The 57671-nt window shown below is 44.6% G+C and carries 53 protein-coding genes and 9 tRNA genes (1 of these 62 running past the window's edge); 5 read left to right on the top strand and 57 right to left on the bottom strand.

Going from position 1 to position 57671, the window contains the following annotated elements:
- The 24 genes from BLR65_RS19110 to gpr form a co-directional block, all read right to left on the bottom strand.
- A protein-coding gene (locus BLR65_RS19110) for an HD family phosphohydrolase (protein ID WP_093795770.1) crosses the window boundary here: on the bottom strand, positions 1-884 show its start. Its footprint begins 1306 nt before the window's first position; 884 of the gene's 2190 nt are visible here — the first part of the coding sequence; the start codon lies at positions 882-884; its stop codon lies off the left edge, out of view.
- A 56-nt stretch (positions 885-940) separates the two neighbouring features.
- Positions 941-1879: a PhoH family protein gene (locus BLR65_RS19105; protein ID WP_093795769.1), complete on the bottom strand. Its 939-nt coding sequence runs from the start codon at positions 1877-1879 to the stop codon at positions 941-943.
- Between the two features lie 39 nt (positions 1880-1918).
- Positions 1919-3133, bottom strand: a complete 1215-nt coding sequence (gene yqfD / locus BLR65_RS19100) for a sporulation protein YqfD (RefSeq protein WP_093795768.1) — start codon at positions 3131-3133, stop codon at positions 1919-1921.
- Positions 3123-3398, bottom strand: a complete 276-nt coding sequence (yqfC, locus tag BLR65_RS19095; RefSeq protein ID WP_093795767.1) for a sporulation protein YqfC — start codon at positions 3396-3398, stop codon at positions 3123-3125. Before yqfC ends, yqfD begins: the two co-directional genes overlap by 11 nt.
- 70 nt (positions 3399-3468) lie before the next feature.
- Positions 3469-5058, bottom strand: coding sequence for an ATP-binding protein (locus BLR65_RS19090; RefSeq protein ID WP_093795786.1), 1590 nt, complete (start codon positions 5056-5058; stop codon positions 3469-3471).
- Between the two features lie 327 nt (positions 5059-5385).
- Positions 5386-5772, bottom strand: coding sequence for a hypothetical protein (locus BLR65_RS19085; protein WP_093795766.1), 387 nt, complete (start codon positions 5770-5772; stop codon positions 5386-5388).
- A gap of 12 nt (positions 5773-5784) precedes the next feature.
- Positions 5785-6789, bottom strand: a complete 1005-nt coding sequence (gene floA / locus BLR65_RS19080; protein ID WP_093795765.1) for a flotillin-like protein FloA — start codon at positions 6787-6789, stop codon at positions 5785-5787.
- A 22-nt stretch (positions 6790-6811) separates the two neighbouring features.
- Positions 6812-8119 (bottom strand): NfeD family protein, encoded by a 1308-nt coding sequence (locus BLR65_RS19075; protein ID WP_093795764.1) that lies wholly within the window; start codon positions 8117-8119, stop codon positions 6812-6814.
- Positions 8120-8626: 507 nt separating this feature from the next.
- On the bottom strand, positions 8627-9079 hold the full coding sequence (locus BLR65_RS19070) for a GatB/YqeY domain-containing protein (protein ID WP_093795763.1): 453 nt from the start codon (positions 9077-9079) through the stop codon (positions 8627-8629).
- An 18-nt stretch (positions 9080-9097) separates the two neighbouring features.
- On the bottom strand, positions 9098-9274 hold the full coding sequence (rpsU, locus tag BLR65_RS19065) for a 30S ribosomal protein S21 (RefSeq protein WP_021167731.1): 177 nt from the start codon (positions 9272-9274) through the stop codon (positions 9098-9100).
- Positions 9275-9370: 96 nt separating this feature from the next.
- Positions 9371-9718, bottom strand: coding sequence for a histidine triad nucleotide-binding protein (locus BLR65_RS19060; protein WP_093795762.1), 348 nt, complete (start codon positions 9716-9718; stop codon positions 9371-9373).
- A gap of 89 nt (positions 9719-9807) precedes the next feature.
- Positions 9808-11139 carry a tRNA (N(6)-L-threonylcarbamoyladenosine(37)-C(2))-methylthiotransferase MtaB gene (gene mtaB / locus BLR65_RS19055; protein WP_093795785.1) on the bottom strand — a complete coding sequence of 444 codons (1332 nt, stop codon included), beginning with the start codon at positions 11137-11139 and terminating at the stop codon, positions 9808-9810.
- 6 nt (positions 11140-11145) lie between these two features.
- Positions 11146-11886: a 16S rRNA (uracil(1498)-N(3))-methyltransferase gene (locus BLR65_RS19050; protein ID WP_093795761.1), complete on the bottom strand. Its 741-nt coding sequence runs from the start codon at positions 11884-11886 to the stop codon at positions 11146-11148.
- A 13-nt stretch (positions 11887-11899) separates the two neighbouring features.
- Entirely contained in the window at positions 11900-12838 is a 939-nt protein-coding gene (gene prmA, locus BLR65_RS19045) for a 50S ribosomal protein L11 methyltransferase (RefSeq protein ID WP_093795760.1), read from the bottom strand.
- A gap of 39 nt (positions 12839-12877) precedes the next feature.
- Entirely contained in the window at positions 12878-14026 is a 1149-nt protein-coding gene (gene dnaJ, locus BLR65_RS19040; protein ID WP_093795759.1) for a molecular chaperone DnaJ, read from the bottom strand.
- Positions 14027-14046: 20 nt separating this feature from the next.
- Positions 14047-15891, bottom strand: a complete 1845-nt coding sequence (gene dnaK / locus BLR65_RS19035; protein ID WP_093795758.1) for a molecular chaperone DnaK — start codon at positions 15889-15891, stop codon at positions 14047-14049.
- Between the two features lie 36 nt (positions 15892-15927).
- The gene (grpE, locus tag BLR65_RS19030; RefSeq protein ID WP_093795757.1) at positions 15928-16545 is read right to left on the bottom strand and encodes a nucleotide exchange factor GrpE; all 618 of its coding nucleotides are present in this window, start codon (positions 16543-16545) and stop codon (positions 15928-15930) included.
- Between the two features lie 18 nt (positions 16546-16563).
- On the bottom strand, positions 16564-18147 hold the full coding sequence (locus tag BLR65_RS19025; protein ID WP_093795756.1) for a TCP-1/cpn60 chaperonin family protein: 1584 nt from the start codon (positions 18145-18147) through the stop codon (positions 16564-16566).
- Positions 18148-18161: 14 nt separating this feature from the next.
- Positions 18162-19193, bottom strand: coding sequence for a heat-inducible transcriptional repressor HrcA (gene hrcA, locus BLR65_RS19020; protein ID WP_093795755.1), 1032 nt, complete (start codon positions 19191-19193; stop codon positions 18162-18164).
- Between the two features lie 101 nt (positions 19194-19294).
- Positions 19295-20434 carry a radical SAM family heme chaperone HemW gene (gene hemW, locus BLR65_RS19015; RefSeq protein ID WP_093795754.1) on the bottom strand — a complete coding sequence of 380 codons (1140 nt, stop codon included), beginning with the start codon at positions 20432-20434 and terminating at the stop codon, positions 19295-19297.
- Between the two features lie 12 nt (positions 20435-20446).
- A complete protein-coding gene (lepA, locus tag BLR65_RS19010) occupies positions 20447-22243 on the bottom strand; it encodes a translation elongation factor 4 (protein WP_093795753.1) in 1797 nt (598 codons plus the stop codon).
- A gap of 73 nt (positions 22244-22316) precedes the next feature.
- Complete coding sequence (locus BLR65_RS19005) at positions 22317-22817, bottom strand: hypothetical protein (protein WP_093795752.1); 501 nt, start codon at positions 22815-22817, stop codon at positions 22317-22319.
- A gap of 19 nt (positions 22818-22836) precedes the next feature.
- A complete protein-coding gene (gene spoIIP / locus BLR65_RS19000) occupies positions 22837-23835 on the bottom strand; it encodes a stage II sporulation protein P (protein ID WP_093795784.1) in 999 nt (332 codons plus the stop codon).
- Positions 23836-24047: 212 nt separating this feature from the next.
- Positions 24048-25019: a GPR endopeptidase gene (gpr, locus tag BLR65_RS18995; protein ID WP_093795751.1), complete on the bottom strand. Its 972-nt coding sequence runs from the start codon at positions 25017-25019 to the stop codon at positions 24048-24050.
- Positions 25020-25173: 154 nt separating this feature from the next.
- Between gpr and rpsT the strand changes: the two genes are divergently transcribed.
- The gene (rpsT, locus tag BLR65_RS18990) at positions 25174-25443 is read left to right on the top strand and encodes a 30S ribosomal protein S20 (protein WP_093795750.1); all 270 of its coding nucleotides are present in this window, start codon (positions 25174-25176) and stop codon (positions 25441-25443) included.
- A 48-nt stretch (positions 25444-25491) separates the two neighbouring features.
- Here the strand turns inward: rpsT and holA are convergent, their stop codons facing one another.
- The 3 genes from holA to BLR65_RS18975 are packed head-to-tail and all read right to left on the bottom strand — an operon-like array spanning position 25492 to position 29545.
- Positions 25492-26532 carry a DNA polymerase III subunit delta gene (gene holA, locus BLR65_RS18985; protein WP_093795749.1) on the bottom strand — a complete coding sequence of 347 codons (1041 nt, stop codon included), beginning with the start codon at positions 26530-26532 and terminating at the stop codon, positions 25492-25494.
- 17 nt (positions 26533-26549) lie between these two features.
- The gene (locus tag BLR65_RS18980; protein WP_093795748.1) at positions 26550-28934 is read right to left on the bottom strand and encodes a DNA internalization-related competence protein ComEC/Rec2; all 2385 of its coding nucleotides are present in this window, start codon (positions 28932-28934) and stop codon (positions 26550-26552) included.
- Positions 28935-28936: 2 nt separating this feature from the next.
- A complete protein-coding gene (locus tag BLR65_RS18975; RefSeq protein WP_093795747.1) occupies positions 28937-29545 on the bottom strand; it encodes a ComEA family DNA-binding protein in 609 nt (202 codons plus the stop codon).
- 237 nt (positions 29546-29782) lie between these two features.
- On the opposite strand from BLR65_RS18975, the gene BLR65_RS18970 reads away from it, so the two are divergent.
- Positions 29783-30208 carry a HutP family protein gene (locus BLR65_RS18970; protein WP_093795746.1) on the top strand — a complete coding sequence of 142 codons (426 nt, stop codon included), beginning with the start codon at positions 29783-29785 and terminating at the stop codon, positions 30206-30208.
- Positions 30209-30316: 108 nt separating this feature from the next.
- On the opposite strand, the gene BLR65_RS18965 is transcribed toward BLR65_RS18970, so the two are convergent.
- From BLR65_RS18965 to BLR65_RS18890, 17 genes are all read right to left on the bottom strand, one after another.
- Positions 30317-31549, bottom strand: a complete 1233-nt coding sequence (locus BLR65_RS18965; protein WP_093795745.1) for a phenylacetate--CoA ligase family protein — start codon at positions 31547-31549, stop codon at positions 30317-30319.
- Positions 31550-31563: 14 nt separating this feature from the next.
- Positions 31564-32157, bottom strand: coding sequence for an indolepyruvate oxidoreductase subunit beta (locus tag BLR65_RS18960; RefSeq protein ID WP_093795744.1), 594 nt, complete (start codon positions 32155-32157; stop codon positions 31564-31566).
- On the bottom strand, positions 32157-33950 hold the full coding sequence (iorA, locus tag BLR65_RS18955; protein ID WP_093795743.1) for an indolepyruvate ferredoxin oxidoreductase subunit alpha: 1794 nt from the start codon (positions 33948-33950) through the stop codon (positions 32157-32159). Before iorA ends, BLR65_RS18960 begins: the two co-directional genes overlap by 1 nt.
- Before the next feature lie 507 nt (positions 33951-34457).
- Positions 34458-34667, bottom strand: a complete 210-nt coding sequence (locus BLR65_RS18950) for a CopZ family metallochaperone (RefSeq protein WP_093795742.1) — start codon at positions 34665-34667, stop codon at positions 34458-34460.
- Positions 34668-34762: 95 nt separating this feature from the next.
- Positions 34763-37180 carry a heavy metal translocating P-type ATPase gene (locus BLR65_RS18945; RefSeq protein ID WP_093795741.1) on the bottom strand — a complete coding sequence of 806 codons (2418 nt, stop codon included), beginning with the start codon at positions 37178-37180 and terminating at the stop codon, positions 34763-34765.
- Between the two features lie 33 nt (positions 37181-37213).
- Positions 37214-37483, bottom strand: a complete 270-nt coding sequence (locus tag BLR65_RS18940) for a metal-sensitive transcriptional regulator (protein WP_093795740.1) — start codon at positions 37481-37483, stop codon at positions 37214-37216.
- A gap of 306 nt (positions 37484-37789) precedes the next feature.
- The gene (locus BLR65_RS18935; protein WP_093795739.1) at positions 37790-38248 is read right to left on the bottom strand and encodes a hypothetical protein; all 459 of its coding nucleotides are present in this window, start codon (positions 38246-38248) and stop codon (positions 37790-37792) included.
- 256 nt (positions 38249-38504) lie between these two features.
- Entirely contained in the window at positions 38505-39554 is a 1050-nt protein-coding gene (locus BLR65_RS18930; RefSeq protein WP_093795738.1) for a LysM peptidoglycan-binding domain-containing protein, read from the bottom strand.
- Between the two features lie 133 nt (positions 39555-39687).
- The gene (locus BLR65_RS18925; RefSeq protein WP_093795737.1) at positions 39688-40236 is read right to left on the bottom strand and encodes a DUF362 domain-containing protein; all 549 of its coding nucleotides are present in this window, start codon (positions 40234-40236) and stop codon (positions 39688-39690) included.
- A 247-nt stretch (positions 40237-40483) separates the two neighbouring features.
- Positions 40484-40633, bottom strand: coding sequence for a hypothetical protein (locus BLR65_RS29910; protein WP_169716745.1), 150 nt, complete (start codon positions 40631-40633; stop codon positions 40484-40486).
- Positions 40634-41008: 375 nt separating this feature from the next.
- Positions 41009-41097, bottom strand: a tRNA-Leu gene (locus BLR65_RS18920).
- Positions 41098-41141: 44 nt separating this feature from the next.
- Positions 41142-41216, bottom strand: a tRNA-Cys gene (locus BLR65_RS18915).
- A gap of 7 nt (positions 41217-41223) precedes the next feature.
- Positions 41224-41298: transfer RNA gene (locus BLR65_RS18910), tRNA-Gly, on the bottom strand.
- An 80-nt stretch (positions 41299-41378) separates the two neighbouring features.
- A tRNA-Phe gene (locus BLR65_RS18905) sits at positions 41379-41454 on the bottom strand.
- Between the two features lie 209 nt (positions 41455-41663).
- Positions 41664-41740: transfer RNA gene (locus BLR65_RS18900), tRNA-Asp, on the bottom strand.
- Between the two features lie 213 nt (positions 41741-41953).
- Positions 41954-42316: a response regulator gene (locus BLR65_RS18895; RefSeq protein WP_093795736.1), complete on the bottom strand. Its 363-nt coding sequence runs from the start codon at positions 42314-42316 to the stop codon at positions 41954-41956.
- A gap of 37 nt (positions 42317-42353) precedes the next feature.
- On the bottom strand, positions 42354-43019 hold the full coding sequence (locus tag BLR65_RS18890) for a hypothetical protein (RefSeq protein ID WP_093795735.1): 666 nt from the start codon (positions 43017-43019) through the stop codon (positions 42354-42356).
- A gap of 149 nt (positions 43020-43168) precedes the next feature.
- On the opposite strand from BLR65_RS18890, the gene BLR65_RS18885 reads away from it, so the two are divergent.
- Genes BLR65_RS18885 through BLR65_RS18875 form a run of 3 tightly spaced genes read left to right on the top strand, consistent with a single transcriptional unit; the run spans position 43169 to position 45846 of the window.
- On the top strand, positions 43169-44245 hold the full coding sequence (locus BLR65_RS18885) for an ABC transporter substrate-binding protein (protein WP_093795734.1): 1077 nt from the start codon (positions 43169-43171) through the stop codon (positions 44243-44245).
- A 29-nt stretch (positions 44246-44274) separates the two neighbouring features.
- The gene (locus BLR65_RS18880; RefSeq protein ID WP_245692924.1) at positions 44275-45021 is read left to right on the top strand and encodes an ABC transporter permease; all 747 of its coding nucleotides are present in this window, start codon (positions 44275-44277) and stop codon (positions 45019-45021) included.
- A gap of 24 nt (positions 45022-45045) precedes the next feature.
- Entirely contained in the window at positions 45046-45846 is an 801-nt protein-coding gene (locus BLR65_RS18875; protein ID WP_093795732.1) for an ABC transporter ATP-binding protein, read from the top strand.
- 40 nt (positions 45847-45886) lie between these two features.
- Here BLR65_RS18875 and BLR65_RS18870 read toward each other — a convergent pair.
- From BLR65_RS18870 to BLR65_RS18810, 13 genes are all read right to left on the bottom strand, one after another.
- Positions 45887-45962 (bottom strand) — tRNA-Trp (locus tag BLR65_RS18870).
- A gap of 982 nt (positions 45963-46944) precedes the next feature.
- A tRNA-Trp gene (locus BLR65_RS18865) sits at positions 46945-47020 on the bottom strand.
- Between the two features lie 3 nt (positions 47021-47023).
- Positions 47024-47098 (bottom strand) — tRNA-Gly (locus BLR65_RS18860).
- 74 nt (positions 47099-47172) lie between these two features.
- A tRNA-Asp gene (locus BLR65_RS18855) sits at positions 47173-47249 on the bottom strand.
- 277 nt (positions 47250-47526) lie between these two features.
- Positions 47527-48099: an orotate phosphoribosyltransferase gene (pyrE, locus tag BLR65_RS18850; RefSeq protein WP_093795731.1), complete on the bottom strand. Its 573-nt coding sequence runs from the start codon at positions 48097-48099 to the stop codon at positions 47527-47529.
- On the bottom strand, positions 48099-48818 hold the full coding sequence (pyrF, locus tag BLR65_RS18845) for an orotidine-5'-phosphate decarboxylase (protein WP_093795730.1): 720 nt from the start codon (positions 48816-48818) through the stop codon (positions 48099-48101). Before pyrF ends, pyrE begins: the two co-directional genes overlap by 1 nt.
- A 28-nt stretch (positions 48819-48846) precedes the next feature.
- On the bottom strand, positions 48847-49773 hold the full coding sequence (locus BLR65_RS18840) for a dihydroorotate dehydrogenase (protein WP_093795729.1): 927 nt from the start codon (positions 49771-49773) through the stop codon (positions 48847-48849).
- Positions 49767-50552 carry a dihydroorotate dehydrogenase electron transfer subunit gene (locus BLR65_RS18835; protein WP_342741400.1) on the bottom strand — a complete coding sequence of 262 codons (786 nt, stop codon included), beginning with the start codon at positions 50550-50552 and terminating at the stop codon, positions 49767-49769. The genes BLR65_RS18840 and BLR65_RS18835 overlap by 7 nt, the downstream gene beginning before the upstream one ends.
- Complete coding sequence (gene carB, locus BLR65_RS18830) at positions 50527-53748, bottom strand: carbamoyl-phosphate synthase large subunit (RefSeq protein ID WP_093795727.1); 3222 nt, start codon at positions 53746-53748, stop codon at positions 50527-50529. The genes BLR65_RS18835 and carB overlap by 26 nt, the downstream gene beginning before the upstream one ends.
- 2 nt (positions 53749-53750) lie before the next feature.
- Positions 53751-54815, bottom strand: coding sequence for a glutamine-hydrolyzing carbamoyl-phosphate synthase small subunit (carA, locus tag BLR65_RS18825; RefSeq protein ID WP_093795726.1), 1065 nt, complete (start codon positions 54813-54815; stop codon positions 53751-53753).
- Complete coding sequence (locus tag BLR65_RS18820; RefSeq protein ID WP_093795725.1) at positions 54812-56101, bottom strand: dihydroorotase; 1290 nt, start codon at positions 56099-56101, stop codon at positions 54812-54814. The genes carA and BLR65_RS18820 overlap by 4 nt, the downstream gene beginning before the upstream one ends.
- A complete protein-coding gene (locus tag BLR65_RS18815; RefSeq protein WP_093795724.1) occupies positions 56085-57041 on the bottom strand; it encodes an aspartate carbamoyltransferase catalytic subunit in 957 nt (318 codons plus the stop codon). The genes BLR65_RS18820 and BLR65_RS18815 overlap by 17 nt, the downstream gene beginning before the upstream one ends.
- Before the next feature lie 322 nt (positions 57042-57363).
- On the bottom strand, positions 57364-57582 hold the full coding sequence (locus tag BLR65_RS18810; protein WP_093795723.1) for an N-acetylmuramoyl-L-alanine amidase family protein: 219 nt from the start codon (positions 57580-57582) through the stop codon (positions 57364-57366).
- Between the last annotated feature and the right edge of the window lie 89 nt (positions 57583-57671).

Genomic DNA, 57671 nt, shown 5'->3' with positions numbered 1-57671 from the left:
TTATATAAATAAGCTAAGGAAATGCCCATAACTAAAAGTACAAAAATAGTCAAACCCAGGATTCGTACTTCACTGATATTACCGGCATATAAGCCCAATTCTTCCATAACCTGAATCTGTTCATTGGTTACAATATCACCACGTCTTACCAAAATTTGCCCTTTTTTGACGGTTTCCCGCACAGATTCCATATTAGCAAGCGCCGCTTGCTTGCGTTTATCTGTTTCGCGGACATTCAAAATAAAATTGGGTCTAATCAGGGTTTGCGCAATGCCGGCCACAACAGCTTCTGCTTCTTTCCCCAGCCCCAGTTCTTCAGCTTCCAGGACAACCTGTTTTCTGGCAATATCAAGGTCATCGTCCCGTATACCGCGTTGCAAATACTTACGCAATATTGATTTCGTATAATCCTCCGCTTTTACTAACCCGGCCTCATCCAAGTTTGCCAAACCATTTACCACTGAAATGGATAAAATAACCGGCAGTTCATGGGTGAGCTTTTCTTTTTTTTGCTCAATTGTTAACGTTTTGTCTATTTGGACTGCTTGGGCTACATGAAAGATATTTTTAACATCTTCCTCAGCTTTCGTCATAACGGCAATATCCATGTCATAAACATTAGCTACGCTGGCCATTACTTCCAGCTCAAGCTTTTTGGTTTTAGCGCTATCGACATAGGAAACCGTTCTTGGTGCAATCACATCACGATCACTAACCTGACCGACTTCTAGCGAAATTTTTTCCGGAATAAAATCAGCTGATAGACAAAGCATGTACAGAGCAAAGAAAATAAAAAACACTACCATGCGACGAATTAGAGAATGGGCATATAGATTCGCCGGTTGTGCGAATAGATCCCGCAGTTTGCTATTAACCGATATCATCTTGTTTCACTCCATACGATAGTTAGCATGAAATAAATACATGCTAACTATTATCATTAGTTTTGGTCATACTGTGCGTAAGCCTTGATGATTCGGCTGACTATTTCATGTCGTACTACATCGCTTTCGCTTAAATTTAATAACGCAATACCAGGAACGCCCGCCAAAACGGCTTGCGCATGTTTAAGTCCGGATTTAACGCCTGACGGCAAATCAATTTGGGTTATATCGCCGGTTATAACCATTTTGGAACCAAACCCCATTCTTGTTAGAAACATTTTCATTTGTTCACCTGTTGTATTTTGTGCTTCATCCAAAATGATAAAGGAATCTTCCAGTGTCCGTCCCCGCATATAAGCTAAAGGTGCCACTTCAATAATATTTTTGGCCATATATTTTTGTACCGTATCAGTTCCCATAATGTCGTACATGGCATCATATAGCGGCCGTAAATAGGGATCAACCTTTTCTTGTAGGTCACCCGGTAAAAAACCCAGTTTCTCACCGGCTTCCACTGCCGGTCGAGTCAAAATAATTCTTTCTACCTGCTTACTCTTTAAGGAAAATACTGCCATTGCAACCGCAAGATAAGTTTTCCCTGTTCCCGCGGGTCCTATTCCGAAAGTGATAGGATTGCGGCGAATAGCTTCCAAGTATTGACTTTGCCCCAAGGTCCTTGGTTTAATATGACGGCCTCTGGCTGTAACCAACACTGTATCAGCAAACATTTGATGAAGAAAATCTGCCTGTCCCTCGAGAATCATACGAATACTATACCGTACATCATGGCTTGTTATGGGGTTGCCTTCCCGGTATAAATAAATAAGCTCACTTAAGAGACGTGCCAGTTGTTCGACCTCACCGTCCTGACCATCCAAAATCAATTCTGTTCCTCTTGCTGTTATTCTACTGGAAAAATGCTGGCTCATTACACTTAAATATTCATCATTTCTCCCCAAAACCGCGATTGCTTCCTTTGTGTCTACAAATGTCATCCTTTTCTCCAAATAAACAATGCCCCCTACTACAATAATTCACTGTGAAATATTTATAGTCTGCCCAATATCTTCAATTGTTTCCACATTCACTTTTACTCTCACGATGTTGTCTTCCGGAGTTTTTATTACTTCGTAATTGCGGGACAAAATTTGCGCTGCTTCCGGAATAATATCCTGCACTGCCTGAACAGCCTTGGCGTGGGCTTCGTCGCGCGCCTGTTCAAATGGTTTTTCAATAAGATTTGAATTTATTTCATGATATATTTTAATAGTTGATTCGACAGGGAATTCGCTATTCCTCCATAGCGGCAATTGTTTACCGATAATCTCGGTTTCATACTCTTGAAACGGAGGTTCTGGCACATCGTTAAAAGCGATCTCCGTATCACCGATTTTCATCTTCATACACATTTGCATATTACCAGTCCGGGTCATTGTAGTTTGAGTAAGCTCAGTTTCGGCATAGCTTTCATACCACACTCTGGCTTTTATAATGCCTTTAGCCCTGACAAGCTCCCTGGGGGCATTTATGATCGGCGGCTGACTATCTGTTGCGGCAGGCGCCGGCTCCGGAGCCAAGCCCTTAATCAATACATCTCCTTTTTTTACCGTATCGCCATTTTTTACCGCCGCCTGTCCCGCTAAGGCGATAATTTCGGTAATCACTCCATCTTTGGCGGCCACAATGTGTGCCGGTGCTTTATTTTCTTGTTTGGGCATAGTTTTTTCAACAATTTCTATAACCGCCCTTGTTCCAGTAAAATCAATTCCTACCCAGGCCACCTCCGGAACATTTAACATAATCTCCCGTTCAATTGCTTTAAGGTTAATCCTCTCTTTACCAGCACCCGGCTTTAAGCCATACTGCTCAGCGACATCTCTAATTGTTTGTTCTGGCACATTTTTTGAGCCCTTAACCTCAACAAACCAAACATAAGACGTTAGTGTATACAGCAAGGCCAAAAACAAAACACAGCCAAACATCAACACTTTTCTTTTTTTAATACGTTTGGCCATAAACGGTAAGCCCCGGTGAGCTAATACTTTTACTTTCGTACGGCTGGCCAATACTAAAGGCCTAATTTGAAAAAAATCATGCAAACCGATCCAAGCAACTAAATCCTTATCGGTTTTTGTTATTCCCCATAATAAAATTTGCTCGGTAATACACAAGTTAATAAAGCGTTCAGGCATCGTCCCGCTGATCCGAATTTTTACGGCCCCTCGCAAGTAGTTCCTGTTAAATATCATACTTAACCTCCTGCACGACGCCTTCAACCAGGATTTGTTCGGACTGCAAGTTTCCTAATGTCAGTGCTTCACCATAGATCATTAATTCACCCTGGCTAAGTTTAATACGAACAAGCGAAGGGGTATATTCAATAATTCCTTTGTGATTTTCAACCAACAATTGCTTATTGCCAAGCATTGTAATGCGCGGCAAATCCATTACAATATCTTGCGGAATATCTAATAAGCCTGCCAATGACTGCAAATTTCCTTTACGGCGCAGCATGAAAAATCCCCCCTCATATACAAATGTATGCCTCTTCCTAGGCTAATTAGTACATAAGAAGGGAATTCCCTTACGATATATTTATATTCGCAAATGCACCTGACTGTTGCATTTGCATTAAACTACCCTGCAAGGCGGGACTATTTCCATACGTTCTGGCTAGATATTCATCAAATTTGTGCACTTTGACCGGTGCCGCAAAGCGCATATAGTTTGTGGCTACAATCATTTCACCACAGTCAAGGTTTTTGATTTCATTGCGCTGCTGCAAAATATCCTTACGGCACATTGCCTCAAGTTTGCCTCTATCTGCCTTAGATGCCAATCCTAAAATAAAGAGAGTGTTTAGTTGGGATAATACTTTATCGGCCAGTAAGCGAGGCTGCTGGTCAACAACACATAGGCCGATATTAAATTTTCTGGCTTCACTGACTAGCCTGGCAAAAACATTTTGCGTGCTTTGCTCTTTCTTTCCCAGAAAACGGTGAGCTTCTTCGAGTACAATCAAAACAGGCTTGACTTTAGAACGTTCAAGTTCAGATTTGTTAGCGTAATGCATCAACAGTTTTTTTGACAATAAGGTAGACAGCGCTTGCTCGCCTATGGGAGAAATATTTTTTAATTCAATCAATACTACTTTTCCCTGTTCCAACTCTGTAAGCATTTGCTCAACAGCCGTCAAATCCTTTACGTTTCCTGTCTCTTCTTTTATATTTAACTCTTGTTCAAGATTCCAGCAAATGCTTTTTATTTTGCTAATTGTACGCGATTGAAATTTTTGGCCGGTACAGCCGGCAATCTCCTCAATAATATCGGCAGTATCATATTTTAAAATATAATCCATCCATTGGTCCTGCCAAACAGATGACAATTTATAAATTGCATCAAGCTGCGGTTCAGTAAACGTTGCACAAGCGGTAATATCTTCCGGTTCGACTTCATTATAGTTTAATGCGAGTCTATTCACATTTTTCCTTGAAATTTCCGGATTTGTATTATAAACCACTAACCGCTCATTAACTTTGGGATGGAGTGACAGATCGCGGTAATACTCGTTATGCACGTCAAAAATGAGCAGCCCGTAATTTTTGCTGTCAATAATCGAACTGGAAAGTACTTTTACCAAATTACTCTTTCCCGACCCAGTTGTGCCAAAAATTCCAATGTGCTCGGTAATGGCCTTTGATCCAAATATGCCGACAGGTAGTTTAAGAACTTCACGGCCACTTTTTAAATAACCAATCTCTAAATCCCCTTTCATCTCTTCGAGTAAGGCTGTATCATCGCTCGCCAATCCACGGACTTCACAAAAGAAATCAGGACAAGTTTTAGGATTGAATAACTGTCCTTCGGCATTAACATAACAAAGTTGTTCGGCAATTCCAATTTTCACAGTGTGATTGCCGCCTAAATAGAAGTCAAGTTCTTCCTGATTGGCAACTTGTCCGTTTTCATCCAGTTTGCTCATTAAATAGCTTACACCATTCATGCCAGACCACCGTGATTTAATTTTGAAATCATAAGCCCGGATATAAAACTTGTCATGATTTTTTCCTTCAACAACTAAAATATCACCAAAATCAACATCCTGATTAGGAGCAACGACAAATTCCATATAAGTGCCTTTTGCGTAAGTAAGGCGGCCTTTATAATCCGACATATGTTTTGCCCCCTTGATTGATAATTTACTTGCAAAATTAGTTTGTGCCAAAACAAAAAAATAAAACAGGGGATTTTTGCCCGGCAAAAGCAAAACAAAATTCCATATCGGCATAATTACTGCCGTTCGATGCTCGACTTTCAGTTATCCGTATATTTGTGATATAATGAAGAAAATATTTGCCAGATTATAAAAAAAGTGACAGGCGACTTAAAATTTTATCCTATTCTGTTTTTCTGGTTCCGCTAATCTCCAGACGGCTTTTCTAGACAAGTCAAGGCCTCAACCTTTGTTCGCTACGAAGGTTGAGGCCTTGTTTCATGTTGCCTATTTACGGTGCCGCCAAATTGGACGATACGCGCGAGGCGGTTGAATGATTTCCGAAAAAATCAAACCATTTTGCACCATTTGCCAAGAAAGTTTGCCTTGCCACGGGGAAACTGGTTCTGTCGTTTGCGGTATAGCTACCGGAGCCGGCATCACAACAGCTTGTTTTTGAGCAATATTCCAGTTGTTGGAAGCATCTGCAGAAAAATCCATAATAGGTTCTGCGACCGGCTTCGGTTCATTTTTAGTCGACTGCATTCCCACCGGTTGCGGTATTTTGTCAGGAATATCCGGATATTCATATTTTTTTGGTTCTTTTCGCCGTTTTAATAATTCAGGAACAAGATACAAAAGCAACATTAAAAGCAGTGGAATTAGTGAATCCATAGTCTCACCTGCCTACTTCTTGGGTTCATCTGTTTTCACCGGGACGGAATCTACCGGACCGGCCTTGGCAATGGTTTCACGCATTTGCGTATCGGCCAGCACATTATTCATATTATAATAGTCCATCACGCCAATTCGTCCTTCCTTAAGCGCAACGGCAAGTGCTTTCGGCACATCAGCCTGCGCCTCTACTACTTTCGCCTGCATTTCCTGTGTATAAGCACGCATTTCCTGTTCCTGAGCTACCGCCATCGCCCGCCGTTCTTCAGCTTTGGCCTGCGCAATGCGTTTTTCAGCTTCCGCCTGGTCGGTCATCAGTTCTGCACCGATATTGCGTCCAACATCAACATCAGCAATATCAATAGAGAGAATTTCAAACGCAGTACCGGAATCCAATCCTTTAGTTAATACCGTGCGCGAAATATCATCCGGATTTGCCAATACTTCTTTGTGGTCATCCGTTGAGCCAACTGTTGTAACAATACCCTCACCAACACGGGCTAAAATAGTGGCTTCGCCTGCTCCCCCTACCAGCCGGTCAATATTAGCTCTTACCGTAACCCGTGCTTTGACCTTGAGTTCAATACCATTTTTAGACACAGCTGACACAAATGGAGTTTCTATGACTTTAGGGTTAACACTCATCTGAACAGCTTCAAGCACATTTCGACCAGCTAAATCAATCGCTGCGGAACGCTCAAACGACAAGGGTATTTCAGCCCGATGCGCGGCAATTAGCGCATCAATTACCTTATCAACATCACCGCCGGCCAAATAATGCGCCTCTAACTGATTAACGTTTACACTAAGGCCAGCTTTGTTAGCCTTGATCAAAGGAAGTACAATTTTACTGGGCGGTACTCGTCTGAGGCGCATGCCGACAAGAGTAAAAATACCGACATTAACACCGGCAGCTAAAGCTGAAATCCATAAACCCAAAGGCACAAAATGTAAGAAGATGCTAATCGCAACAATGACAAGAATAATAAAGAAAGCACTACCGATTAAAGTGGACAATATATTTACCTCCCTTATAAATTTAGGAATTGACTTTTCTTACAACAATACGGTTTCCTGCTATACTCACCACCTTTACCAATTGATTAGGCTCCACAAACTGCCCTTCAGAAACTACGTTCAATTGAGTTCCGTCAATAATCATTGTTCCGGCTGGTCTAAGACCTGTCGGGGTAATTCCTGTCTTGTCAAGGTATATGCGATAATCAAGACTGCTTGTAAACCCAGCACTTGTGGTCTCAGTTTCTTTTAGAACCAGCCGTGACCACAATTTGCTTGACGGCAAACGTTTTACTAATACTAAAAACACGATAATTGCTGCAAGCAAGCTAATAGCCAGCAGATTAACAGCAGCAGCATTTGCACCTAACGTGAGAAATAAGCTGGCAAAAATTGCAACAACGCCGCTTATTCCCAATATTCCAAGTCCCGGCGTATACAGTTCCAAAATGATCAAACCAATACCGCCAAAAAACAGAAGAATCTCCAGCCATCCGGCAATACCGGTAATCCATTGACTGCCAAAAAACAATGCCGCGGCTAGCAAACCGATTAAAGCAGCCACTCCTAAACCAGCGGTTTTGATTTCTGCCAATACGGCCAAAAAAATAATTGATATTAAAAATGATTTCACTGTCGGGTCTGTCAGCCAACCTGCTGCTTTTTCCGGCCACCCCAGTGTATAATCCACAACCTGACTGTCGGCTAAACCGAAATGCGAGAGTACGGCCTCACGATCCGGTGCTACAGTATCGGCAAACCCCAGTTTTTCCGCCTGATAATCAGTAAGAGCCAATATCTGGCCTGGTTCGGCATAACCCGGGAAACCTAAAGATTTATCCACCATGGCTTCGGCCACTCTGGGATTACGGCCAGTCTGATTAGCAGTTGCGGCAAATTCGGCTTTTAATGCCGCCACGGTTTTTTCCGTTGTTGGTATGGGTTCGGCCGCACCGATACTGCCTCCCGGCGCTATGGCGATATACTTATGAGATATCGCAATAAGTGCACCTGCTGACCAGGCTCGGTTTTTTATATAACAAATAGTCGGCACAGGTGAACTTGTAATCATGTCCCGAATGCTAACTGCCGAATCAACCAATCCGCCGAAGGTATCAATTTCTACCAAAATGGCTTGGGCCTGTTTGCTCTGGGCATCAGCCATAGCTTTATGGACTAAAGCCGCCTGTCCGCCATTAATCTCTCCCTTAATAGAAATGCTGATGACCGGCCCAGCCCCGGCTTCTGCCGGTCTATCCCCGAAAAATAACAATGAGAAAAATAACAGTAAAAGCAATAATCGTTTTTTATGAATATGGGGGTACCCCATAGCCTCACCTCGAATCTATAAGAATCTGATTAGGAATGTCTTATTAGTTTATTCGCCAATAAGTCATGGCATTCCTGTTTTCTTACGAATATGTCGAAAGTTTGAAAATTCCCACTTCTAGTATTTCTATTGACATGTCGATTAGTGTATGTTATTGTCTTAATATAGTTTGAGTGAAGCTTTTTTGTCATTTACTTTGCAGCAACGGTTTTCTTTACACTCTATAGGTAACAGCTCTATTGGCAATAACTGATTTACTACATTCAAACCAAGATACTACGTATAACCATTCTACTATTTAGTAAAATTACGTACCATATTCTTACTACATTGATAGCAATTGCCTAACAACACATTAAAATTGTTGCTTCACTAACTATAAATAAGACAAGCTCTGCTTGTCTTATTTTTTATACGAAAACTAATAAAGATTCTTTCTGGCAAGTGGTACACTCCCCTTTTTGAGAAACTAAAATCCGGCGCTTTTAACGCCGGATTCAATTAGTTTTACTTATTTAAGTACTCGCGCACAATGGCATTTACCATTTTACCGTCGGCACGGCCTTTCACTTTTGGCATCAATACAGCCATAACCTTGCCCATATCTTTGGCGCTAGCAGCTTGAGACTCTTTAACAGCTTCATCTACAAGCGCACGTACATCTTGCTCACTTAATTGCTGAGGAAGGTATTGCATTAGAATATCGATTTCCTGTTCAAGGTTCTCCACTAGATCAGGACGATTACCTTTTTTAAACTCTTCCATCGAATCCCGGCGCATTTTGACTTCTTTAGCCAGTACATCCAGAACTTCTTCTTCAGAAAGCTCTTTTTTCTTGTCAATCTCTACATACTTGATATTGGCACGAACCATGCGAATGACAGAAAGCCGTAATTTTCCGGCTTCTTTATCCTTCATAGCCTGCTTCATATCTTCTGTCAATCTGTCTTTAAGAGACATTAAATCAACCCTCCGAAACTAGTTAAACTTACGTTTACGCGCTGCTTCGGATTTTTTCTTGCGCTTTACGCTCGGTTTTTCATAATGCTCGCGTTTTCTAACTTCTGCAAGAACCCCGGCTTTTTGGCAAGTACGCTTGAAACGGCGGAGTGCGCTGTCAAGTGTTTCATTTTTGCCTACTTTTACTTCAGACATCTGATCTCCCTCCCTCCACTAGAACCATTACGAGGAAGTGTACTTGAATAACATACACCTAATTATTATACACTAGAACACTGAATATTGTCAATATTAACCTGGTGGCCAAGTCATAAATTTGCCGCCCAATACGTGGAAATGAAGGTGATAAACCGTTTGTCCTCCATTATCTTTTGTATTAATAACAATGCGGAAACCATCCTCCGCTAATCCGGCAATAGCAGCTATCTTAGGTATTGTCGCCATAATATGCCCAAGTAAAGCAGTATCTTCAGGACCGGCTTCCAAAATATTAGCAATATGCTTCTTAGGTATTACCAAAAGATGTACCGGTGCCGCAGGATTTATATCAGGAAAAGCAATTAATTGCTCGTCTTCGTACACGGCATTGACCGGAATGGTTTTGGCTGCAATTTTACAAAATATACAGTCTTGCTGCATGGGCATTCCCTCCGCAGTAGATAGTAATATACACTTGCTCTCTAAAATATTCTGCCTAATTATATAAATTCCTGCCGAAAATATATCAATCAGGAAAAATATTCGGATATTTGACCCCAAAAACCGTCTTGGTAAAGTCTTTCCAGTTTCACAGTAGCGATCTTCCCAACACATTCTTGGTTACCTGGAGCATGAACCCGCAGGTAGTTATTTGTTAAACCAGAAACAGATCCGCTGGCCTCAGCTGTTTCAAAAAGGACATCATGATATTGGCCTAAAAACAACTGATGAAATTCGCTACTTTTTCGTTCGGCCAATTGCTGTAAGCGCAGTACACGCCTCTTTTTATCTGCTTCTGAGACCTGACCCAAAAACTTGGCAGCAGGGGTGCCGGTACGGCGTGAATAAGGAAATATATGGACTTTGGCAAAATTCATCTTATTTACAAAAGCCAGCGTGTTTTCAAACATACCCTCCGTTTCACCGGGAAATCCTACGATAATATCGGTTGTAATGGCAATCCCAGGCACATGGGCCTTTATACCATGGATTAGTTCTTGATACTCAGCCGTTGTATAATGCCGATTCATCGCCTTTAAAATTCGATCATCACCTGCTTGTAATGGCAAATGAAGATGCGGACATAAACGTTTATCTGTTTGCATTAATGCAACTAATTTATCTGAAACCTCAATTGATTCCAGCGAACCCAGTCTAAGGCGCATAAGCCGGCCGCCACCTGCGTTGAGCACTGTCTCAACAGCCTCAACCAGTGTAATTTCCGATCCATCAGAAGATAAATCGTGTCCAAAGGCGCCAAGGTGAATTCCGGTTAATACAATCTCGCTAAAACCTGCAGTTACCAGTTTTTCCGTTTCCGCGGCAATGCTGGCAAGTGAACGCGACCGTAAAGGTCCCCGGGCATAGGGAATAATACAATATGTACAAAAATTGGTGCATCCTTCCTGGATTTTTAAGAACGCCCGTTTTCGTCCGGGCATCGAAAATAACGGAATATCCTCAAATTCTTTGGCATGCATAATATCAGACACCGCATTTACCTGAGCGGCGCGGTTATTAGCGGCGGCAGCCTCTACCAGTTCGACAATTTTCGCCCGGTCCTGTGTGCCAACAATAACGTCAACACCGGGAATTTGTGAAACTTGATCAGGCGAAAGCTGAGAATAACAGCCGGCAACCGCGATAATGGCCTCCGGATTTTGCCTGCTGGCACGTCTAATCAGCTGGCGTGATTTCTTCTCGCCAAGATTCGTTACCGAACAAGTGTTAATTACATAGACATCGGCGTGTTGGTCAAAATTTACTACCTCATAGCCGCGGGCCTTAAACAGGCCTTCCATGACTTCGGTTTCAAACTGATTTACTTTGCAGCCAAGTGTTGTAAGTGCTACTTGCGGCATCATCCTTTAGCCCCCCAAATCACCGCATTCATACATAACTGCCGTTAATGCTGCTAAAGCAGCTGTTTCGGTACGCATAACGCGCGGCCCCATGGTTGCAATGCTTACGTCGTGTTGCCGGCATAATGCTACTTCTGCAGAGCTAAAACCTCCCTCCGGGCCAATAAAAAGGAGATAGGTCTGTTTCCCGCCGCTGCCGGCAAGTACCTCTTTAATTCCTAGGGGAGCTTTCCCCTCATAGAGCATAATTTTAACGGCTTTAGCGAACTCTTCATCGTCAAGCACTTTGGTTAGATCGGTGATCGGGCAAACCTCCGGAATAGCATTTCTACCACATTGTTTCGCAGCTTCACGGGCAATTCTTTGCCAGCGAACTTTTTTTTCCGCCTGCTTGGCAATATCATAACGGACTACTATATGTTCGGTAGCAACCGGAATTATACCCCTTACCCCCAGTTCCACTGCCTTTTGAATAATAAAATCCATCTTTTCGCCTTTAGCAAGCCCTTGAACTAACCAAACATCAACCGGCGGTTCAGTGATGTCTTCAACAATTTCCAGTAATTTAAGTTCAACACGCTCGGGACTTGCCGTTACGATTTCAGCCCTGCCTGATTTTCCGTCCTGACCGGACAACCAGACAGCAGTACCGGCGGCTAAACGAAGTACAGAAACCATGTGCCTGGCATCGGCATGAGTAATGGTCATTTGCTCACTTAGCGGTGCATCAATAAAGAAACGGCGCATTCGCTGCGCCTCCTTAATGGCTGACACAGGTCGCCATTATGGCTACCCATCCGCCTTCTTCAGTCACTTTATCGACCACAAACTCATTTTCAATAAGAGCCTGTGTCACATCGCTTAGCCGTTCTGTAATAATGCCGCTGGCAATAAAAACACCTTTTTCGGTCAGTCTGCGCCGGACATCAGGCAGCATTTTTATAATAATATCAGCGATAATATTGGCTACTATTACATCCGCCTTGCCGGTCACACCTGTTAAAAGATCGCCTTGAGCTACACTTACCGTATCAGCGACCTTATTGAAAGCAACATTTTCGGTGGCTACCCGTACCGCCACCGAATCAAGATCAATGGCATGCACAGCGTTTGCTCCCAACTTGGCAGCCGCTACCGCCAAAATTCCAGAACCTGTGCCCACATCAAAGACAGTATGGCCTGACTTAATTACATCCTCCAAAAAGCGGATACACATGGAAGTGGTTTGATGTGTTCCTGTGCCAAAGGCCATTCCCGGGTCAATTTCAATAATAATATCGCCTTCTGCCGGCAAATATTCTTCCCAGGAAGGTTTAATGACAATATGTTCACTAACCCGCACTGGATGAAAAAACTCTTTCCAAGCGGAAGCCCAATCTTCCTCCTGCACTTCCCGGCAGTTTATACAACCGCGTCCCTTATCAAGATTATGTTCTTGCAGGTGATTAACACGTTCTTCAAATACACGCAGTTTATCATCCAGAAACTCGTCAACAGGTAAATAGGCTTTAACCGTTACAACTTCAGTCTCCAGTTCCTCGGGGATGTCGCAGTAATCCCAACTTCCTGAGCGCCGGTAAGTATTTATTAATTCAGGATCTTCTATCACTACTCCGCTTGCACCCAGATCATGAAATATATTAGCTATTGCTTCTGTGGCTTCATGAGAGGTTTGAATACTTATCTCAGACCATTTCACGCGACATCGCCCCTTACACTTCATTAATTAAATACCGTATTACATTACGCCAAAAACGTCTTTGAATTTTTTAAAAAAACCTTTCTCTTCAGCGGTAGGATCAGCACCGCCCGCTTTTGCAAATTCCTGCAAAAGCTCTTTTTGACGGTCATTCAGTTTTTTCGGAGTAATTAATTTAACACGCACATGCTGATCGCCGCGTCCATGGCCGCGCAAATGAGGAATGCCCTTGTCTTTGATACGAAATACCGTCCCTGTTTGTGTACCTTCAGGAATTTTAAGTTTAACCTTGCCATCAAGAGTAGGAACTTCAATTTCATCGCCCAAAGTAGCTTGCACAAAATTTATCGGCACTTCGCAAACAACGTCATTTCCTTCGCGTGTAAACAGTTTATGCTGTTTTACAAAAAGATAAACATACAAGTCTCCGGGGGGGCCGCCGCGCTGTCCGGCTTCTCCTTCATGCGCGACCCGGAGTCTTGAACCATTATCAACACCTGCGGGAATTTTAATTTTAATTTTGCGGTTAACCCGGACTTTACCGCGCCCCCGACATTCTTTGCAAGGTGTTTTTATGATTTTACCTTCGCCGTGACAGCGGTCACAGGTCCGTACATTAACCATACGCCCAAATGGAGTATTTTGTGTTACCTGAACCTGACCCGTGCCCCGGCAATCCGGACAGGTTTCCGGATGTGTTCCCGGCGCAGACCCCGAACCTTGGCATGCGCTGCAATCTTCTGTACGTGGCACTTGGATTTCTGTTTCCAATCCGAAAGCAGCATCCTCGAATTTTATCTCCATGTCGTAGCGTAAATCGGCTCCGCGTTCAGGACCGGGAGTGCGACTACCGCCAAAGCCGAAACCGGATTGACCACCAAAAAACATATCAAATATATCAGAAAATCCGCCGGCACCGCCAAATCCACCACCGAATCCACCACCGCCGCCGCTAGCAGCATCAAACGCAGCATGACCAAATTGGTCATACTGCGCCCGGCGCTCGGCATTAGATAGAATTTCATAAGCTTCATTGACTTCTTTAAATTTTTCCTCGGCTTCCTTGGGGTTATCGCGGTTAACGTCAGGATGGTACTTGCGGGCCAGTTTACGATATGCCTTTTTTAGTTCATCTTCAGTCGCTGTTTTGGCTACACCCAGCACTTCATAATAGTCTCGCTTACTCACTTCACACCATCCCAGCTATTTTATTTTTTATCTTCGTCCACCACTTTATATTCGGCATCCACTACTTTTTCATCTTTAGGGGCCGCTCCCTCATTAGCTTGCGGGCCGCCGGGCTGCGCGCCTTCGGCTTGGGCATTTGCCTGGTACATCGCGGTGGATAATTCATAAAGCGGTTTGGTAAGAGCTTCCGTATCTGCTTTTATTGCCTCAAGATCGCTGCCCTTTAAAGTCTCTTTTAGTTTTCCGGCGGCTTGCTCAACTTTCTCCACAAGAGCTTTGTCAGCCTTGTCACCAAATTCTTTAATAGTCTTCTCTGCATTATAAATTAAAGAATCAGCGTTGTTGCGTACTTCGACTTCTTCTTTGCGTTTCTTATCATCAGCGGCATGGGACTCTGCTTCTTTAACCATTCTTTCCACTTCGTCCTTATTCAGACCGCCTGATGAAGTAATCGTAATCTTCTGTTCCTTACCTGTTCCCAAGTCTTTCGCAGATACATGGACAATCCCATTGGCATCAATGTCAAAGGTTACTTCAATGCGGGGTACTCCACGGGGAGCAGGGGGGATACCGGAGAGTTCAAACCGTCCCAATGTTTTATTATACGAAGCCATCTCACGTTCGCCCTGCAATACGTGAATATCAACAGAAGGCTGGTTATCGGCAGCCGTTGAGAAAGTTTGGCTCTTGGAAGTCGGTATAGTGGTATTGCGGTCAATGATTTTAGTGAATACGCCACCTAAGGTTTCAATCCCCAAAGATAGCGGCGTAACATCCAAAAGCAGCACGTCTTTTACTTCGCCGACAAGAACACCGGCTTGAATCGCTGCACCAACAGCTACGCATTCATCCGGATTAACCCCTTTGTGCGGCTCCTTGCTCAAAGACTTTTTAATGGCTTCCTGAACAGCCGGAATACGGGTAGACCCGCCGACAAGAATAACTTTATCAATATCTTTAGCCGACAAGCCGGCGTCACTTAAAGCCTGACGGGTTGGTCCCATGGTCGCTTCCACAAGATCGGCAGTCAATTCATCAAATTTGGCACGGGTCAAATTCAGGTCAAGATGCTTCGGACCGGTTTGATCAGCCGTAATAAACGGTAGATTAACATTCGTGGTAAGAACACCTGACAGTTCTATTTTTGCCTTTTCAGCAGCTTCTTTAAGCCGTTGCATAGCCATACGATCACTCGTCAGATCAATGCCCTGCTCTCTCTTAAATTCAGCTACAAGCCATTTTATAACACGCTCGTCAAAGTCATCGCCGCCCAAACGGTTATTGCCACTGGTGGCTTTTACTTCAAACACACCGTCACCTAACTCAAGAATGGACACATCGAAGGTACCGCCGCCTAAGTCAAATACCAAAACAGTGTGATCATCACCTTTATCCATCCCATAGGCCAAAGCTGCCGCGGTAGGCTCATTAATAATGCGCAGCACTTCAAGACCGGCGATTGCCCCGGCATCTTTCGTAGCCTGACGCTGGCTGTCAGTAAAATAAGCAGGTACGGTAATAACCGCCTGAGTTACTTTTTCGCCCAGATACGCTTCGGCGTCAGCCTTAAGTTTTTGCAAAATCATGGCTGATATTTCTTGCGGAGTATATTCCTTGCCTTCAATATTCACTTTATAAGTAGTACCCATATGGCGCTTAATCGAGCTAACGGTACCATCAGGATTAGATACCGCCTGACGCTTAGCAATCTGGCCAATGAGACGTTCACCATTTTTGGAAAAACCTACAACTGAAGGAGTAATCCGGCTGCCTTCCGGATTAGGAACAACAACAGGCTCGCCGCCTTCCATCACTGCCACACAGGAATTAGTAGTACCAAGGTCAATACCAATTACTTTTGCCATTATCTATTTCCTCCTTAATCATAAACTGCTTTATAGTTAATTACCTACTACCTTTACCATACTCGGACGGACTAGCCGCCCTTTCACTTTATAGCCTTTTTGCAACTCTTCAATGATCATGCCGTCAGGCTGATTTGCATCCTCAACCCGCATAACAGCCTCATGCTGTGTCGGGTCAAAAATATTCCCCACAGCATTGATTGGTTCCACACCTAATTCTACTAAAGCATTGTTTAATTGTCTGAAAATCATTTGCACACCCTTGGCCAGAGTATCCACGTCAGTCGCTTCGCTGGTGGTTGCCCGTTCAAAATTGTCTACCACGGGCAATAACTCACAAATAATTTGTTCAGCCACTATTGCTGATAATTCTTCTTTTTCCTGTCTGGTACGCCGCCGGAAATTATCAAAATCTGCTTGCAGGCGTTTATACCTATCAGTCATTTCCTCAAGCAAGCGGTTTTTTTCTTCCAACGCTGCCATAACCTTGCTTACATCTTCAGAAACAAAACATATTTCAGGATTTTCCTCGGTGGCTGCATTAGCCTGGGAATTTTTCTGCTTGGCAGCAAGCTGTGCCTGCTCCGAATTTAGATTTGGCTGTTCTTGTTTTTTACCTTGTTCTTGCTGTTCCTGTTCTTTTTGTTCTGCCACTAACTCCACCTCCGCACGTTAAAAATCAGGCATACTGCTATCATTTGAGCCTGTTTTTTGGGCATTGGCCCCTTCTTCTTTTTTCTTAATAATTGTATCTATACGCAAAATAGCCACAGCTACCTCACCGGCAGCCTTGATGGCGTGAAGCTTGACCGGAACGGGATCTATTACCCCTCGCGCCAGCATATCAGCTGTTTCACCGGTATCACAATCAATACCTAATGAATCCAGGTTCTGCGCTATTTGCGTAGTCATAACTTCTTCAACTTTTTCCAGTGGATTAAAACCGGCGTTTTCTACAATTTGCGACAAAGGTTGTTTCAATGCGTTAGCTACACAATCAAGCCCATAGGCGGCCATGCCTTTAAGATTTTCCCGGTGTTTACCAACCTCACGTGCCATCGCAATTTCGATTGAACCGCCGCCAGGCACATAGCCGCCTTTAACTGCAGCCTGCACACTGGATGCCGCGTCTTTCGCAATACGCTCACGTTCACCTACCACTTCTTCGGTAGCAGCCCCAACCAATATGGTTGCCATAGGTTTCCCTCTTCCACCTATGACACGCACTTGTTCAAGTTTTTCATCCTGATACACCTTTTCGGCAGTACCCAAATATTTTCCGATATCGCCGGGATCTTTTTTAAGACCCGTACGTTTTAGCATACGTGCCCCGGTATGGTCGGCTACTCGCCGTAAATCTTTTGTAGATACACGCTCAATTACCATGATATTAGCGTCTGTAAGTATTTCTTCGGCAGCACTGTGCACTCCCCGGTCCACCATGACAACGCTGACACCAAGCTCAACAATCTTTTGTACATTCTTTTTAAATTCATCCTGCAGATCGATATAGCGTTTAAAACCGGTTTCGGTACTTAATGCCTCATCTTCAATCTCTTCCGGTTCCAGTGCGTCATCAATCAGCAGTAGCTTAGCATCCAGTATTTCTTCCGGCATTTCTTGCGACATACGTTCCCGGTCAACAATAACCCCCATAAATACTTCGTTATTGGCTCCGGCTTCAGCGGTTATAATTTCTGACAACTTAAAATTATATTCATTCAGTTTTTCGACACCAATTAATTTGGCGGCTGCTACAACTAAATCAGCAATATCCTCATGCTCCCGGCCGGCAATCATGGCAATGCTCCGGAGAATGGGGTCATTTACTTCTGTAATTGTACGTGCGCGCTCTCTCACACCTTCTACCACTTTAGAAACGCCATACTTAATTCCTTCAATAACACGTGCCACCGGCACGCCGCGCATAACTTGATTAACCCCTTCCGAAACCAGGCTGCCGGCCATAATTGTGGTAGTCGTAGTACCATCGCCCACTTCGGCCTGTTGCGCTTTGGCCGTATTAATCAGCATTTTAGCTGCCGGATGGTTAACATCCATTTTATCAAGTATGGTAACACCGTCATTGGTAATAATTACTTCGCCAAAACGGTCAACCAACATAGTATCAAGCCCTTTGGGCCCGATAGTACCTTCCACAGCTGCGGTTATTGCCCGTACCGCATTGGCATTGGTCAGTAGTGCCGCCAGGCGCTCATCTACATCTGCCCCACTGCCGGCTTGCTTTACGTTCATGAAGTTCCTCCCATCTATATCGCGTTATACTTTTTCAAAATTTCACCTAAATGGCGTTGCATAAATTTAAGTACTGACATCGTTTTACCATATTCCATTCTGGTCGGACCTAGTACGGCTACAGTTCCGACCACCTGTCCGTCTATCCGGTATGTGGCCTGAACGACACTGCAATCATGAATACCCGTATATTTATTTTCCTGACCAATTGTAACAATTACACCGTCATTATTGGCCATATGAAGAATATCACATAGCAATTGATCTTCTTCCAGCATGGTTAATAGGCCCTTAATTTTATCAACATCCCTGAATTCGGGCTGATTAAGCATTTGCGTCGTACCGCCGAGATAAACCTTTTCATTCTTTTCCACAGTCAGAACCTGTCTTAACAGGGCAACCGCCCGCTCATAAACCTGGGGATCAGGCAGAATATCATTTTGTATATCTTTAAGAACCGGCGCTGTAATCAAATCTACAGCCAAACCGCCCAACCGGGAATTTATGGCATTCGCCATCCGGCTCAAGTCATCATGTTTAAGCCCCTCGGGAATTTCAATGATTTTGTTTTCCAACAGGCCCGTATCTGTGACAATAACAAGAATGGATCGTTTCTCATCCAGCGGTAAAAACTGAATATATTTGAATGTACATTGGGATACCTGCGGCGCCAGTACCATCGAAACATTCCGCGTCATGCGCGATAATATTTTTACGGTTTCCTGAAAGACCTCTTCAATCCGGCGTGCTTTAGTATGGTACCAATTGTCAATAATAGCAATATCCCTATCAGAAATCTGAGGCGGTGCCAATAGGCAATCCACATAAAACCGATAGCCCTTGACAGAAGGGATTCTACCGGCAGATGTATGCGGTTGTTCCAGATAGCCTAGAAGCTCTAAATCTGCCATCTCATTGCGGACGGTAGCCGGACTGATACCCAAATCATATTTACGGGCAATTGTCCGTGAACCAATCGGTTCGGCCGTAGAAATATAATCATCAATAACAGCCTGCAAAATTCGGCGCTTTCTTTCGTCCAGCATCCATTCCGCCTCCCCTTGTTAGCACTCATGCTGGTCGAGTGCTAATATCTACTATGAAAATACCACTCATTGGAGTTAATGTCAAGATAGTAAACGAGTATTTAGTCAGGCAAAAAGGAACAAAAAACAAGATTGCCAAATTTCATGCCACGTTCAGTCAGCCACAGCCGGTTTGCATCTGTTGCCACTAATTTTTGCCGTTTGAGCTTACTTAAAACCTCACCAAATTGACTAAAAAAATCTGTTTTAAAAAGCCGTTTATATTCGGCAAATTCCATTCCTTGCACAGTCCTTAACGCCAAAAAAATGAATTCGGCCATAGATTCACTTTCTGTTAGTATTTCTTTCATCGCAATTGGTGAATCGCCGTTTGCAATCGCTTTGATATATTCCTCAATTCCGGTAATATAACTTTTTCGCTCACCCTTCAAGAAAGAATGCGCCGCACAACCAAGACCCACATAAGGCTCATAATGCCAGTATTTTAAATTATGCCGGCATTCGCTGCCCGGCCGTGCAAAGTTGGAAATCTCATAACGCACTAGGCCTATTGCCGGCAGAAATGCGGTCATCTGATCGTACATAGCCTCTTCTTCCGCCTCGTCAGGCAAACCAAGCAGACCGCGTTCGTAGGCAACTGCCAGCGGAGTACCCTCTTCCAGTTTAAGACCATATACGGAAAGATGATTTGTGCCTAACGCCACGGCCTGTTCAAGTTCCCTGACAAAGCCGTGAACAGTCTGTCCAGGCAGGCCATACATCAAATCAATGCTTACATTAGTAAACCCGGCGGCATAGGCGTGTTCAACAGCCAAATAACTATCTTTTGTGCAATGTATCCGTCCCAAGTTAGAAAGCAATTGATCATCAAATGATTGAACACCAAAACTAAGCCTGTTTATACCTATAGTTTTTAAAGCAACGAGCTTCTCTTTGGTAACGGTGCCGGGATTGGCCTCCATGCTGATTTCTGCCTCAGCCTCAATAGTAAAACTTGCACGCAGGCTTGCAACGATTTGATCCATAAGAGACAAAGGTAAAATGCTTGGTGTGCCGCCGCCAATATAAACCGTATCAACAGTCAGGTTACGTAGCATACCGCCTTGATCAGTAATTTGCTGACACAAGGCGGTAGTATAGGGCACAAATAGATGTTCAGAAGAGGCGTAGGAAGCAAAATCACAATACAGACATTTTTGCCGGCAAAACGGAATATGCACATATAGACCAAGTTTACTCATTTTGATTGCCTTTTAATCCATTTTTAAAATCGCCATAAAAGCTTCTTGGGGAACTTCCACACTACCCACTTGTTTCATACGTTTTTTACCCTCTTTTTGTTTTTCAAGCAATTTTCGCTTACGGGTAATATCGCCGCCATAACATTTGGCAAGTACATCCTTGCGCATCGCCCTTACAGTCTCCCGGGCAATAACCTTGCTGCCGATAGCCGCCTGAATGGGAATCTCAAACATCTGACGGGGAATAATCCCTTTGAGCTTTTCCGCAAGCTGCCGGCCACGCTGAGCGGCACGATCCCGATGAACGATGACACTAAGCGCGTCAACAGGTTCACTGTTAAGCAATATATCCAGTTTAACAAGTTCTGAGGCCTGATAGCCGCAAAGTTCATAATCCAAGGAAGCATAGCCGCGTGTCGATGACTTCAGTTTGTCAAAGTAGTCATAAATAATTTCACTGAGCGGCAAATGATAAGTTAGTGTAACTCGATTAGTGTCCAGATACTTCATGTCCTTAAACTCACCGCGCTTGTCCTGGGAAAGTTCCATAACGGCACCCACAAAATCATTAGGGACAATAACTGTTGCCTTTACATACGGTTCTTCCACATGATCTATTTCCTGCGTTGTTGGTAATTTTGACGGATTTTCGATTTCGAAAACTTCACCGTCAGTCTTGAACACTCGATAAATTACGCTTGGGGCGGTAGTAATGAGTGTTAAATTATACTCACGTTCCAGGCGTTCCTGAATAACATCCATGTGCAGAAGTCCCAAAAAGCCGCAGCGGAAGCCAAATCCAAGGGCAATGGAAGTCTCGGGTTCAAAGACAAGAGATGCATCATTTAGCTGTAATTTTTCCAAAGCGTCCCGTAAGTTCTCATAATCGGAACTTTCTACCGGATAAAGCCCGCAATACACCATCGGTGTTATCTTGCGATAACCAGGCAAAGGCTCAGTTACCGGATTATCCGCACTGGTAATCGTATCGCCTACCCGGATGTCTTTTACATTTTTTACACTGGCAGCAACAAAGCCAACCTGCCCTGGCCCTAACTGCTCAACGTTTGCCAGATAAGGTTTGAAAACGCCAACTTCCGTCACTTCAACCGTCTTATTGGTTGCCATCATTTTTATTTTCATTCCTGGTTTAATGGTGCCGTCCATCACCCGGATATAAGCGATGACACCCTTATAAGAGTCAAAATGAGAATCGAAAATCAGCGCGCTTAAAGGTGCATCATCTTTGCCTTGAGGCGTCGGAACCTTTTTCACAATGGCTTCAAGAATTTCTTCAATTCCAATACCGGTCTTGGCACTTGCCAACACAGCCTCAGAAGCATCTAAGCCAATTACCTCTTCGATTTCGCTTTTGACCCGTTCCGGCTCAGCACTTGGCAGGTCAATTTTATTAATAACCGGAATGATCTCAAGATCGTGCTCAAGTGCTAAATAAACATTAGCAAGTGTCTGCGCCTCAATTCCCTGAGCAGCATCAACGACCAGCAAAGCACCTTCACAAGCGGCCAGACTGCGGGAAACTTCATAGGTAAAGTCAACATGTCCCGGAGTATCAATGAGGTTAAGCATATATTTCCCGCCGTCTTTTGCTGTATATGCCAGTTGGACGGCCTGAGCTTTAATAGTAATGCCACGCTCGCGTTCGAGTTCCATCTGATCCAATACCTGGTCTTCCATCTCACGGGCAGAGAGAGCTCCTGTATACTCTAACAACCGGTCTGCAAGAGTAGACTTGCCATGGTCGATGTGGGCAATTATTGAGAAATTACGAATATGTCCTGTGTCCATCAAACTGGGGCTCCTCCCTGGTATAATAAATGTAGACTTAATTATACCATCAGCCACCCAATAACTGCAAGTTTTACCTATATTCGCGCATATACTCCTCCAGCTGTTGTTTAGCTTGTTGGGTTTTCATTCCCAGAATTCTAAAAGTATCCTCAACAGCGGGTTTAACTTGCCGCCAATATTCGGCGGCTGTTTTCTTGGCCGTAATTGCTTCGGTAACAAACTGCTGTTTCCAAACAGCAAACCAATACCAGACTTTCGCACCGTCTATTTCAATTTTAGTGGGAACAGTAATGGTATGGTCGGCAATCGTTACGATAACGCTGCGTTGTGTCAGCGAAAGCGTGCCAATAGGATACATGCTGCCAAAAGTTAAACCATACCCAAAAGCGTAAGCCGAATAGATATGGTCGTCATTGCGTCCAATATAAAAAAAACGTTCTTGCACAGGCCGTTGAGTCAGTGCTGTTAATTGATGCTCGGCCACGCCCACACCTAATGCAACGATTGTCAGCAATACAAGCACACCACGGATAATCAACTTTAGCTCCTTCGCCGTCACCCGCTGGAACATGCAATCCTCCTTACTGCAACTACTGCCGGCTTTCAGCAAGTATTTCGATTAATATATCCCCCAGCATCTCCATGCTTTTCATTGCTTCTTCTTTACTACTTTCCTGAGATCCTACCTCAAGTAACAGGGCCCGCGGATGGAGGTGTTGATTGTACCTCCATTCTTCAAGATGAATACCACGGCACAGGCCCGGGTATTTTTCATTGAGTTTAGCTTCAATTAATTTAGCAAAAGCATGGTTTTGCTGCCAATGCGGCTGAGGTAAATCCTGCTGTCCTGTAGCTACAACAATGGTTATTTTTGCAGCCTGCACACCATTAATAACAGCCGTCACATTTTCCCGTTTGTCAGCATCCCGGTGAATATCGAAAAGCATTTGCAGCGACGGATTTTCAGTCACCATCTTTTGTGCCGTAACCTCCGAAGGTCCATACGCTTTCATAAAACTTGGATAATCATGAATCGCTACACTGTGAATCGTTTTAACGCCGGCCTTTTCCAAACAGTTGGCCAAGGCCGCCCCTACTTCTACGATATCCCCGAGTTGACCACCCGGACGGTGTGCTACCCCCGAATTAGGAATAAATGACTCTGCGGTATGGGTATGATAAATTCCCACTAACACCTTATCACTACTAGCCGTAGTTTGATGATCGAATTGTGGAAAATTAGGCAATGTCGCGGCACTGACAATCGGTGTACCCGGCTTATTAAAAGCTAGTATATAGGGAATTTCCTGAGAGAATAGAGAACGCAAATTGCTAAAATCAACACCTGCTAATAGTCGCATCAGGCGATGACCAATATTGCCGGCAGATAATTGGGGTGTAATTTTTACCGCATTTTGCGGCCGTGTTACCTCAGACAGTCCTGGAATACCCAAGAACAGTACATCTTTTCCTTTAGGCCACAAAGAGGGAAAGTGATAGCCGTAATAGGCTGATCCACTTACCGGTATGGCGGTTGTTGTTACATTCCAATATGTTCCAAATACCAATCCGCTGGCCACAATAATCATAAAACTGACGAATAGAATTTTGAAATATCTGGAAAACTTATAAAATCTTAAACAATTAAACCAAACTCTTTTTTTTGATGGATTGCTTCGTTTGCGTTCTTTTCTTGTTAACATTGCCGCCTCCGCCAAACTGCCGTGTTATAAATTTGTTTACATACAATCTATATGCCCGGCGGCAAAACGATATTACAATTATTCTCGGACTAGCTATGTTAATGTAAATACATATGAATATTTTCGTAATCAATATTGGGATGCATCGCTTGATTGATACCTCCGGCTACAACGGCAGCGATGTCTTCAATAAGCCTGTCGACCTCCTTAGGAGTTACCATAAGATCTCCAAGCATCTCTGGTAAAACCTGCCGGACAATAGTATGACGGTCCTGGTCCGACAAACTTGACATGCTTTTAAAATACCTGGCAAAGGCGGCATGTTCTTGCAAAGTGTTAATGGTATCCATCGCGATTGTTGAAGCGTGAACAACGGTTGGCACGCCGATTGCGACAACAGGCACTCCCAACGATGCCTGCGTAAGGCCAAAGCGCTTATTTCCCACGCCGGATCCCGGATGAATACCGGTATTAGCCAATTGAACTGTCGTAATAACGCGTTGGCTTGACGCTGCCGCCAAGGCATCAATCGCCAGCACTAGATTGGGACTGATTTTACTTACAATTCCCTGGATAATTTCGCCTGTTTCCATCCCCGTTATTCCCAAAACTCCAGGAGTAATCGCACATACGGAACGTACTCCCCCTTTCAGTTCAGGTGACAGCATTTCCTGCAAGTGGCGGGTTACTACAATTTTTTGTGCTGCCCGTGGCCCTAAGGCATCGGGCGTAACATTCCAGTTGCCAAGCCCGACAACCAAAACAGTCGCATCCCGTGGCAATTTAACCATTTCAACCAATTCGTTGGCTAAAAAATTCATGACTTTTTGCTGCAATGGTGTATTCTTATACCGCAAGCCTGGGGCCTCAATGGTTATGTACTTGCCCTGCATTTTACCCATCATTTTTTCCGCTTCCGGTGTTGTGACATTTACACGGGTTATAATGACATCATCATCTTCACTAGTTTCAACCAAGACACCGGGAATATCTTCATGCACTTGTCTTGTCAACACTTCACGTGCTTCCAAAGCTAAATCGGTCCGTACTGTATGATAGTTATGCTCCATAAAATTCTCTCCTTCTATTGATACCAATCTGACTTAATTTATCTTATCCGAAAAAAAAGCTGCCTATACGATGCAATTATGGTATTTTTGCTTGCTTTTTCCTGCTGCACATGCTAGAATAGTTCAGTAATATATACATAAGGAGGTGAATTACTTGCCAAATATTAAATCATCTGAGCGTAGCGTAAAAACTGACGCTGAACGGCGTGCCCGCAATTATTCGGTAAGATCAGCTATTAAGACTTCTACTCGTAAGGTGGAGGAAGCTGTACATGCCGGTAAAGCAGATGAGGCCAAGAACCTCCTGATTAATGCCGCAAGCATTATTGACAAAGCAGCCGCCAAGGGCGTTATTCATAAAAATGCCGCTGCCCGTAAAAAGTCTCGTTTAGCTCATAAAGCTAATACCGCACAACAAGCTTAAAAATAAGAAGTAACCCTGTTCACTACAGCAGTGAACAGGGTTTTACTTTTATTCGCACAATTCTATAATGATCTTTTCCAATACTACCGCCCCGCTGCGGCTTGCTTTCAAATCCCTGTCGGCAGCAGCTAGGCCCAGCATAGCTGCTTTAAGTTTAGCGTTGCTGAAATTGCGGCTCTGTTTTACCAGTTTTTCACCAATAAAACCCGGCACTTTGAAGTATTCAGCCACTTCCCGGCTTCCATGCCCTTTATTGACAAGTTCTTTAGCCTGCCATAGTTGCCTGACCTGCCGGGCTAAAAGAGCCAATATTCTTATAGGATGTTCCCCTGTTGATAACTGTTCCCGCAGCAACGCAAGTGCCTGGGCAGTTTGCCGCCCGCTTAAAGCTTCCACCATGGCAAATATTGACACCTCTGGAACAGCCGATAATATCTGCAGCAAATCCTGCCGCGTAACAACTTTTTTATCTGCCGCATATAAAAGCACTTTTTCTAACTCGTTGCTTATAAAATCAAGCGAAACCTGTGGCATCATGCTTACGGCCGCCAGCAAATGTTCTTGTGCATCCGGCGCCATTTTTATTTTACGTTCGGTAAGCTGTTCTGCCAGCCAACCCCGCAATTCTTTTCCTCTCAACGGTGCCGCCTCAAGAATCACGCCGTTTTTTTCCAGCACTTTGAATAATTTGCGCCGCTTATCCGGTTTATCCGGTGTAATAAAAACAGCATGGCTATAATTGGGCATCTGGCTAAACACGGCAATCAAACGTTCCGTAACAGCATCGGTTTTATCCTGAACCTCTCCGCCGCTTGCTTTGCGTCCCGAACTGAATAACCCTGTATTATGCACAATAATCAAGTTTTTACCGCCTAAGAACGGCATCGTCTCAATGGTATTAATAAGCTCCTCAATCTTAGGGTCTGACTCAAATACAATAAGATTCATATCCCTGTCTTCCGGTAAAACAATGCTATTGATAAGAGCTTGTTCTACCTGTCGAAGATGATAAGCTTCCTCGCCGTATAAAAGATATAATGAAGCTATTTTATGCTGCTTAATAGCAGCAAGTACTGCTTTGTAATCCATATTTCACCACATTTTATTTATTTTATATAGGTATCAACCGTCATAGTTTTTCCGTCAGAACAAAAAACTATGGCCCCCTGTCTATCTGTGCGATAGATTTCAATTTTCCTAGCGGCAAGCCGTTGGATGGTTTCAGAATGCGGATGGCCGAAGCGGTTGCCATAACCGGCAGAAATAACGGCAAACTCGGGGGTAACCGCCTGCAGAAAGGGTTCGGTAGTCGATGTTCTCGACCCATGGTGCCCTACCTTTAATACGGTGCAGGGCGCGACGTTTTTCGCCAGCAGTGCCGCCTCTCCCTGGGCCTCTAAATCACCGGTAAGTAAAAAACTATGCTCGCCATAACTAACTCTAATGACACTGGAAACTTCATTGCCACGCGGCGCATGACCATTTTCCGTATGTTCGCCTACAGCCTGATCAATACGAATGATTACCCCATCCAGCCGGATTTTCTGACCGGTATAAGTAGGAATAACAGCAACGGCCGGTTTGGTATGAAGCAAAGCCTGTACAGCCTGTGAGTGCTCTTCCTGTGGCAACAATACCGCAGCAACGCGAATACTGCCGGCTATGCCGGCCGCCCCACCGGCGTGATCCTGATGACCATGAGTCAAAATCAGATAATCAAGTCCAGTTACACCATAATGTTTAAGATAAGGAACAACCACCCTTTCCCCGATATCAAAATCCGTATCGCCCATAGTCCCGCCGGTGTCGACCAGCGCTGTCCTGCCGTGCGGAGTAACAATTAAAATGGCATCCCCCTGACCTACATCAATAAAGTGTACTGTCAACGGTTTGGGATAACAGTTGTATACAATTATAACACAAATTAACAACATTACAGTAAAAGCTGTAGCGTATGGCCATTCTTTAATCATTTTGCCGGGTCCAGGCAGATGAAACGGACGCCAGCCGTACATCCAGGCTAGCAGTGAGTAATAAATAGCACTGCCGGCAATGCCGACCGATGGGATATAGACCGAACTGTAGGGAACTGCGGCCAATAACGAGGTCAGCATCATCACAAACCCTATTAACAGACTGCAAAACACAAAAACTATACTGCCAACCACCGGAACTACAGTATAGATTATAACCCCCGCCAAACCAAGAATAATCACCCACTCAGCAACAGGTAAAACAACAATATTGGCAACAAAGGAAATCAGCGAAAAGTTATTAAAATACCAGGCAATCACAGGCATTACACCAAGCTGAGCAGCAAGTGTCACAGCACAGGGTCCTGCCAGCCAGGAAGGCCATTGCGACAGATAACCGGTTGTCCGTTGATATAAAAAAACAAGTCCGGCCGTAGCGCCAAAAGATAATTGGAAGCTGATATCAAACAATAGTAACGGTTGATAAATAAGCATGCCTAAGGCTGTTCCCGCCAAAGCAACCGGAGTATAATTATCCCTTTCAAGCAGTACGGCCAACAGGCTGATTAAACCCATCAGTGCAGAACGGATAACAGGCGGCGTTAGCCCGCTCATGCAAGCGTATAAGATAATGACCAAAGCCGCAAGGCTTAGCGTAAGCACAGGCCCCCAACGCAAGCGTTTGCCAAACCATCTGATCATGCCGGCTACAAGCGCGATATGCGCACCTGATACCGATAATATATGAATTAAGCCTGTCGCGGTAAAATCAGTAATTACGCTTTTATCAATTCCCCGGTAGCCGCCAAACAGCACCGCTGTCAAAATAGCGGCATCATTTGCCGGCATTACTTTCTTAAGACCGGTAATCATTCCATCCCGCCACTTGGCAAGCGCCGCCTGCCATGAATAATTTGGGCTAGTGGCAAGCAAGCGCACAGACTCTTCCTGTCCGTTCATCCGGGCGGTAATACCCTGCCTTTTAGGAGCAGCAGTCAGATCAATCTGCCCCGGATTATTATAGCGGTGCAAATTCAGCACTTTTCCATTGACAGCAACTTTATCGCCCAAAGCTGCCGGATTCGCCTTTGCGCGTTTATATTGAATAGTGACGCGAAGCTTCCCAGAAACCATTACTGTCTGCTCTGCTTTTTCGCTTTTTACCTTTTCGGCTTTAAGAATATAGCGCACAAGCTTTTTTTGTTCATCTAGCTGAATTACCTCCGGAACATTATCAATCGTGCCTTCAACAACAGCCGTCTTGTCTGCGTACTGACTAATATCATCAGACCGGATAGTAACAGCCTGATAATAACAAAGCATTCCGGCCATAAAAAACAAGCCGGTTATTGACCAGAAACTTTGCTCAGAATTACCGGCAATTCGCCGCGCTGCTGTTATCAATAATAAAATAACCAATATAATAAGAAGAGGAAGATGCCAACTGGTTAACTCAGCCAGCCAAATGCCTGCCGCAAAGGCAGCACAGGCAGCTAATACGATATGGTTAAGAGCCATAACTATAGCGATATCTTATCTTTAAACTGATTATATTTGGCTTCACCGATTCCCGGTACCTTTTTTATGTCCGCAACATCGCTAAAGAGACCATTAGCGGTACGATATTGAGCAATCCGTTCAGCTAATGCCGGACCAATGCCTGGCAGCTTATCGAGTTCGGCTGCCGTAGCAGTATTGATATTAATTTTGTCGCTATTATTGCCGACCGCACTACTGCCAGCCGCTCCACCCAGGTTAGGGTTGCCATTTATAGCAGGAGTGGGTGTATTAGGTACATTGATTTGCATTTCATCCTTTATACGTAAAGCCAGGTTTATTTTGGCGGCATCTGCCCCTGGTGCAAAACCGCCCGCTAGTGTAACCGCATCAACCACCCGGCTGCGTTGTGGAAGCTTGTATACACCCGGTTTATTCACTGCGCCGCAGACATAGACAACAAACTCTCCGTCCGGACCATTGTTGGCAGATGGCGAATTTTCCGAAGCAGGCGCTACTGTTGGCAATTCCTGCTCAGTGGAATCGTTTTGCCAGAAGCTATGAAAACTATAGGCCAGTATCCCACATGCCAGCAAAATCATAATAATGAACTTTCTCTGCTGAATTCCCATACACCATACCTCATCCTTAACCTTTTGAATCTATTATTTCAACAGATTATGCTAATATCCTGCTAAAATTGCAATATTTTACAATTGCTTGGCAAGTTGACACTTGACATTTTTTCTCTAATTGCTTTACCATGGTAATGTGTATAAAATCTTTATTGCATGCTATTAAATTAAGAAAGGTTAGAATCACCTGGAAATTTATCGTAAAAACTACATATGAATAACAGGAGCGTCTAAATGAATGATGATGTAACCAGTATAGATGTTGGTCGTGCCGCCCTGCGAATGGCTATCAGCAATACCCGGCAGGATGAACAGGCAACCCGCCAATTGCTGGCCAAACAGAATATGCAGGCAGTAGCCGTAGATTTTGGCGGCGAATTTGTTCCCTCTGTGAAAAAAATTATCGAACGTGCCGTTGTAGCTGCCCAACGTCAAAACTTAGTGCCTGCCAACCATATTGGCGAGGGTGCTGTTGCCGGTGCCGTACGGGCTGCCTTGGAACAAATTTCGGCCAAGGCCGTTGGCCTTAACGTGGGTGGGAAAATTGGCATTGCCCGCTATGGCGAGCATCTTTGTGTAGCGGTTTACTTTGGAGTAGGAGTACTAAATCTTAATGAAGTGGCCGTCGGCCTTGCCCACCGTTCCCTACCTTCTGGTTAAATGCAAAAGAAGCGTGTTTTGTCTTGCAAAATACGCTTCTTTCTCTATATGGTAGCCGCTTAGTGCCGTCTATGGCTGCAGATTCACTATGGAAAGTTAGAAAATACTTTAGTAACGGTGATCCATTACGCGGTTGGTTTTCTTCTCACTACGCGGCAGTTGTCCGATAGCAAGCGCTTGCGTATCGATGGATATCCCCACTTTGGTTTTAAAATATTTTTTCACGTTTCTTTCCAAATGTGCGCCATCAAAACCGGCTTGCTGCTCAAACCGTAACAGCATAGTATCCTTGCCTTCCTCACGGTCTAAGACAATCTGATATTCACTGCTGATACCTTCGATATGCTTTAGCACATCTTCCACCTGACCGGGATAGATATTTACCCCTTTGACCTTTACCATATCGTCCGTTCTCCCTAAAATCAGGTCATGTCGCGGATGCGCCATACCACAAGGACACTCCTCCGGCAGCATCCTTGTTATATCCCTGGTCCTGTATCTAATCAGGGGAGCGCCTTCTTTTGTCAACGTGGTAATTACCAGCTCCCCAAATTCCCCGTCTGCGACAGGCTGTCCGGTTTTGGGGTTAATAATCTCAAATAACAAATAGTCATCCCAATAGTGAAGGCCGTTACCTCTTTTGCAGCTTATGGAAATTCCCGGACCATATATTTCAGTAAGGCCATATATATCATATAATTCAACTCCCAGTTCCTCACGAATCCGGGTACGCATCTTATCTCCCCAACGCTCAGAACCAAGAATTGCTTTTCTTAGTTTAATTCTATCTTTCAAACCGCGCTTACGAATTTCTTCCGCTAATAACAGCGCATACGAGGAAGTTGCGGTAATCACTGTTGATTCCAAATCCATCATCATCTGCAGTTGTTTCTCGGTATTTCCCGGTCCCATCGGGATAGCCATGGCGCCTAATCTTTCCACCCCGGCCTGGAAGCCGATACCGGCCGTCCACAAACCATAACCGGGTGTTATTTGTACCCTGTCTTTTGCCGTTAATTCTGCTACCGCCATGCAGCGCCGCATCATTTCAGCCCAATCGGCAACATCGCGTGCCGTATAGGGAATAATAATCGGCTTCCCGGTTGTACCTGATGATGAATGTATTCTAACAATCTCTTCATCAGGTACGGCTTGAATATTGAGCGGATAAGCCTCACGCAATTCTTCCTTGGTAGTAAACGGAATATGGACAATATCTGCCGGAGTAGTAATCGCCTCTACAGCCAAACCGGCAGCTTTAAATTTATTTTGATAGAATGGACTATGCTGCTCGACGCGCGCTAGCAATGCCTTTAATTTAGTAAACTGTTCTGCTTTCATCTTGTAGTCTCTCCCTATTCCCTATATTGTTGAAAGTTATAACCGATTTCTAATGCCCTGCTGTTTAATTCCATAAATTTTTTCGGCAAGTTATCGTTCATCGTTTTTAGCACCGCATCCCGTGAAAAGGGTAAAAATCCTTGCTTGATGGCAACTCCTAACATAACCACATTTAACACTCTCCCATTGCCGGCTTGAGCGCAAAGTTTCTGCCCGTCTATAAACACGACCTGGCGCCCGGAGCTCTCTAGATATTGGAGAATGTCGTTTACCTGATAGCTCGTTCCCCCCAACGAGGAAGTCACCGGAATAATTGGCTGGGTATTAATCAACAAGCGGCCCCCCGGTTTTAAAAAAGCAAGATTTCTAACAGCTTCAGCCGGTTCAAAACCTATTATTAAATCGGCCTTTCCGGCCGGGATAGCCGGCGAACAGTTTTTATCGCCAAGCCGCACATGGCTGACTACACACCCGCCCCGCTGTGCCATGCCAATGGTCTCCGAAGTTCGGGCAAAACAATGATTGCCAATAGCTGTTTGGGCAATTATCTTTGACGCAAGTACTGTTCCTTGTCCGCCAACACCGGCCAATAAACAATCCATTCTCATTACTCTACCCCTCCTATCGCCTGAACCGGACAAACCTGACTGCAAAGCCTACAGCCATAACAAAAATGCGGATTAATTGCCACTTTGTCCGTTACTATACTCATTGCCGGACAGCCAATCTCTTTGATGCATTTCCTGCAGCCAATACAAGTATCCTTTACTTGCTGGACAGCAGCCGGTTTAATCATTGCAATACAGGGTGATTCAAAAATGACGGCCGATACACCCTGATGATTTACTGCAGCGTTTACTGTTTCAACCGCCTTAAATAGGTTTAATGGATTTGCTTTTGCTACAAATTTTACACCACAACCTTTTAACACATTTTCGATGCTGATTTTTTCCGAAATAGTCCCCATCATCGTTTTGCCGGTGCCGGGATGAGGCTGATGGCCGGTCATGGCTGTTGTACTATTATCCAAAATAATAACTGTAATATCAGTTTCGTTATAAACAGCGTTGATAATGCCGGCAATACCGGTGTGAAAAAAGGTGGAGTCCCCAATAAATGCAATTTGCTTTCTGTCAGGTTCAGCCAGTTGCAGTCCCTGGGCGATTGTAATGCCGGCCCCCATACACAAACAAGTATCTACCATATCAAGCGGCTGAGCATTTCCCAGGGTATAGCAGCCGATATCGCCGGTAAATACCGCCTTGTGCCCAGATTTTTTCATTGCCTGCTTTACACTGTAGAAAGAAGCACGATGTGGACAGCCGGCACAGAGCACAGGTGGCCGTACCGGCAATGGCGGCAATTCAGTTGTCGCCGCTGGCGAGATCTGCTCCTGTCCAACAAAAACGCGAATGGCAGCGGCGACAATTTCATAACTGTATTTACCGGCTACCGGCAAATTCTTGGTCAACTTACCTTTAACACGTAAAGTTATTCCTAAATTACCGCATAATCGCAGCAAATTTTCCTCAACTACCGGATCTAATTCCTCAACCACCAGGACTTCTTCCAGTCCCTGCAAAAACTCAGTCACCAATTCTTCAGGAAAAGGATGGGGAGTTGCCAGTTTAAGTATCTTAACCGGAACAGTGACGCTTAACATGGCTTCCGTCACATAGGTAAAAGAAACTCCACAGCCAATAATGCCTAAATTTCCCTGACCGCTTATCTGATTATAGGGAAAAGCAGAGAAATCCTGGCTGATTCTCGCTTCATTGGCAGCCAGTTTAATATGATTCTGATAGGATAATCTCGGGAATATTACCCATTTCGGATCTTTTATAAAACCATCTATTTTATTAATATAACGCTCATCATCTATCTCAACACTGGCGCATGCATGGCATACCTGAGTAGTCGGTCTAAACAGCACAGGTGTATTGTATTTTTCCGACAATGCAAAGGCCTCACCCATCATGGTATAAGCTTCTTCCGGCGTAGCCGGATCAAAAATCGGCAAATGCGCATATTGGGCGAAATGTCTGGTATCTTGTTCGGTTTGTGAAGATATAGGACCGGGATCATCCGCTACTAAAACCACCATACCGCCCTGCACGCCAATATAGGCCAAACTCATTAACGGGTCACTGGCAACATTAAGGCCTACCTGCTTCATTGTTACTAACGCCCTGGCGCCCGTATAAGCCGCCCCGGCGGCAACCTCCAAGGCAACTTTTTCGTTGACCGACCATTCAACATAAATATCGCCGCCGCGATGCTTGGCCACAGTCTCCAATACTTCGGTTGAAGGTGTCCCCGGATATCCGCAGACAACATTAACACCCGCCCGGATGGCACCAAGTGCGATTGCTTCATTTCCCATAAGCAGTTTAGTCTTCATGTGTTCTCCCCCATCTTTTTTGGCAATAAAAAAACATCTGTCCAATTACAAGGACAGATGTCAACCTGCGGTACCACCTTGGTTATCAAACGATAGTTTGACCTCCTCATAAGAATGCCATCACATTCTTGGCTCGATAACGTGAGCACACGTCCAAAGCTACTTAGCCGCAAGGCTTTTCACCCCACCCTCAAGGGTCCATTTGTTCAGTCCGCATTTCTGCCAGGTTCCCAGCATCCCCGGCTCTCTGTGAGTGCGTAACTGATTTAATTTCCCTATCATCAGTTTACTTATTAAATATGTACAGTATATAGTTATATTTAAGCACAGCCTATGTATATTTGTCAATACACAATGTTTTAAGTCCACGGGCCACGTATTTTTCTACTGCTTACTTAACAATTCCTTGGTAAAGGCAATTAATTTATTGGTTACCGTCACATCCCCCATGGCTAATATATGGAATCCGTTCACATAACGATAAATGTGCCGGATAAACTCAATTCTCTAGTCTACAACATCAAAACCGACGTCTTCCACCGCTTTTGCAAGTGCCTCCCGTTTGGCATTACCAACTACAACGGCTTGCTTTTTATCTAGGTCGACGCTGGCGCTGACAACACCGGCAACAGCCTGGAGAGCCTTCTCAACACTCATCTTGCAATGCCCGCAGGACATACCCTCAATTTTTAATATTGTCTCCGTTGCCTGACTCATACGAACAACTCCTTTTAGTTTTTATTATTTGCTATTAATTTCTTAAAAAACAACAATTTTTCTAATTTTATCCTTCAGCTTATTCACCTCCCCGTTCAATATGGATTAAACCGCTTTAACCTCAGTGCATTTGTAACTACCGATACTGAACTGAAAGCCATAGCTGCACCAGCTAATACGGGTGACAAATAGCCCGCAGCCGCAATAGGTATTCCTACTGAATTATAGATGAGTGCCCAGAATAAATTCTGCTTAATATTACGCATAGTTGCCTTACTCAAACGGATGGCAGCCACGATGCCGGTCAGATCCCCCCGCATTAAAGTAATATCTGCCGCTTCCATCGCAACGTCAGTACCTGTGCCAATCGCAAACCCCACATCCGCGGTAGCGAGTGCCGGGGCATCATTAATGCCATCGCCAACCATTGCGACAATCTTACCCTCACTCTTAAGATATTCTACTTTTTCCGCTTTGTTTTCCGGGAGGACCTCTGCCATCACATTCGTTATCCCGACAGTTCGGGCAATTGCCTGTGCGGTGCGGCTGTTATCACCAGTAATCATCCATACTTCAATTCCCATAGCTTGTAGTTCTGCTACAGCCTGCGCCGAATGTTCCTTTACCGTGTCCGCTACGGCAAATAAGCCTCCTAGTTTGTTTGCTACCGCCAAAAGCATAACGGTCTTTCCCTGAAGTTCCATTTGCTCGATTTGTGCCACAAGACCGGTAAACTCAATATTATTTTCTTGCATAAGCTTGCGAGTGCCGACTAGGACGGTTTTTCCTGCGAAAGCGACTTTCACCCCCTGCCCCGGGATAGCGGTAAAAGACTCCGGATCTTGCGGTTGCACACCTTGTAATTTACCGTAATCAACAATTGCCTGCGCCAAGGGATGTTCGGAGTTCTTTTCGGCACTGACTGCCAAGCGCAGCAATTCCGCTGCCGGCAAATCGCCAAGCGGTATCACATCGGTAACTTCCGGCTGCCCCTTGGTAATTGTGCCTGTTTTATCTAAAACAATGGCTGTCAGTTTATGTGCATTTTCTAAGTGCTCAGCCCCTTTTATCAAAATGCCATGTTCCGCGCCTTTACCTGTGCCCACCATTATGGAAGTAGGCGTTGCCAGTCCGAGCGCACAGGGGCAGGCAATAACCAATACGGCTGTAAAGTTAATCAATGCCCGTGAAAAATTTCCCGTATCCAAAAGGAAATACCACAGGCCAAAGGTTATTACCGAAAGCCCCACAACAGTTGGTACAAAGTAACCCGAAACTACATCGGCAAAACGCTGGATCGGCGCTTTCGATCCCTGCGCTTCTTCGACAATACGCACAATTTGCGCCAATGCCGTGTCTTTGCCAACTTTGGCAGCTTCAAATTTAAATGTACCTAGCTTATTAATTGTGGCGCCAACCACCTGGTCTCCCACTTTTTTGTCAACGGGCAGGCTCTCACCGGTAAGCATAGACTCATCCACGGTTGATGTCCCGTCAACAATTACTCCGTCAACAGGAATTTTTTCACCAGGCCGCACTACTACGACATCTCCCACCAGCACAGATTCAACGGCAATGTCAACTTCCTGGCCGTTACGCAAAACCCTGGCTGTCTTAGCCTGCAGCCCCATAAGCGCTTTTATCGCCTCAGAGGTTCGTCCTTTGGCCGTAGCCTCCAGCAGCTTGCCCAGAATAATTAACGTAATTAGGATTGCAGAGGTCTCAAAATATAAATCCGGCGACCGGCGAATGACATTGGCAATACTGTAAAAATATGCCGAAGACGTGCCGAGTGCGACCAGTACATCCATGTTGGCACTGCCGTTTTTAAGTGTTAAATATGCCCCTCTGTAAAACTGCCAGCCGGCGATAAACTGAACCGGAGTAGCCAATCCTAATTGAACATAAGGGTTCATCAACAGGTCACTAACCGTACCCATAATTCCCAGCATATGCAAAACCATCGCCAGCAACAGCGGCAAAGAAAATGCGGCAGCAATGCCTAACCGCAAGCGTTGTCTGGTTACTTCGGCTTCGCGTGCCTGTTTTTCCTGGTCTACTTCAGCTTTATCTGTTAAATCCAGAACACCAAAACCAATATTCTCAATTCTATTTTTAATGTCCTTCAGTTCTATTGCCCCTGCATAATACTCAACCGAAGCTTTCTCGACAGCCAGGTTGACAACGGCGCTTGCCACCCCCGGCAGTTTGTTTAATACCCGTTCGATACGGCCCGAACACGCGGCACAGGTCATGCCGGTAATTTTTAAATCCACTTTATCCTTAATCACCTGATAACCTAAATTTTCAATTTTGCCGGCTAGCTCGTTAAGGCCAAGCTGAGCACGGTCATACGTGACGGAAGCCTTTTCCGTAGCAAGATTAACGGTTGCCTTGTCCACTCCCGGCAGCTTGGATAGTACCCGTTCTATCCTACTGGCACAGGCGGCACAAGTCATCCCGTTTATTTTTAAAAGAATTGTTTCCTGAAACGTTTTATTGACTTCGCCCATATCCTGCCACTCCTTTACCTTTTTTCTATCGTCCTATTTGCTGAATTTAGATAAAACACCCATTAATTCATCGACAGCCTCTTCCGTACGGTTTTCTTTTATGGCATTAACTACGCAGCTTTTTGTATGGCTTTCAATTATAATTAGTGCAACCTGATTAAGGGCAGCCCGCGCAGCCATGATTTGCTGCAAAATATCAACACAGTACCGGCCTTCCTCAACCATTTTTTCTATGCCGCTGATCTGCCCGCCGGTCCGCCGTAATCTTTTTTTTATATCGATTTTTTCACGTTCATTTAACATGCAATTCCTCCTGTTACTATACCCCCGTATAGTATATATAATAGAACTAAACTAAGCTGCCGTCAATACCTGTTTCGTATTCTCTTAAATAAACAACAACTATATAGTATAACCGGAGCAAAAAAATCTATTTTAACAACCAGCCAGTTCTTGCGATTTGCTGTCATTAGCTTTGAAATGTTGTAGTAAATAAAAAAGGCTTAAAACCAAGATAAAATTTGGTTTAAGCCATCAAACATTTAGTGTAATATTCGTAGATAACTCAAATAGTTGTCTGTACGGTCTTCTCAGTTAACGAATCAGCAGCTAAATACTTTTTAGCAGTTGAGCCAAAACCTGATACTTTGCATCACGGAACACCTGATCATAATCAACAATATACCATTCACCATCTACTTTTTCGAGACCAACCGGTTTGAATACAATACCAAGAGAATTTTGCTCCTGCTGCAAAGTGGCAACAGCTGCGGCATAGTTACCTTGTTGGGCTACCTGTCTGACTGAGAGAAGGTTAGCATTTTTTATCGTAGCAGTACTCTGCCCTGTGACATATTTTAAAACTGTCTTCATATCACCCTTAGATGTTTCCGAAACATAAAGCGCTGCTTCATTCATTCGATTTCCCTTTGCCGCGTCGAAGAAGCTATGTACTACTTCTTCCGGAGACAGACCTGGCTGGCGTTTAAGTTCCGAACCACCACCGCAACCTGCTGCAACGACTAAAGTTACAAGCAGTACCATAATTAAAATTATTTTGTTTTTCATCGTCTGTTCATGTCCACTCCTTCTAATATTATGGTAACAAGATACATTTGTATTATAACATGTCGTACATTTATTTTATAGATTATCTGTCTTGAAATTACTGCCAACGCAGTTGGTTGTTGGCAGCTAGTCAGCATTCCTTCTTATACAAGGCCCACTTACTTAAAGCGGTCATTACATTTGAAATCACAACCGTACCTTAAAAGTACGGTTGCAATTTCATTTTTATTACATAATATATTTACGAATTGGTCATCTACTGTTGAGAATTGTTGTGCCCGATAGGTACTTCGCCATTAATCATATCTACAACGTGTTTTTCCATATTAGATTTTATTTGCTGTGCCTTATCAGCAGAGATCCTTCCTTCTTTTACTCCTTGATCAATACGCTGACTCATCTCATCAATCACGAGTTTCTTAAGAGTTTGTTCTGACACGCCATGTTCTTTTGCTACAGTTACCAGAGATTTGCCTGATTGCAGCTCCGTTCTTAAACTTTCTTTATCCATTTTCAACAATGCCAGCAGCTTTGTGTCATTAAACAAGCCGCGCCCCATCGGCCCATAACCAGGCATTGGTGCAGTACTGTTAATCATGGTTTTAATATGTTTCTCCATATTCGCTTTCATTTGCCCTGCTTGTGATTCCTGAATACGTCCGGCCTTTACACCCTCATCAATGCGGTTAGTGATTTGTTGCGTCAAGAAATTTGCAAGCTCTTGTTCAGATACATTATGCTCTTTAGCAATAGTCAGCAATGACTTGCCGGCTTTCCTTTCAGCCTTGAAACTTTCATCCTCCATTTTTAGTAGATCCAGTAGTTTGGCGTGATCAAACATAGCCGGTCTCATGGGCCCATGACCATACATAAAGCCTTTACCATTAATCATATCATCTACACGTTTCTCAATATTGGCTTTAGCCTGCGCCGCTTTATCCTCTGTCAACCTACCTGCTTTCACCGCGGCATCAATACGGTTTGTCATTTCTTCAGTCAAAAAGCCTTTTAGTGCTTGTTCTGATATTCCTTGTTCATCAGCAATCTGCACTAATGTCTTGCCTGCCTTTACTTTATCAGCAAAAGTTTGCTCATTTATTTTCAGGAAGTCCAGTAAGGCCTTATTTATATGATGGAACCCTTTCACGCCGTCCCGGGGTCCGAATTCGCCCCTGGTCACTGTAACCTGCTGCCGATTTCCATTGGTATTATCTTGTTTATCCGGAGTAGCGGCCATCACTAAGCCGTTTGCTGTCATCATTGTCGCCACACTAATTGCTACTAACCATGCTCTTTTTTTACTCATTGCAGATCATCCTTTTCTTTACATTTAGCTCGAGGCTATGAGTGTATTATGAACTACAACTTTTTGAATAACTTTTGAAAATAATAGAAAAGGAAATTTGTTTTTAAACGTCTCTCCCCCCATTTTGGTCATATCAATCAGCAAATAACAGCCTGTGCAACCAATTTTTTTTAATATCAATAGCCTTCGCCGGACATAATTCATGACAGCAAAAACAACTGATACACTTATCCAGAGCGGGCACAGGTTTTCCGGAACTCATATCGATAATGCCGGCAGGGCAACCGCGCTGACAATCGCCGCAGGAAATACATCTGCCATAATTAAATACCGGCCTCGCCCGCAGGGTATTTGCTAAAACGTCTGCTGCGCATGCCGGCAAAACCCCGGCTAATAAGTTTTCATGCAAAGAAGCAGGCAGTTTAAATGGCGGCATCCGGATATCCTCCAACTGTATACCCTGTATCATCTTGAAATGATATTCTGCCTTTATAAGTCCGGGTATCACACCAAATAAATTCTTAACCGCTCCCGTATAGACCATCATACCATGCGTTTTTAGTTTTGCCGCTGATACAACAAAGTCGACATCCCGGATTATTTTAATGACTTGTATATGTTTTATTTTTTTAGCCTTCTCAAGTACGATATGCTCAGCAGAAATATCATAATTTAACTTCATTACTACGGTAAAACTCCTGCAGAAATTCACGTATGATTGACAGGAGTCTTCCTTTCACCACCACGTCTTATTTATCAAATCGTCCTTACATAAAAAAGGTTTTTACATTTACACAAATTCTTTTCACACTGAGGCCGAGGAAGTTTGCGCCAGACAACAAAAATAACATACTATTATATATAATCTTCTGTTCACGCTATAGTACAACAATAGCCGCCTAAGCTAGGCGGCTATTTTAAATATCTGTCTATAACGTCCCCCAAAAGACATTCATGACTAAATTATCTTTTCTTTGAACTTCTTTTTCAAACTCCTCCAAAAGTTTTGGCAGCTCATCAAGCAGTTTCTGAAATTCTGTATCCGACATCGTAAAGTTAATTTTATTAGCGTTCTTCATGATAACCACCTTCCTTTAAAATAAAATAAGCGAGCTGCATTTATGCATCCTCGCATTTGATAATATTATTATATATTATTCTGATAATTTTGTCTATATGTTTTTTGTTTATTAATATTATTTCTCAATAAACCAGCTACTGGCGTCACACAACAAATAAACTTGCTTCCCGGCAATTTGGCATGTGTAGTGCATACCCTCGAACGTTTAAAACGTTATCAATCGTAAATTTTCGGACATCTTCCCAGTGCCAAAAACAAAGGCCTAATCCTTTCCTTTGTGTCGTGGTAATCTCTAGTCCGTGAAGTTATCGGGGCTTGATAAAAGAAAAACCTGGACAAAGTCCAGGCAATGTTGTAGATAGTTTTGTAGAATTGGTGCCGAGGACCGGAATCGAACCGGTACGGGTATTTCTACCCGCGGGATTTTAAGTCCCGTGCGTCTGCCAGTTCCGCCACCCCGGCATAAATATAAATTAAAACCATTAGTTAAACGGCTTTATTTTTTGTGGAGGCGGCACCCAGATTTGAACTGGGGGATAAAGGTTTTGCAGACCTCTGCCTTACCACTTGGCTATGCCGCCACAACTATGGAGCGGAAAACGAGATTCGAACTCGCGACCCTCGCCTTGGCAAGGCGATGCTCTACCACTGAGCTACTTCCGCATATTCGACTTTCAAGTTTCAACATTAGACGTTCGATTTTCGCTATCGAAGATCGCATGTCAAACGTCCAAGGTCGAGAATGGTGCCTCAGGACAGAATCGAACTGTCGACACGAGGATTTTCAGTCCTCTGCTCTACCGACTGAGCTACCGAGGCATATACAGCTGTCTATAAACGCCCATCTGCGTTGTTGCTCCTGCGATCCGTTGCTCAACGTACTCCCGTGTACGCCTCCGCTACGGTTCTCGTCGCGACCCGTACAAAATGCGTTTGGCCTATCTATGACAAGCTAGAACGTTGTATGACATATTGAACACAGGACGCTGCATCTGGGCATTTCTAGCCACCCGCAGGAGCTAAGGAAATGGCGACCCTGAACGGATTTGAACCGTCGATCTCCGCCGTGACAGGGCGGCATGTTAGACCGCTACACCACAGGGCCACATTTAATTGCATTACTTAGTATATAATAGCCCCCAAATAAAGTCAATAGCACAAAATTACCTTTATTTTGAAACTTTGCAACGAAAATTATTATATCTTACTCTGATGAATGCGTCAAGTATTTTTACCTCAACAGGCAATCAACTTTTTGGAAATTGGCAAGATCACCACCGGCACAAATTAACTCTTCCCTCTTAAGGGAAAATTGCGGTTATCCCGCTAAAACTTTATTTATCGTTTCCTCAACCTGTTCCGGGTCAAACGGCTTAACGATAAAACTGGATGCACCGGCTTTGATTGCATCGGAAATAATACTGCGCTGGCCTATGGCCGTTACCATAATAATCCGAGCTAACGGGTCCTCCTCATGAATGTGTTTAACTGCCTGAATTCCATCCATTACCGGCATGGTAATATCCATAGTGACCAAGTCAGGTGTAAACTGCCGATAAAGTTGAACTGCTTGTTTGCCATCCCCTGCTTCGGCAACAACCTCATGGCCAAGGTCCGTTATCATTTTTTTTAACATCATACGCATAAATGCAGAATCATCACATATTAAAATTCTTGACATCAAAATACCTCCCAGTTGCTACTTACTATTCGCCCAGTTACGATTTCAGTTTTAACCGCAAACCTTCCAGTGTATGAATTAAATGTTCGCCTAGTTTTGTTTCAAGCTCAGTTAGTGTTTTAGAATCAAAATCTGATGTCATAATCGGAATCCGTCTAAGTCGGATTTCGCCAAAAAATTCATCGCGAAAGATATTATAGTTTATTGTCAGATTACTTTCTGTGGCAAAATCACTATAATCTATTATAACATAAGATCCGTTCAAACCTTTAAATGGTTTTTCTGGGCTAACAAAAAGTGTAAAATCACCGACCTTATCTGGCAGCTCTGTGCGGTAGGGCCATTCAAGCACCTTTTTCTGGGTAAATTGCGCACACAAAGAAGCAGGATCAAAATATGCTAATTGCCGCAATGTTTTTTCCATTCGCTCTGTCAAAACCTTTTCAAAAAACGCGAAGTCAGGAGTAATAAAGCTTATATCACAAAATTCTGTCAGGCCAATCACTATACGAACCAAAAAATCCTTAGTTGCCTCATCATACATCACGTTAAAACTTCGTCTAGCCTGTTGATGATTATACGTAAAAATACGGTATTGCGAACCGCAAGTAATAAACTCATTAATTAAGGTAAACCCATGAATTTCTGTCGGAATTTTTTTTAAAAACTCCCATTGTTTTACTTGTTCAATAACTTTTTCCATAAGACGACCCTTTCTGCTATCTTCTTTGATTTATATTCTTGAGCCGCTAAAAAAAACCTGCCTGCAAAGTAACCAAATATTGAGCTTTGAATAATATGAAGTAGCTTCTACGATAAGAGAAAATCCCAAAATAACAAGGAGGGAACATCATGGTAAAGCGTTTCGGAGGGCTGGTGGCAATCCTGCTCCTAGTTACCTTTCTCATTACTGCCTGTGGTCAGGCCCCTGCACCGCAATCCACTTCATCCAAAGGACCGGCTTGGGCTCCCGGTTTGACAACCCTGCCTCAGGAAACAGTCGTTAAAGTCGGCATGAAACAAGTGATTTCCGATGCCGGAGTCTTGATTGGTATGGCTAAAGGGTATTACCAGGATGTCGGCATTAAGGTTGAACCCATTCAGTTTAATTCCGGTCAAGAAATGATTAATCAACTGGCAGCAGGGCAATTAGACGTCGGTGCCACCGTAACAGCCTCCGGGCTGTTAAATGCAATGTCCCGCGACATCCCTATTAAAATGGTTGCCGATAAAGGAATCAATGTACCCGGACAAGGCTATTACCGCCTTGTCATAAGAAAAGACCTTGTCGATAGCATCCGAGATTTTGCCGACTTGCGCGGCAAAAGAATCGCAGTTGTCGGTACAGCCTCACTGGATGAAATATGTCTGGCCAGGGTGTTGGCCAAAGGCGGCTTAACAACCAAGGATATTGACATGCAGGTTATCCGGGCATTTCCTGACATGCTTGTTTCGCTGGGAAATAAAAGCATCGATGCGGCCATGGTTATCGAACCTTTTGTCACCCAGGGGATGGCAAAAGGTATAATCGATCCTTGGAAAGATCCGTCAGAATATGATCCCGACGCCCAAATTGCGTTGTTGGTTTATGGCACCAGCATGACTACCCGGCCAGATGTCGCTAACCGCTTTATGACGGCTTACGTAAAATCTATGCGCGACTACAATGATGCTTTTTTTAAAAATAAAAACAAAGCTGAAGTCATTGAAATATTATGTAAATACTCAGTAGTTAAGGAACCAAGCCTTTATGAAAAAATGTTTCCCACCGGTTTAAATCCTGACGGCTATCTACGGCTAAAAGGTATCGAGGCTGATTTAGCCTGGTACAAAGAAAATAATTTGCTGAAGTCAGATATAAACCTGGAAGATACTGTTGATAACCAATATGTCGATTTTGCCATAAAAACATTAGGAAAATATCAATAAGGCGATTGTGGCCCTAGGAGTTGATGTCTATGAAAACGGTTATTTCTATTCTTTCACCAGTAATTTTGCTCTTACTTTGGGAAGCCGCTGCCCGTTTAGGCATTGTTGATACCCGCCTGCTCTCAAGTCCTTGGCTGATCTTACAATCATTTTTTCCACTGCTCATTCACGGCGATCTTGCTTATAACACCGGGGTAAGCGTTTTACGGGTTATCTGGGGTTTTCTCGCCGGTGCCGTTCCAGGGATTCTTCTAGGGCTGAGCATGGGGCTTTCGCCGTTTATCCGCTCGGCCGTGGAACCTATGATTGCGGCTACATACCCGATTCCCAAATTAGCTATTATGCCACTCATTCTGCTGATCTTCGGGCTGGGGGAAACCTCCAAAATATTTACCATCGCTATTGGCGTATTTTATCTTGTGGTCATCAATACCATGGCGGGGGTGCTAAATATTGACAAAATTTATTTGGAAGTAGCTAAAAATTTTGGTGCCAGTCGTAAAGACTTCTATCTCACGGTAGCTCTTCCAGGTGCCCTGCCCATGATTTTTGCCGGACTTAAACTCGGTATGGGTATGGCATTGATTCTGATTGTCGCCGCCGAAATGTCGGCTGCCAAAGCTGGCGTAGGTTGGATGATTTGGCGAGCCTATGACATGTTTGATATTGAGCAAATGTTTGCCGCACTGATTACCCTATCCGTGCTTGGCTATATCTTCGCCCTTGTGCTTGACTGGCTGGAGCGTCTGGTACTTCCCTGGAAACAAGCCAGTTAGGAACTAACTAAAGGAGGTGTGGCTATGCCTTATGACAACACCAGCATTGTCTTAAAAAATGTTGAAAAAAAATTTATTACCAATCGCGGTCAAATTACCGCTTTAGCTAATATCAATATTTCTATTGGTGATGGTGAATTTTTTTCTATTGTCGGCCCCAGCGGTTGTGGCAAAACTACCCTGCTTCGCATTCTCGCCGGCTTAGATACGGCCTCAGGCGGCAGTGTTGATATTCAAATTACGTCAGACGGACGTCCGGTAAATTCTTTAGTATTCCAGGAACAATCTGTTTTTCCCTGGATGACGGTGATCGATAATGTTGCTTACGGTTTAAAACTTCGAGGAATTTCAAAAAAAGAACGCTATCAAATTGCCGAAAAATACATTCGTATGATTGGCCTTAGTAAATTTGCCAAAGCCTACCCTCACCAGCTTTCCGGTGGTATGAAGCAGCGGGTAAGTGTTGCCCGGGCGTTTGCCAATGATCCCGAAATCCTGCTGATGGATGAGCCTTTCGGTGCCCTTGATGAACAGAACAGAATTCTTTTACAACAAGAATTACTACGTATCTGGGAATTAAGTAAAAAAACCACTGTCTTCATTACACATAGCATTGACGAAGCCCTCTGTCTAAGTGATCGCATTCTGATTATGACCGCCCATCCCGGCACCGTGAAGTCAATCATTGACATTGACCTTCCCCGCCCCCGCGACATTGCCTCAATTAGAACGACTATGCACTATAACGAACTATTTAGAACCATTTGGTTGACTCTGCGGGAGGAAGTATTAAAAGGTAAGAAAATGGAATTAGCCGAGAATTAAATAAAAAATCACTGAGAATAAATTCTCAGTGATTTTTTTATGGCAGGGGCAGAAGGACTTGAACCCTCAACCAATGGTTTTGGAGACCACTACTCTACCAATTGAGCTATACCCCTGTATGGAGCGGAAAATGAGATTCGAACTATTGAACCCCCAGAATTCCAAAGCCTTTAGGTCAATCAGCATACCAATTTCTCGTGTCTTGTAATTATTATACCATAGGCTCAAGGTGATGTCCAAAGGTAAAAATAAGGATCCTATTACAAAAATATAAAGAACAGAAGTAAACCCATTCCCCCTTCGAAAAGTTGTATGATAGATTAACTCTCGAAAAGAAAACTATTTGTTTCTGTTCCTAATACAATTATACAGATTACTCGCTCGCTGTAAAGACAGATTATCCCATAACTTAAAATTTTTCCAAATATCTTTTTCCTTTTCCTTAAACTTGGCAACATAGAAGCAATATCCTTATCATGTCAAAATTTATCAACAAGCTAAAAAAATAGCCCCTAAATTGGGGCGTGGAAAGAGGTTTAATCTAAAAATATACTTTGAAATAGGATTATGGAGCTTTTCTCTAACTCTGCAACACAACGATAGAAAGTACTAGAATTTATTCCAAGCACTTGCATAGCTGCTCTAACCGTTCTAAAATTTCTCAAATCTTTTCTAATTATCTAAATTTCCCATATTATTTTCAACATATTGAATACTAAATTATACCAGAAAAATCGAATATTATGGAATAATCTTTTTAATTGACAATCATTATTAATTAAATTATAGTTATACATATAACAATATTGGGAGGGATACATTATGAAATTACTTTCATGGATTGTAAAGGAAATGGAAAAACGCGATAAGATGATAAAAAAAGAAACTCTCTTTAGAAACGCAAAATAATGCTGGATAACTCAATAAGTACCTCATAACCCCCAGGTCTAAGAATTTAGGCTTGGGGGTCGCTTTTTTCTTAACCGTGATAATTATTCGTATTCATCACAGGTCTTGGCAGGCATATGCAACCCCCAATAAGCTACTCTGTAAATAAAACGTAGAAAACCTCTCAACATGAGAATTCTCTACGTTTTATGGCAGGGGCAGAAGGACTTGAACCCTCAACCAATGGTTTTGGAGACCACTACTCTACCAATTGAGCTATACCCCTATATGGAGCGGAAAACGAGATTCGAACTCGCGACCCTCGCCTTGGCAAGGCGATGCTCTACCACTGAGCTACTTCCGCTTATTCGATTTTCGACCCTGGATATTCGATTTTTCGTTGTCGAATGTCATATGTCGAAAATCCAATGTCGAGAGTGGCGACCCCGAACGGATTTGAACCGTCGATCTCCGCCGTGACAGGGCGGCATGTTAGACCGCTACACCACGGGGCCGTATAACTTTGTATCACCTTGACGAGATATAATATTATCATGCTTTCAACATAATATCAATAGGCTTACGTCATTATTTTTTATATGATTCACTTTTCTCTCAGCAAATACCTCAATTTTAGCTAAATGTAGTTGGTTTCAGCAGAATTAATTTATCATTATTAATTTATCATTATTAATTTATCATTGGGGTTAACAAATCAACCTATAAACAAAAAACATAATATGGCGCAAAACTTGCGCAATTGTGCAAGCTTGCGCCTTCGCTATGTAAAAGCTACAGCTTACGGCTGCCGCGTTTGGTTATGGCTATGCCCTCTTTACAAAGCGGACAATCTTCATTCTGGTAAGTAGGGACTGTCAGATGAAGTAGCGCCTGGGAGGGAATACCGAAATCAGCCTTGCCGCCGCTGCGGTCGACCAACATACCGACGGCGACTGGAATACCGCCATGCTCACGCACAACATCAATAACCTCTTTCACCGAACCGCCGGTCGTTACAATATCTTCCACAACAAGGACACGCTGCCCTTTTTCAATGACAAAACCGCGTCTAAGCGCCATTTTCCCATTTTCACGCTCAGTAAAGATTGCACGCGTACCAAGATGTTTTCCCACTTCATGCGCTAAAATTATCCCGCCGGTAACCGGACCAACAACAAGCTCAATATTCTCGTTCTTGAAACGCTCGGCCATAGCTGCGCAGAGTTTTTCCGTATGTTTAGGGTACTGCAGTACCTGAAATTTTTCCACATATAGCGGGCTATGCAATCCGGATGTTAATAAAAAGTGGCCTTCCAAGATTGCTCCTGTCTCAATAAACAGTTGCTTAACTTCTGTTTCATTCATTATGCCTTCTTCATCTCCTCTAAAATTGCCAGCGCAGCCATGCGCGGGTCTGCTGCCGCCGTAATCGGTCTGCCGATGACTAAATAATGGGCTCCCGCCTGCAGCGCCGCCGCCGGTGTCGCAACCCGGCTTTGATCATTTAACGCCGCACCTTGCGGACGGACGCCGGGTGTTACAATTGCAAAATCCGGACCGCAGGCTTCCCGGATACGCTCAGCTTCCTGCGGCGAGGCTACGACGCCATCCAAGCCCGCTTCTTGGGCTAATTTGGCCAGGTGCACAACTTGTTCCGGAATGCTGCTGGCCGAGCGCAAAGAGGCCCATTCCGTTTCATTCATGCTTGTCAACACAGTGACAGCAATAAGCTTAGGACGGGGAATCTTAAGATCAGCAGCAGTCTCTGCCACCTTTTCAGCCGCCGCCCGCATCATGGCCGGACCGCCTGATGCCTGGACGTTGATCATAGCCACCCCCAGCCTGGTCAGAGAAGCCGCGCCTTGCGCCACAGTATTGGGGATATCATGCATTTTTAAGTCAAGAAAAACATCTTTGCCTTGTTCGCGCAAATAGGTCAGGCATTCCATCCCGACACCGTAAAAAAGCTGCATACCTACTTTATAGTAGCTTACGGCGTTTCCCAGTGTCTCCACAAGCTGCCGGACTTCTGCCATAGTCGCAAAATCAAGCGCTACAATTAGACGATCACGTATTTGTTCCATATTATTTATCGATCCTCCATCCACTGCGTTAGCCGCAGTTCACCTTGCCGATAAGCTCACCGACATGCTGCAGGCCACGTTCGGTAAGGTAGTTTTCAATCCCCTCAGCCACTTCCACAGCTACTCGGGGGTTAACAAAGTTAGCGGTGCCAACAGCCACTGTACTCGCTCCCGCTAAAATAAATTCCAGAGCATCCTCTGCCGTCATAATGCCGCCCATACCAATGACAGGCACGTTAACAGCTCTTGCCACTTGCCATACCATCCTGACTGCCACCGGCTTGACAGCCGGTCCGGACAAGCCGCCCACCGTATTGCCCAGAACAGGCCGCCAGGTGTTTATATCAATTGCCATTCCCAGCAAAGTATTAATTAGCGAAATCGCGTCTGCACCGGCAGCTTCCACCGCTTTGGCCATAAGTACAATATCAGTGACATTGGGTGATAATTTAACAATAACCGGCAAGCTTGTTTTTTTCTTGACTTGCCGTACCACTTCACCGGCACTTTCCGGACAGGTGCCAAACGCAATACCGCCTTGTTTTACGTTCGGACAGGAAATATTAAGTTCCAAACCGGCAACACCGGTCTCTTCCAGTCTGGCTGCCAGTTCACCGTATTCTTCCGCTGTGTTGCCGGAGATATTGACGATAACAGGGACTTGATAGGCAGCTAGTTTGGGCATGGTTTTGGCAATAAATTCGTCAACTCCCGGGTTTTCCAGGCCAATGCAGTTCATCATCCCCGCCGGTGTTTCGGCAATACGCCGGCCGCTATTGCCGATTTTAGGCGCCAGCGTTGTTCCCTTGACGACAATAGCGCCAATCTGGTTTAAGTCGACAAAGTCGCTATATTCCAAACCAAAGCCAAAGGTACCTGAAGCTGTCATAACCGGTGTTTTCATTTTTATACCGGCAATATTGACAGTAAGTTTTGATTCAGTTGTATTCACCATACTACCTCCCCGGCCGGGAATACCGGTCCGTCAGTGCAAACCTTGTGGCGTTTGCCGCTGGTACTGGCGCAAGTACAGGACAGACAGGCCCCGACACCACAGGCCATATAGTCTTCCAGCGATACCTGGCAAGGGACGTCATACTCGGCAGTAATCGCGGCGACACCCTTTAGCATGGCATGAGGTCCACAGGCATAGACAATATCGAACTTGTCCCGTTCGAGCAGTTCAGGCAGTAAGTCTACCGTAAAGCCCCGGTGGCCGATGCTGCCGTCATCTGATGTAATATGGAAGTTTTGACATACGCCGGCATATAGTTCAGGCCAGAACAGTTCCCGGTCATTACGCCCCCCCATTAAAACTGTGGCCGGACAGGAGCAAAAAGCTCTGGCTAAAAACAGCAAGGGAGCCAGCCCCATGCCGCCCCCTACTAACAGGGGGCGGCGGGCAGCTAAATCAAAACCATTGCCAAGCGGTCCCATACAACTTAACGTGTCGCCTGGCTTTAATTTTGTCATAAGAGCCGTTCCACGGCCCACAACACGGTAAATAAGAGTAAGCGTCCCTTGCGCCGCGTTACAATCAGCAATACTGAACGGCCGCCTAAGCAGCGGGTCAAGGGTATCGGTCAGTCGAATATGAACAAACTGGCCGGGCCGGGTAGTAGCGGCGATTTCAGGAACAACTACAACCATTTTCCATACATCCCCGGCAATAAGACTATGCTCAATGACGCGGGCAGCCGCACAGGTTTTAGTCATGCCTTGTTTCGCCTCCACTCACATAATCCTGTAATGCCAGCACATAGAGAAACTTACTTTGGTTCATGATACTCAGTACATCAAGAACAGCTTTCGCCGTATCCATGGATGTCAGACACGGTAATGAATGTTCGACAGCAGCTCTTCTGATTTTGAAGCCGTCACTATCAAAATCCCGTCCTTTGGTCAGAGTATTGATAACCATATTGATCTTACCAGCTTTAATCATTTCAATAATATGAGGCTGCTGCTCATGAAGTTTGGGTACCATGCCAACAGTTAAGCCCAGGGAGCGGAGATAATTTGCCGTACCGCTGGTGGCAATGAGTTCATAGCCCATATTGGCAAACTCCTTGGCAATTTCACCCGCTTCTGCTTTGTCCTTATCGGCCACTGTCACAAGTACAGTTCCCGTTTTCGGCACATTCATACCGGCGGCAACAATTCCTTTATATAAAGCTCGGGAATAATGGTAGTCGATCCCCATAACCTCGCCGGTGGATTTCATTTCCGGTCCAAGAGAGATATCGACCTGCTGCATTTTGGCAAAGGAGAATACCGGTACTTTTACGGCAATGTATTCTTTGGCAGGCAGCATTCCTGTGGGATAACCCATACCTTTCAACGTATCGCCAATGGCAATGCGGGTGGCCACATCCACCATCGGTACATTGGTAATTTTGCTAAGGAAAGGAATTGTCCGGCTGGAGCGGGGGTTTACCTCGATTACATAAACCTCTTCATCCACGATTACATATTGAATATTAATGAGACCCTTTACGTTAAGCCCTCTAGCCAACCGTCCGGTGTATTCAACGATAGTATCCTTGACCTTCTGGGAAAGTGTTTGCGGCGGGTATACGGCAATACTGTCGCCGGAATGCACCCCGGCCCGTTCAATATGTTCCATGATTCCGGGAATGAGGAAATCGGTGCCGTCGGCGATAGCATCAACCTCAACCTCAGTGCCTTGCATATAGCGGTCAACCAGGACCGGGTGTTCCGGTGACGCCTTAACGGCCCGTATCATATAGTCCTTGAGTTCAGCTTCGTTGTACACAATCTCCATAGCCCGACCGCCAAGTACATAAGACGGACGAACAACAACCGGGTAGCCAATACGCGCAGCAGCCTGCGGCGCCTGGGCGGCATCCGTAACGGTTTCTCCTTTAGGGCGGGGGATTCCCAGTTGACCCAGTAGTTCATCAAATCGTTCCCGGTCCTCGGCCCGGTCAATATCGTCCACACTGGTGCCGAAAACTTTAACCCCGGCGCGTGACAACGGCCCGGCCAGATTGATGGCTGTCTGGCCGCCAAACTGGACTATAACACCATCCGGTTTTTCCTTATCAATAATATTAAGCACATCTTCCGGCGTAAGCGGTTCAAAGTACAGGCGGTCGGATGTATCAAAGTCGGTGGAAACGGTCTCCGGATTATTATTGACAATGACAGATTCAATGCCCAGTTCTCTGAGCGCCCAGACCGAGTGTACTGAACAATAGTCAAATTCAATACCCTGACCAATCCGGATCGGTCCGGAACCCAGCACCATAATTTTGCGCTTATCGGTTGTAACCACTTCATCTTCCTGTGCATAGGTGGAATAGTAGTAAGGAGTAACCGCTTCAAATTCGGCGGCGCAAGTATCAACCATTTTGTAGCTTGGTACAAGCTTAGCCTGTTTACGCATTTCCCGGATTTGGTACACCGTTTTGCCGGCCAGTTCACCAATGGTCTTATCAGCAAAACCCATCTTTTTGGCTTGAAGCAGCACATCGACTGACAATTCTTTACTGATTTGCCGCTCCATTGCCACAACATTTTCAATCTTATCCAGGAAAAATTTATCAATAGCGGTTATTTTATGAATTTCATCAACGGTAACCCCGCGCCGCAGGGACTCAGCGATGACAAACGCCCGTTCATCATTGGCCAGTTTAAGTTTTTCTTTTATCTCTGCGTCACTTAGTTTGGCAAACTCGGGAATATACAGGCGATTAAGACCAATTTCCAGTGAACGTACCGCTTTTAACAGCGCCCCCTCAAAATTGCGGTCAATGGACATAACCTCGCCGGTAGCTTTCATTTGTGTCCCCAGAATCCGGTCGGCAAAACTAAACTTGTCAAATGGCCAGCGCGGGAATTTAACCACCACATAATCAAGCGCCGGTTCGAAACAGGCTTTTGTTTTGCCAGTCACAGCATTGGTAATCTCGTCTAACGTATAACCAATAGCAATCTTGGTCGCCACTTTGGCAATCGGGTAGCCGGTGGCCTTGGAAGCCAGGGCACTCGAGCGGCTAACCCGGGGGTTTACTTCAATAACAATGTAGTTATTGCTGTTCGGATCAAGGGCATACTGAACATTGCAGCCGCCTTCAATCCCCAGGGCACGGATAATTTTTAAGGATGCGCTTCTCAGCATCTGATATTCGTAGTCTGTCAGGGTTTGCGACGGGGCCACAACAATGCTGTCACCGGTATGGATACCGACAGGATCAAAATTCTCCATGTTGCAAACGGTAATACAATTGTCAGCGGCATCGCGGATAACCTCATATTCGATTTCCTTCCAGCCGGCAACACTGCGCTCAATCAGCGCCTGACCAATCAGGCTGTATTTTAGGCCCCGGTTAACGGTGTCCACAAGCTCTTCATCATTGTGGGCAATGCCGCCGCCCGTCCCCCCCAGCGTATACGCGGGACGCACAATGAGCGGATAGCCGATTTTGCGGGCAAATGCAAGTGCACTCTCAATATCCTCAACAATGGTACTGGCCGGGATAGGCTGACCGAGTTCTTCCATAGTGGCTTTAAACAATTCTCTGTCTTCGGCTTTTTTAATAGCTTCCAACTGAGTACCCAAAAGTTCTACCTGATACTTTTCCAGCACACCGCTTTCAGCCAGTTTGACCGCCAGGTTAAGACCTGCCTGACCGCCTAAGGTAGCTAACAGTCCGTCCGGACGCTCTTTGGCGATAATTTCTTCCAGGTACTCCAGCGTAAGCGGTTCAATATACACCCAATCAGCAATATGCGTATCCGTCATGATCGTCGCCGGATTGCTGTTTACCAGCACAACCTCAAAACCTTCTTCTTTCAGGGCCTGGCATGCCTGCGTACCGGCATAGTCAAATTCAGCGGCCTGGCCGATAACTATCGGGCCTGAGCCAATAACCATAATCTTCTTTAAATGTTGTTTTTTCGGCACCGTTAGTTCCCCCTTGCCTTGCTTAGTAATTTCATAAATTCTTCGAACATATAGGTGCTGTCATCCGGTCCGGGGGCTGCTTCCGGGTGATACTGCACCGAAAATACCGGCAGATGATTGTGACGCAAACCTTCAATCGTGCCATCATTAACGGCCCGGTGAGTGACCGTAACGTCCAGCTTGGCCAGCGACTGTTCTTCAATTGCATAACCATGATTTTGCGAAGTAATATAGACGCGGCCTGTAGCCAGGTCCTTAACCGGATGGTTAGAGCCGCGGTGCCCAAACTTCAGTTTGTACGTATTGCCGCCTAATGCCAAGGCCAACAGTTGATGGCCCAGACAAATGCCGAAAATCGGCCTTTGTCCAATCAGTTGGCGCACGGTGTTCACAGGAGCATCCTTGGGATCGCCGGGTCCATTGGATAGAAAGATACCATCAGGATTGACGGCTAACACTTCTTCTGCCGGTGTATCGGCCGGGAACACGGTTATATTGCAGCCGGCCTTCGCCATGGAGTTTAAAATATTGCGTTTTATGCCAAAATCCAGAACGGCCACGTGTGCACCTTCACCCGGTATCCGGTATACTTCCGGCGTAGTCACCTCTTTAACTACCTCAAGAAATGGTGGCGTGGCCAACAATTCAGTAATCTCGCTTTCGGTGGCAGTCGCCGGTACGATAATCCCTTTCATTGTGCCATGCGAACGTATCCGTCTGGTAATTGCCCTGGTGTCAACACCATATATACACGGAATATTCCTTGCTTGGAGATAGGCAACCAGAGAGTCTTCGGCCTGCCAGTTACTGGGTTTACCGCATAACTCACTGATTACAAAGCCGCGTACGAAGGATTGTCGGGCTTGTTCAAAAAGTTCAGCTACACCGTAGTTACCGATGAGCGGATAAGTCAGTGTTACAATTTGTCCGCAATAGGACGGATCAGTCAATATTTCTTGGTAACCGGTCATCCCGGTGTTGAATACTACTTCCCCAACTGCTTTAGTACCGGAAGCAAGCATCCCTTGGAAAACGCTGCCGTCTTCCAATATCAGTTTGCCAATCATTTAAGCACCTCGCCATTTTGCATAATTATACTGCCATTCACTATAGTAATTAGCGATTTACCCCTTAAATTCCTGCCTTCGAATGGAGAATGTTTGCCACGAGTATAAAATTTTATGCAGTCAACAGTCCATTTATATTCAGTATCAATAATTGTGATATCCGCTGGGGCACCGATCTGTAAACCCCCGCTTGCTAATCCCAGAATTTTGGCGGGTGCATAGGACATCTTTTCAATAACTTCCATCAATGAGAGTTTGCCGCTATGATAAAGACCTGTCAGAACAACACCAAGCGCTGTTTCCAGACCGGCAAACCCACTTGGCGCATAACGAAATTCTACGTCTTTTTCTTCGAACGCATGGGGAGCATGGTCGGTTGCAATCGCATCAATTGTTCCGTCTTTTAAGCCGGCAATCAGTGCCTCCATATGGTCAGACGAGCGTAATGGCGGATTTACTTTAAACGCCGTATTAAAAGTTCTCAATTCTTCGTCCGTCAATGTCAAATGATGAGGCGTTGCTTCCGCCGTTACCTTTACACCACGCTGCTTAGCCTGGCGGATCAGGTCAACCGCTCCCTTGCTGCTGACATGCGCAATATGGAGTGGTGCATTCGCGTATTCGGCCAGCATAATGTCCCTGGCGACCGCAATATCCTCAGCCACTGCCGGCCGTCCTTTGACACCCAGCATCGCCGATACCGCCCCTTCATGCATAAAACCTTCCCCGGCGAGTTCCTCATCTTCTGAGTGAGTAATAACCGGACGGCCAAACATGCCAGTATACTCCAATCCGGTTTTCAGCAAGCGGGTACTGTCCAGATGGCCACCGTCATCGGAAATAGCCACCGCTCCGGCTTCAATCATATCACCAATTTCGGCAAGTTCTTTTCCTTCCAGTCCTTTGCTGAGCGCACCAATAACCTTAACATTGACAGCCCCTTCTGTTTGCCCGCGCTGCAAAATTCCTGAAACTAAAATCGAGCTATCAACAGCAGGCTTGGTGTTCGGCATACAGGCAACCGTCGTAAATCCGCCTGCCGCCGCGGCCCGCGTACCTGACGCAATATCTTCCTTGGCTTCAAGCCCTGGTTCGCGCAAATGAACATGCATATCAACAAGACCGGGAGCAACAACCAAACCTGCCGCATCAATAATTTGTGCTTCCTCAGCGGCAAGATTTGGACCTATAGCAAAAATTTTGCCATTTTCGATTAAAATATCACCTGTAGTGTCCATTTTCTCTGCCGGATTTATGATCCGTCCACCTTTAATTAGCAGCTTCAATCTGAATACCTCCCATCAGTACTAAGAATAACAACGCCATTCTGACTGCCAGCCCGTTCTTAACCTGTTCTTGTATGGCAGATTGCTCACTGTAGGCAATGTCCGGCGCAATTTCAAGGCCACGGTTCATCGGGCCCGGATGCAGCAAAAGCGCATCCGGTTTGGCCAAGGCTAACCGTTTGGCATTGACGCCGAATATGCGGGCATATTCCCTGGCGGACGGAAACAAGCCTTTTTTCTGCCGCTCGCGCTGAATACGGAGTACGTTAATGACATCTGCCTGATCAAGAGCCTCTTCAATGCGGTTGTGTACCTTGACGCCGACTTGTTCAATATCCCGCGGCAATAAAGTCTGTGGTCCGGCAACATGCACTTCGGCCCCCATTTTCATTAATCCCCAGATATTGGAGCGCGCTACCCGGCTATGCAAAATATCTCCGACAATAGCTACTTTAAGGCCATCAATTTTCCTTTTATATTGCTTAATTGTAAACATATCCAGCAATCCCTGCGACGGATGCTCATGTGCACCATCACCGGCATTTATCAGTACCGGCTTCACAACATTAGCGGCATATTGCGCCGAACCTTCGGCCTCATGACGCATAACAATAATATCTACACCCATAGCTTCAACGGTAAGGAGAGTGTCACGCAGACTTTCTCCTTTGGCAACACTGCTTGAGCTTGCCGATATATTAACAACATCAGCCCCAAGATATTTACCAGCCAATTCGAACGAGGTACGTGTCCGGGTACTGTTTTCGAAAAACAAGTTGATAATAGATTTTCCCCGCAGGGTTGGCGCTTTCTTGATATCCCTGTCAATAATGTTTTTCATTTCTTTCGCCGTATCCAAAATTAAGTTGATTTCCGGCGAAGACATCGTTTCCAGACCCAGGATATCTTTTTTTCGTAACGATACTTGAGCTTTACTCATTACACACTCCCCCTTCGAATAAAAAAATAAAACTCCTTGCCAAAGAAGCGCAAGGAGTTTATCTCATGCTAAAAGCATAACCACCGACAACATCCTTGCCAACCTCTCAGGGTTAACTTAAAGGATAGTATTTGCTGTTGTTAGGTATAATAAAAGCCTTCTTGCCGTGAAAGCGCGCAAGAAGGCGTAAATATTCCTTACCGTCCCCTTGCCAGCCTCACAGAACCAGCTTAAAGGCCATATTGTTATCGCAAATTATCATAACATAATTAACCAAGGATTGTCAAGAGTGATATTTCAAAATAGTTGTCATCTTAAAACGTTAATAACGTTCAAAATATTGTTTTATGCCATTGTAAATTCCTAGTGCCACTTTTTTGTCAAAATTACGGTTTGTAAGTAATCTTTCTTCTCTGCTCTCGGTGATGAAAGCGACTTCCGTTAATACCGCCGGCATGTTTGTATTTTTAAGGACATAGAAGTCCTCCTGCTGAACACCCCGGTTATATAGATTTAATTGAGTGACTAGATTAGTCTCCATAGTTTTGCAGTCACTTTTTAATATCTAGAGCTCAGATCATTGATGTTTACTAACGTTCTGAGCATTTTTTTATTTTATTTTTTGTCATA

This window comes from Sporomusa acidovorans, assembly GCF_900101845.1.
Taxonomy (GTDB): domain Bacteria; phylum Bacillota; class Negativicutes; order Sporomusales; family Sporomusaceae; genus Sporomusa; species Sporomusa acidovorans.
This window is presented reverse-complemented; position numbering and strand designations above follow the sequence as displayed.

Coding starts and splice junctions, on each gene's coding strand:
- BLR65_RS18975 (WP_093795747.1), bottom strand. CDS start 29,545: ATGGGAATTCAGCAGAGAAAGTTCATTATTATGATTTTGCTGGCATGT.
- BLR65_RS18840 (WP_093795729.1), bottom strand. CDS start 49,773: ATGGTGAATACAACTGAATCAAAACTTACTGTCAATATTGCCGGTATA.
- BLR65_RS19090 (WP_093795786.1), bottom strand. CDS start 5,058: ATGTCGGATTATAAAGGCCGCCTTACTTACGCAAAAGGCACTTATATG.
- iorA (WP_093795743.1), bottom strand. CDS start 33,950: ATGAAGACTAAACTGCTTATGGGAAATGAAGCAATCGCACTTGGTGCC.
- dnaK (WP_093795758.1), bottom strand. CDS start 15,891: ATGGCAAAAGTAATTGGTATTGACCTTGGTACTACTAATTCCTGTGTG.
- BLR65_RS18885 (WP_093795734.1), top strand. CDS start 43,169: ATGGTAAAGCGTTTCGGAGGGCTGGTGGCAATCCTGCTCCTAGTTACC.
- BLR65_RS18960 (WP_093795744.1), bottom strand. CDS start 32,157: ATGAGAATGGATTGTTTATTGGCCGGTGTTGGCGGACAAGGAACAGTA.
- BLR65_RS19005 (WP_093795752.1), bottom strand. CDS start 22,817: ATGTTCCAGCGGGTGACGGCGAAGGAGCTAAAGTTGATTATCCGTGGT.
- BLR65_RS19025 (WP_093795756.1), bottom strand. CDS start 18,147: ATGAACGTAAAGCAAGCCGGCAGTGGGGCAGATGTAGATGAGCGCCTG.
- pyrF (WP_093795730.1), bottom strand. CDS start 48,818: ATGGAACAAATACGTGATCGTCTAATTGTAGCGCTTGATTTTGCGACT.
- BLR65_RS19060 (WP_093795762.1), bottom strand. CDS start 9,718: ATGCAGCAAGACTGTATATTTTGTAAAATTGCAGCCAAAACCATTCCG.
- BLR65_RS19105 (WP_093795769.1), bottom strand. CDS start 1,879: ATGACATTTGTAGACACAAAGGAAGCAATCGCGGTTTTGGGGAGAAAT.
- BLR65_RS18950 (WP_093795742.1), bottom strand. CDS start 34,667: ATGAGTCAGGCAACGGAGACAATATTAAAAATTGAGGGTATGTCCTGC.
- hemW (WP_093795754.1), bottom strand. CDS start 20,434: ATGAGTAAACTTGGTCTATATGTGCATATTCCGTTTTGCCGGCAAAAA.
- carA (WP_093795726.1), bottom strand. CDS start 54,815: ATGATTGGCAAACTGATATTGGAAGACGGCAGCGTTTTCCAAGGGATG.
- BLR65_RS18935 (WP_093795739.1), bottom strand. CDS start 38,248: ATGAAAAACAAAATAATTTTAATTATGGTACTGCTTGTAACTTTAGTC.
- BLR65_RS18880 (WP_245692924.1), top strand. CDS start 44,275: ATGAAAACGGTTATTTCTATTCTTTCACCAGTAATTTTGCTCTTACTT.
- BLR65_RS19075 (WP_093795764.1), bottom strand. CDS start 8,119: ATGGGGTACCCCCATATTCATAAAAAACGATTATTGCTTTTACTGTTA.
- BLR65_RS18940 (WP_093795740.1), bottom strand. CDS start 37,483: ATGTTAAATGAACGTGAAAAAATCGATATAAAAAAAAGATTACGGCGG.
- BLR65_RS29910 (WP_169716745.1), bottom strand. CDS start 40,633: ATGAAGAACGCTAATAAAATTAACTTTACGATGTCGGATACAGAATTT.
- BLR65_RS18895 (WP_093795736.1), bottom strand. CDS start 42,316: ATGTCAAGAATTTTAATATGTGATGATTCTGCATTTATGCGTATGATG.
- BLR65_RS18890 (WP_093795735.1), bottom strand. CDS start 43,019: ATGGAAAAAGTTATTGAACAAGTAAAACAATGGGAGTTTTTAAAAAAA.
- lepA (WP_093795753.1), bottom strand. CDS start 22,243: ATGGACACAGGACATATTCGTAATTTCTCAATAATTGCCCACATCGAC.
- BLR65_RS18965 (WP_093795745.1), bottom strand. CDS start 31,549: ATGAAAGCAGAACAGTTTACTAAATTAAAGGCATTGCTAGCGCGCGTC.
- yqfD (WP_093795768.1), bottom strand. CDS start 3,133: ATGATATTTAACAGGAACTACTTGCGAGGGGCCGTAAAAATTCGGATC.
- holA (WP_093795749.1), bottom strand. CDS start 26,532: ATGGATTACAAAGCAGTACTTGCTGCTATTAAGCAGCATAAAATAGCT.
- pyrE (WP_093795731.1), bottom strand. CDS start 48,099: ATGAATGAAACAGAAGTTAAGCAACTGTTTATTGAGACAGGAGCAATC.
- gpr (WP_093795751.1), bottom strand. CDS start 25,019: ATGGAGCATAACTATCATACAGTACGGACCGATTTAGCTTTGGAAGCA.
- BLR65_RS18875 (WP_093795732.1), top strand. CDS start 45,046: ATGCCTTATGACAACACCAGCATTGTCTTAAAAAATGTTGAAAAAAAA.
- BLR65_RS18970 (WP_093795746.1), top strand. CDS start 29,783: ATGAATGATGATGTAACCAGTATAGATGTTGGTCGTGCCGCCCTGCGA.
- hrcA (WP_093795755.1), bottom strand. CDS start 19,193: ATGCTGGACGAAAGAAAGCGCCGAATTTTGCAGGCTGTTATTGATGAT.
- BLR65_RS19085 (WP_093795766.1), bottom strand. CDS start 5,772: ATGGATTCACTAATTCCACTGCTTTTAATGTTGCTTTTGTATCTTGTT.
- BLR65_RS18930 (WP_093795738.1), bottom strand. CDS start 39,554: ATGAGTAAAAAAAGAGCATGGTTAGTAGCAATTAGTGTGGCGACAATG.
- BLR65_RS18980 (WP_093795748.1), bottom strand. CDS start 28,934: ATGGCTCTTAACCATATCGTATTAGCTGCCTGTGCTGCCTTTGCGGCA.
- rpsU (WP_021167731.1), bottom strand. CDS start 9,274: ATGTCTGAAGTAAAAGTAGGCAAAAATGAAACACTTGACAGCGCACTC.
- BLR65_RS18925 (WP_093795737.1), bottom strand. CDS start 40,236: ATGAAGTTAAATTATGATATTTCTGCTGAGCATATCGTACTTGAGAAG.
- mtaB (WP_093795785.1), bottom strand. CDS start 11,139: ATGCCGCAAGTAGCACTTACAACACTTGGCTGCAAAGTAAATCAGTTT.
- BLR65_RS19050 (WP_093795761.1), bottom strand. CDS start 11,886: ATGCGCCGTTTCTTTATTGATGCACCGCTAAGTGAGCAAATGACCATT.
- BLR65_RS18945 (WP_093795741.1), bottom strand. CDS start 37,180: ATGGGCGAAGTCAATAAAACGTTTCAGGAAACAATTCTTTTAAAAATA.
- BLR65_RS19070 (WP_093795763.1), bottom strand. CDS start 9,079: ATGTCTCTTAAAGACAGATTGACAGAAGATATGAAGCAGGCTATGAAG.
- BLR65_RS18810 (WP_093795723.1), bottom strand. CDS start 57,582: ATGGAGACTAATCTAGTCACTCAATTAAATCTATATAACCGGGGTGTT.
- spoIIP (WP_093795784.1), bottom strand. CDS start 23,835: ATGATTATTGTGGCCAGCGGATTGGTATTTGGAACATATTGGAATGTA.
- BLR65_RS18815 (WP_093795724.1), bottom strand. CDS start 57,041: ATGAGTAAAGCTCAAGTATCGTTACGAAAAAAAGATATCCTGGGTCTG.
- yqfC (WP_093795767.1), bottom strand. CDS start 3,398: ATGCTGCGCCGTAAAGGAAATTTGCAGTCATTGGCAGGCTTATTAGAT.